47 protein-coding genes and 8 pseudogenes are annotated in these 52,957 nt (G+C 57.1%); 34 read left to right on the forward strand and 21 right to left on the reverse strand.

Annotated elements, in window-relative coordinates:
- Both GOX53_RS22705 and GOX53_RS22710 read left to right on the forward strand, forming a co-directional pair.
- Positions 1–453, forward strand: a 453-nt coding sequence (locus tag GOX53_RS22705; RefSeq protein WP_174867714.1) for a TniB family NTP-binding protein, incomplete at its 5' end; no start/stop codon positions are given.
- 4 nt (positions 454–457) lie between these two features.
- Positions 458–1,504 carry a TniQ family protein gene (locus GOX53_RS22710; RefSeq protein WP_256415898.1) on the forward strand — a complete coding sequence of 349 codons (1,047 nt, stop codon included), beginning with the start codon at positions 458–460 and terminating at the stop codon, positions 1,502–1,504.
- On the opposite strand, the gene GOX53_RS22715 is transcribed toward GOX53_RS22710, so the two are convergent.
- Positions 1,501–1,731, reverse strand: a complete 231-nt coding sequence (locus tag GOX53_RS22715) for a hypothetical protein (protein ID WP_171180477.1) — start codon at positions 1,729–1,731, stop codon at positions 1,501–1,503. The genes GOX53_RS22710 and GOX53_RS22715 overlap by 4 nt on opposite strands.
- 74 nt (positions 1,732–1,805) lie before the next feature.
- Between GOX53_RS22715 and GOX53_RS22720 the strand changes: the two are divergent.
- The 3 genes and pseudogenes from GOX53_RS22720 to GOX53_RS22730 all read left to right on the forward strand — a co-directional run bounded on the left by GOX53_RS22720 (position 1,806) and on the right by GOX53_RS22730 (position 4,365).
- A pseudogene (locus tag GOX53_RS22720) lies at positions 1,806–2,485 on the forward strand (IS6 family transposase).
- Positions 2,486–2,765: 280 nt separating this feature from the next.
- The gene (locus GOX53_RS22725) at positions 2,766–3,812 is read left to right on the forward strand and encodes a LacI family DNA-binding transcriptional regulator (protein ID WP_171180479.1); all 1,047 of its coding nucleotides are present in this window, start codon (positions 2,766–2,768) and stop codon (positions 3,810–3,812) included.
- 187 nt (positions 3,813–3,999) lie between these two features.
- Entirely contained in the window at positions 4,000–4,365 is a 366-nt protein-coding gene (locus GOX53_RS22730; protein ID WP_171180481.1) for a hypothetical protein, read from the forward strand.
- Positions 4,366–5,014: 649 nt separating this feature from the next.
- Here GOX53_RS22730 and GOX53_RS22740 read toward each other — a convergent pair.
- The 7 genes from GOX53_RS22740 to GOX53_RS22770 all read right to left on the reverse strand — a co-directional run bounded on the left by GOX53_RS22740 (position 5,015) and on the right by GOX53_RS22770 (position 12,318).
- Positions 5,015–5,521, reverse strand: a complete 507-nt coding sequence (locus GOX53_RS22740; protein ID WP_171180482.1) for a DUF2165 family protein — start codon at positions 5,519–5,521, stop codon at positions 5,015–5,017.
- 53 nt (positions 5,522–5,574) lie between these two features.
- Positions 5,575–7,239: an ABC transporter substrate-binding protein gene (locus GOX53_RS22745; RefSeq protein ID WP_171180485.1), complete on the reverse strand. Its 1,665-nt coding sequence runs from the start codon at positions 7,237–7,239 to the stop codon at positions 5,575–5,577.
- Between the two features lie 65 nt (positions 7,240–7,304).
- A complete protein-coding gene (locus tag GOX53_RS22750; RefSeq protein WP_171180487.1) occupies positions 7,305–8,189 on the reverse strand; it encodes a TauD/TfdA family dioxygenase in 885 nt (294 codons plus the stop codon).
- Between the two features lie 4 nt (positions 8,190–8,193).
- Positions 8,194–9,603 carry an FAD-binding oxidoreductase gene (locus GOX53_RS22755; RefSeq protein ID WP_171180489.1) on the reverse strand — a complete coding sequence of 470 codons (1,410 nt, stop codon included), beginning with the start codon at positions 9,601–9,603 and terminating at the stop codon, positions 8,194–8,196.
- Positions 9,597–10,838 carry an amidohydrolase family protein gene (locus GOX53_RS22760; RefSeq protein WP_171180490.1) on the reverse strand — a complete coding sequence of 414 codons (1,242 nt, stop codon included), beginning with the start codon at positions 10,836–10,838 and terminating at the stop codon, positions 9,597–9,599. Before GOX53_RS22760 ends, GOX53_RS22755 begins: the two co-directional genes overlap by 7 nt.
- Positions 10,835–11,626 carry a creatininase family protein gene (locus tag GOX53_RS22765; protein ID WP_171180492.1) on the reverse strand — a complete coding sequence of 264 codons (792 nt, stop codon included), beginning with the start codon at positions 11,624–11,626 and terminating at the stop codon, positions 10,835–10,837. Before GOX53_RS22765 ends, GOX53_RS22760 begins: the two co-directional genes overlap by 4 nt.
- On the reverse strand, positions 11,623–12,318 hold the full coding sequence (locus GOX53_RS22770) for a glutamine amidotransferase (protein WP_171180494.1): 696 nt from the start codon (positions 12,316–12,318) through the stop codon (positions 11,623–11,625). The genes GOX53_RS22765 and GOX53_RS22770 overlap by 4 nt, the downstream gene beginning before the upstream one ends.
- Here GOX53_RS22770 and GOX53_RS22775 point away from each other — a divergent pair.
- Positions 12,312–12,833, forward strand: coding sequence for a RidA family protein (locus tag GOX53_RS22775; RefSeq protein ID WP_371810405.1), 522 nt, complete (start codon positions 12,312–12,314; stop codon positions 12,831–12,833). The genes GOX53_RS22770 and GOX53_RS22775 overlap by 7 nt on opposite strands.
- Before the next feature lie 263 nt (positions 12,834–13,096).
- On the opposite strand, the gene GOX53_RS22780 is transcribed toward GOX53_RS22775, so the two are convergent.
- Genes GOX53_RS22780 through GOX53_RS22790 form a run of 3 tightly spaced genes read right to left on the reverse strand, consistent with a single transcriptional unit; the run spans position 13,097 to position 15,458 of the window.
- On the reverse strand, positions 13,097–13,570 hold the full coding sequence (locus GOX53_RS22780; protein WP_171180495.1) for a thioesterase family protein: 474 nt from the start codon (positions 13,568–13,570) through the stop codon (positions 13,097–13,099).
- The gene (locus GOX53_RS22785) at positions 13,570–14,460 is read right to left on the reverse strand and encodes an amidohydrolase (RefSeq protein ID WP_171180496.1); all 891 of its coding nucleotides are present in this window, start codon (positions 14,458–14,460) and stop codon (positions 13,570–13,572) included. The genes GOX53_RS22780 and GOX53_RS22785 overlap by 1 nt, the downstream gene beginning before the upstream one ends.
- Positions 14,457–15,458, reverse strand: a complete 1,002-nt coding sequence (locus GOX53_RS22790; protein ID WP_171180497.1) for an ester cyclase — start codon at positions 15,456–15,458, stop codon at positions 14,457–14,459. The genes GOX53_RS22785 and GOX53_RS22790 overlap by 4 nt, the downstream gene beginning before the upstream one ends.
- A 159-nt stretch (positions 15,459–15,617) precedes the next feature.
- Between GOX53_RS22790 and GOX53_RS22795 the strand changes: the two genes are divergently transcribed.
- The 14 genes from GOX53_RS22795 to GOX53_RS22860 all read left to right on the forward strand — a co-directional run bounded on the left by GOX53_RS22795 (position 15,618) and on the right by GOX53_RS22860 (position 29,643).
- Positions 15,618–16,670 carry an ABC transporter ATP-binding protein gene (locus GOX53_RS22795; RefSeq protein ID WP_171180498.1) on the forward strand — a complete coding sequence of 351 codons (1,053 nt, stop codon included), beginning with the start codon at positions 15,618–15,620 and terminating at the stop codon, positions 16,668–16,670.
- A gap of 95 nt (positions 16,671–16,765) precedes the next feature.
- On the forward strand, positions 16,766–18,010 hold the full coding sequence (locus GOX53_RS22800; protein ID WP_171180499.1) for an ABC transporter substrate-binding protein: 1,245 nt from the start codon (positions 16,766–16,768) through the stop codon (positions 18,008–18,010).
- 70 nt (positions 18,011–18,080) lie between these two features.
- Entirely contained in the window at positions 18,081–19,112 is a 1,032-nt protein-coding gene (locus GOX53_RS22805; RefSeq protein WP_171180500.1) for a carbohydrate ABC transporter permease, read from the forward strand.
- 9 nt (positions 19,113–19,121) lie between these two features.
- Positions 19,122–20,003, forward strand: coding sequence for a carbohydrate ABC transporter permease (locus GOX53_RS22810; RefSeq protein WP_171180502.1), 882 nt, complete (start codon positions 19,122–19,124; stop codon positions 20,001–20,003).
- Between the two features lie 132 nt (positions 20,004–20,135).
- Complete coding sequence (locus GOX53_RS22815; protein WP_171180504.1) at positions 20,136–20,666, forward strand: ester cyclase; 531 nt, start codon at positions 20,136–20,138, stop codon at positions 20,664–20,666.
- A gap of 11 nt (positions 20,667–20,677) precedes the next feature.
- Positions 20,678–22,018: a histidinol dehydrogenase gene (hisD, locus tag GOX53_RS22820; protein WP_171180506.1), complete on the forward strand. Its 1,341-nt coding sequence runs from the start codon at positions 20,678–20,680 to the stop codon at positions 22,016–22,018.
- 93 nt (positions 22,019–22,111) lie between these two features.
- Positions 22,112–23,161, forward strand: a complete 1,050-nt coding sequence (locus GOX53_RS22825) for an ester cyclase (protein WP_171180508.1) — start codon at positions 22,112–22,114, stop codon at positions 23,159–23,161.
- A 1-nt stretch (position 23,162) separates the two neighbouring features.
- Complete coding sequence (locus GOX53_RS22830; protein WP_171180510.1) at positions 23,163–23,930, forward strand: SDR family NAD(P)-dependent oxidoreductase; 768 nt, start codon at positions 23,163–23,165, stop codon at positions 23,928–23,930.
- Positions 23,930–24,949, forward strand: a complete 1,020-nt coding sequence (locus GOX53_RS22835) for a LacI family DNA-binding transcriptional regulator (RefSeq protein ID WP_171180512.1) — start codon at positions 23,930–23,932, stop codon at positions 24,947–24,949. Before GOX53_RS22830 ends, GOX53_RS22835 begins: the two co-directional genes overlap by 1 nt.
- Positions 24,946–25,920: an ester cyclase gene (locus GOX53_RS22840; RefSeq protein ID WP_171180514.1), complete on the forward strand. Its 975-nt coding sequence runs from the start codon at positions 24,946–24,948 to the stop codon at positions 25,918–25,920. The genes GOX53_RS22835 and GOX53_RS22840 overlap by 4 nt, the downstream gene beginning before the upstream one ends.
- A gap of 151 nt (positions 25,921–26,071) precedes the next feature.
- Positions 26,072–27,034 (forward strand): cupin, encoded by a 963-nt coding sequence (locus GOX53_RS22845; protein ID WP_171180516.1) that lies wholly within the window; start codon positions 26,072–26,074, stop codon positions 27,032–27,034.
- A gap of 100 nt (positions 27,035–27,134) precedes the next feature.
- Positions 27,135–28,259 (forward strand): cobalamin-independent methionine synthase II family protein, encoded by a 1,125-nt coding sequence (locus GOX53_RS22850; RefSeq protein WP_171180518.1) that lies wholly within the window; start codon positions 27,135–27,137, stop codon positions 28,257–28,259.
- Entirely contained in the window at positions 28,256–28,951 is a 696-nt protein-coding gene (locus GOX53_RS22855) for an alpha/beta fold hydrolase (RefSeq protein ID WP_171180520.1), read from the forward strand. Before GOX53_RS22850 ends, GOX53_RS22855 begins: the two co-directional genes overlap by 4 nt.
- Entirely contained in the window at positions 28,948–29,643 is a 696-nt protein-coding gene (locus GOX53_RS22860) for an RraA family protein (RefSeq protein ID WP_171180522.1), read from the forward strand. Before GOX53_RS22855 ends, GOX53_RS22860 begins: the two co-directional genes overlap by 4 nt.
- Before the next feature lie 202 nt (positions 29,644–29,845).
- Here GOX53_RS22860 and GOX53_RS22865 read toward each other — a convergent pair.
- Positions 29,846–30,556, reverse strand: a pseudogene (locus GOX53_RS22865) (IS6 family transposase).
- Between the two features lie 135 nt (positions 30,557–30,691).
- Here GOX53_RS22865 and GOX53_RS22870 point away from each other — a divergent pair.
- From GOX53_RS22870 to GOX53_RS22895, 6 genes and pseudogenes are all read left to right on the forward strand, one after another.
- A pseudogene (locus GOX53_RS22870) lies at positions 30,692–31,665 on the forward strand (IS5 family transposase).
- A 659-nt stretch (positions 31,666–32,324) separates the two neighbouring features.
- On the forward strand, positions 32,325–32,927 hold the full coding sequence (locus GOX53_RS22875; protein WP_171180524.1) for a helix-turn-helix domain-containing protein: 603 nt from the start codon (positions 32,325–32,327) through the stop codon (positions 32,925–32,927).
- Between the two features lie 486 nt (positions 32,928–33,413).
- Positions 33,414–35,093 carry a BCCT family transporter gene (locus GOX53_RS22880; RefSeq protein ID WP_254446711.1) on the forward strand — a complete coding sequence of 560 codons (1,680 nt, stop codon included), beginning with the start codon at positions 33,414–33,416 and terminating at the stop codon, positions 35,091–35,093.
- Positions 35,094–35,121: 28 nt separating this feature from the next.
- Positions 35,122–36,078 (forward strand): glycine betaine ABC transporter substrate-binding protein, encoded by a 957-nt coding sequence (locus GOX53_RS22885; RefSeq protein ID WP_171180526.1) that lies wholly within the window; start codon positions 35,122–35,124, stop codon positions 36,076–36,078.
- A 351-nt stretch (positions 36,079–36,429) separates the two neighbouring features.
- The gene (locus tag GOX53_RS29895; RefSeq protein WP_171180528.1) at positions 36,430–36,690 is read left to right on the forward strand and encodes a transposase; all 261 of its coding nucleotides are present in this window, start codon (positions 36,430–36,432) and stop codon (positions 36,688–36,690) included.
- A 245-nt stretch (positions 36,691–36,935) separates the two neighbouring features.
- A complete protein-coding gene (locus GOX53_RS22895) occupies positions 36,936–37,460 on the forward strand; it encodes a Tn3 family transposase (RefSeq protein ID WP_371810407.1) in 525 nt (174 codons plus the stop codon).
- 204 nt (positions 37,461–37,664) lie between these two features.
- Here the strand turns inward: GOX53_RS22895 and GOX53_RS22900 are convergent, their stop codons facing one another.
- The 6 genes from GOX53_RS22900 to GOX53_RS22925 are packed head-to-tail and all read right to left on the reverse strand — an operon-like array spanning position 37,665 to position 43,906.
- On the reverse strand, positions 37,665–38,978 hold the full coding sequence (locus GOX53_RS22900; protein WP_171180532.1) for a BatD family protein: 1,314 nt from the start codon (positions 38,976–38,978) through the stop codon (positions 37,665–37,667).
- Positions 38,975–40,495, reverse strand: a complete 1,521-nt coding sequence (locus GOX53_RS22905) for a VWA domain-containing protein (RefSeq protein WP_171180534.1) — start codon at positions 40,493–40,495, stop codon at positions 38,975–38,977. Before GOX53_RS22905 ends, GOX53_RS22900 begins: the two co-directional genes overlap by 4 nt.
- Complete coding sequence (locus GOX53_RS22910; RefSeq protein WP_171180536.1) at positions 40,492–41,472, reverse strand: VWA domain-containing protein; 981 nt, start codon at positions 41,470–41,472, stop codon at positions 40,492–40,494. The genes GOX53_RS22905 and GOX53_RS22910 overlap by 4 nt, the downstream gene beginning before the upstream one ends.
- Position 41,473: 1 nt before the next feature.
- The gene (locus tag GOX53_RS22915) at positions 41,474–41,950 is read right to left on the reverse strand and encodes a DUF4381 domain-containing protein (RefSeq protein ID WP_171180538.1); all 477 of its coding nucleotides are present in this window, start codon (positions 41,948–41,950) and stop codon (positions 41,474–41,476) included.
- A complete protein-coding gene (locus GOX53_RS22920) occupies positions 41,947–42,966 on the reverse strand; it encodes a DUF58 domain-containing protein (protein ID WP_371810406.1) in 1,020 nt (339 codons plus the stop codon). Before GOX53_RS22920 ends, GOX53_RS22915 begins: the two co-directional genes overlap by 4 nt.
- Positions 42,923–43,906, reverse strand: coding sequence for a MoxR family ATPase (locus tag GOX53_RS22925; RefSeq protein WP_171180540.1), 984 nt, complete (start codon positions 43,904–43,906; stop codon positions 42,923–42,925). The genes GOX53_RS22920 and GOX53_RS22925 overlap by 44 nt, the downstream gene beginning before the upstream one ends.
- Positions 43,907–44,224: 318 nt before the next feature.
- Here GOX53_RS22925 and GOX53_RS22930 point away from each other — a divergent pair, with 318 nt between their 5' ends.
- The 3 genes and pseudogenes from GOX53_RS22930 to GOX53_RS30350 form a co-directional block, all read left to right on the forward strand.
- A complete protein-coding gene (locus GOX53_RS22930; protein WP_217351890.1) occupies positions 44,225–45,757 on the forward strand; it encodes an arylsulfatase in 1,533 nt (510 codons plus the stop codon).
- Between the two features lie 76 nt (positions 45,758–45,833).
- Positions 45,834–46,811 carry an HAD family phosphatase gene (locus GOX53_RS22935; protein ID WP_171180544.1) on the forward strand — a complete coding sequence of 326 codons (978 nt, stop codon included), beginning with the start codon at positions 45,834–45,836 and terminating at the stop codon, positions 46,809–46,811.
- 71 nt (positions 46,812–46,882) lie between these two features.
- Positions 46,883–46,990, forward strand: a pseudogene (locus tag GOX53_RS30350) (hypothetical protein); the annotation flags it as partial.
- Here GOX53_RS30350 and GOX53_RS30355 read toward each other — a convergent pair.
- Positions 46,943–47,311 (reverse strand): hypothetical protein, encoded by a 369-nt coding sequence (locus tag GOX53_RS30355; protein ID WP_371810409.1) that lies wholly within the window; start codon positions 47,309–47,311, stop codon positions 46,943–46,945. The pseudogene GOX53_RS30350 and the gene GOX53_RS30355 sit on opposite strands and share 48 nt — an antisense overlap.
- Between GOX53_RS30355 and GOX53_RS22940 the strand changes: the two genes are divergently transcribed.
- The gene (locus GOX53_RS22940; RefSeq protein ID WP_371810408.1) at positions 47,306–48,775 is read left to right on the forward strand and encodes a cytochrome c3 family protein; all 1,470 of its coding nucleotides are present in this window, start codon (positions 47,306–47,308) and stop codon (positions 48,773–48,775) included. The genes GOX53_RS30355 and GOX53_RS22940 overlap by 6 nt on opposite strands.
- A 639-nt stretch (positions 48,776–49,414) precedes the next feature.
- Here GOX53_RS22940 and GOX53_RS22945 read toward each other — a convergent pair.
- Positions 49,415–50,158 carry a porin family protein gene (locus GOX53_RS22945; RefSeq protein ID WP_174867715.1) on the reverse strand — a complete coding sequence of 248 codons (744 nt, stop codon included), beginning with the start codon at positions 50,156–50,158 and terminating at the stop codon, positions 49,415–49,417.
- Positions 50,159–50,632: 474 nt separating this feature from the next.
- On the opposite strand from GOX53_RS22945, the pseudogene GOX53_RS22950 reads away from it, so the two are divergent.
- Positions 50,633–50,829, forward strand: a pseudogene (locus GOX53_RS22950) (IS6 family transposase); the annotation flags it as partial.
- A 67-nt stretch (positions 50,830–50,896) separates the two neighbouring features.
- Positions 50,897–51,076 (forward strand): annotated as a pseudogene (locus tag GOX53_RS29905) (helix-turn-helix domain-containing protein); the annotation flags it as partial.
- A gap of 32 nt (positions 51,077–51,108) precedes the next feature.
- Here the strand turns inward: GOX53_RS29905 and GOX53_RS22960 are convergent.
- A pseudogene (locus tag GOX53_RS22960) lies at positions 51,109–51,464 on the reverse strand (IS6 family transposase); the annotation flags it as partial.
- 459 nt (positions 51,465–51,923) lie between these two features.
- Between GOX53_RS22960 and GOX53_RS22965 the strand changes: the two are divergent.
- Both GOX53_RS22965 and GOX53_RS22970 read left to right on the forward strand, forming a co-directional pair.
- Positions 51,924–52,208 (forward strand): annotated as a pseudogene (locus tag GOX53_RS22965) (winged helix-turn-helix domain-containing protein); the annotation flags it as partial.
- A partial coding sequence (locus GOX53_RS22970) for a hypothetical protein (RefSeq protein WP_171180551.1) occupies positions 52,195–52,957 on the forward strand: 763 nt, incomplete at its 3' end. The pseudogene GOX53_RS22965 and the gene GOX53_RS22970, both read left to right, overlap by 14 nt.

The following is a 52,957-nucleotide window of genomic DNA, read 5'->3' on the forward strand; positions in this document are numbered from 1 at the left end:
CTGCAGCCGGCGGCGCTTCTGCTGGATGAGTTCCAGCATGTGGGGGCATCGGGGGTGCGGGATGTTCAGGCGCTCCTGAACCTGATCAAGTTTCTGGCCAATGAGCTTGAAATGCCCGTGATCGCCTTCGGGACCGATGCCTCCCTGCATGTTCTGAAGCTGGATACCCAGGTTGACAGCCGGTTTGACAAGCATGGCCTGCGGATTTGGCGCGACAATGAGGCTTTCGCGGATCTGGTGTGCAGTATCGTGGCTGCAATGCCCCTACGCGCACCAAGCCCGGTACAGGAAAGGGCTGTGATGCGGGCGCTTGTGGCCCTGTCGGGCGGTATCACGGGGGATGTGTTTCATCTGCTGACGACGGCCGCAGCCGCAGCGGTCGGGGGCGAAGAACGTATCACGCTGCGAGGTCTCGAAGCGGCTGCGGCTGGGGAATGGCGAGCCCTTGCCTGACAAATTGCCATTTGTCCCTACACCTCGGACTGGAGAAAGCCTTTCGGGCTGGTTGAGTCAGCTGGTGGCGCTGTATTTCGGGACGGAACGGCGCATGTGGCGGTGGATGGGGCTGCAAAACGGCCCCGCGGATAGTGATCGTCCCGATCGCGACCATCTGGAGGCGCTGACGTGGCGCACTGGTATCGATGTTGCGCGGTTATCTGCGATGGTGTTGCCGTGGGTCGAGGAGGCGCCCAGGCTTGCGGACCGGCTTCGGGTCACAGTTGCCCCATGGCGGATCGGGCCGTTCCGGCTGTTTGATGACACCCGGCGCTATTGTCCCCTGTGCCTGGCCACGGCTACGCCGCTATGGCCGCTGCACTGGCGCATCGGCGGTCCGGTATGTCTGACGCATCACGTGTGGCTTGAGCGGGCGTGCAGCCAGTGCCACGGGCCCCTGCCTGTGACCGGCCTGCCGCCAACCGGTTGTACCCGCTGCGCTACACCCTATCGCGCCACCCCGGGTAACCCGGTTGATCCAGGGGCAATGGCGTGTCTGGCCTCGGTCCATGGGCGTATTGTTCAGATCGTGTCTGACCCCGACCGGACACGGGTCCGGGCGATGACCGGGGCCTTGGATTGGGCTGCGCTGGGACAACTGGCCGGGCAATACGGACATCACCTCGCGTCAGACGCATCATTGGGAGACCGGCGGATTGCTCTGGAAGCCTGTGCAATCGCTGCCTCGGAACAAAACGTTGTGCTGACGGAAACGCCGATCTTGGCGGCGCGTGAGGGGGTTCCGATCCGAGGCGGGGCGCGTGTCGCACCGGCGTGCGGGGCCGTGGTGCCACCAAAACTGCCGCACCCGATCTCTGTCCTCGACGGGCTGAAAGAGCGCGTGGCTGAGGCATTGGCGCAAGCCCGCAGAGATTTGGCGGCTCAAAGTCAGCCGGTCACCGCGAAAGCATTGCGTCGGAAAGCCGATCAGATCTTGCGGAAGCCGAATGCCGGACGGGGCAGGGGTCTACGGGTTACGGACCAATGCCGTCACGAGTCCAGTGGTTAAGGAAAACCGACAATGGCGCGCAGTTTGCGCCGGAATGCGGGCAAAATCAATGAGAGATGATAAGCGATACTTATCGGATATAACAAGCGAAATCCAAAAGTCGCGCGGTAGCGCGCAAAACCATCAAATTCTGCGCGCCATGGAAGGAAGCCGCGATAGCCAAACTGAAAACCGCCCTGGCTCTTCGCTTGCCAGAGACCCGGATGGCGGGCGGGGTCCGGATCCACAGCAAGTTCTCGCCCCGGCTGCCCAAGATGGGACCCTCATGTGATGGCGCCCCGAATTTCGACACAGGCGAGATGTGAGGATCTCAATCCAGGGCGCACATCTGCCAGTCGAAGTGATCTTGCGCCCGATGTTCTTCCATCCACGATATCCAGTGTTGCATCGAGGTTTGGAAGAAATCCTGGCCGAGCGAGGCGCATCGGTGGAATACACGACGCTGAACCGATGGGTCACACGATACTCTTGTGCCATTGCAGAAGCAGCGCGTCGTCGCAAATCGCCATGTGATCGCTCTTGGAGAATGGACGAAACTTACATTGAAGTTAAAGGCGCGTGGATTTACCTCTATCGAGCCGTCGGCAAACACGGTAAGATCCTTGATTTCATGCTTTCACGACGTCGAAACAAGCCTGCGGCCACAAAGTTCTTCGCCCGGATGTTGGAGGCAAATCGACTGCAGAGGAAGATGACGATCGACAACAGCGTCACTAACACCGTAGGTGTTGAGACCATCAACATAATGCTCAACGGCTTTGGCTGCCCGATGCCAATCGAGATGGTGAGGCGGAAAAACTTGAACAGTATCGTCGAGCAAGATCACCGTTTTATTTTGCGGCGCACTCGCCCGATGCTGGGGATTAAAGCCGTCGCTTCAGCAGCAGCGTTAGATGGAATCGAAGTCGCGGAAGTGGCCGTAATGGTCAGCTAGCGCCTGGATTCTGCCCGTTTCGTCAATTCGCGGAACTGGCTGCGTAACCGCGGGTTCGGTGTGATCTCCTCGTTCAATAAGAAACTTCGCAACAAAACCGGGCTGGCGATAACAAACATCCCTGCAACCCTGGAATCAACCCCGAAACTTTGCGACAGATCCTATGCATGCGCTTGCAAGTACTGTGAGGCGAACTGTGAGCCAAGAGTGGAATCATGGAAACCAGATCACAAAAACAGCCTGTAAGCGCAAACATACAGTTTTGCATCCTGAGTGCGTTAGACTACACTGCGCGCGGCCATGAAACGTACGCGAGGCGTGCCAAGAATGAGAAAAAGATCAATCACATCGTACGATGTGGCCAAGGCTGCGGGGGTTTCGCAATCGGCAGTGTCGCGCGCATTTTCGCCCAATGCTTCGATTGCTAAGGCAACGCGAGAGCGTGTTCTCGAGGCTGCCAAAGAACTAGGGTACCAGCCCAACGCTATCGCGCGTAGCATGTCCTCGGCGAGGATTGGCGCGCAGCAGAAAACCGGCTTAATCGGGGTCATCTTCACGCGCTTCGAGGATCCGTTCTTTGCGCGCATGGTCGCGGATCTAAGCCGTAGCGTTCAAGCCTGTGGATGGCAGATGCTGCTGTTCACCGTGGACACGCATTCTGAGGTTGATAGCGCGCTCAACACGCTAATGCAGTACAAAATCGATGGCGCGATCATCATGTCAACGATCCTCAGCGACCAGATGGCCCAGACCTGCCGTGCGCGCGAGATACCGGTCGTGCTATTCAACCAAAGCGTCGAGGGGCTTGATGTGAACTCGGTGCAGATCGACAATCGAGGCGGTGGACGTCTCGCTACCGAATGTCTTGTCGAGACCGGACATGATCGCATCGCCGTCGTCGGCGGCGAGACTGGCGATGCAACACTGATGGCGCGTGAGACTGGGTTCGTCGAATATTTGTTAGAGGCCGGTGTGGAACTGTTCATTCGCGAGGAGGGCAACTTCACCTTCTCAAGCGGACGGGAAGCAGGGCTTCGTCTGTTCTCGCGCCGAGAAAGCCCCGACGCTGTATTTTGCGTAAGCGATGTCATGGCATTGGGTGTGCTTCATGCGGCGCGATTCGAGCTTGGGCTTCAGGTGCCACAAGACTTTTCGCTGCTGGGCTTTGAAGACATTCCTGCGGCAGAATGGCCGGGTCATTCCTTGTCCACGATTCGACAACCGACCCGTCGCATGATCCGCGATGCGGTCAACATTCTTGTTGATAATATGCAGGATCTCGACAGTTCTCCGCGCAGGGAGAGGTACAAGGGAACACTGATATTACGTGAATCGTGTCGCAAACGGAATCTGCCGGAAGCTACACAGCGTTGACGCGATTCCGCTTTGATTTTTTGTGACACACGCTTCCTCGACGGGCGTCGCAATCTTACCAAAAGTAGATCAAGGGACCCGTCCCGCCCGAGGGCTGGCGCTTGAGAGGAGCAAAGTGCTTTCGTAACCTACAATCATGTCCAAGTTCAGGATATTTCGTTGCTTCGTGGCTAGCCCGGGACAGTAATTGCGCTACGTTGTTGCCTTCATCCTGAAGGAAAACATTGATGGCGAGGCGCTGGAGTGGGCCGCCGGGCGCCTATTGCAACATTCGGAACGCCGCAAGATTTTGATTGTTCGTTCCGAGGGCGCACCAGTCGATCCGGCCACGCTGAAGCGGAATGACACTAAGGTCATTCTCGACCGGCACCTGCACGAAGTTATAGCCCACGTGGGCTCGAAAAGCAGTATCCCGCTGTGTGCGATCGGTAATCAGCATGACGTGTCGGCTCACTATCCGATCAGCCGACGGGTGGATCGCGCGGAAGACCTGGTCGATGTTGTGGTCGACCTTCTGGATCAATTTCAGCAGTCCGGTCGTCAGAAAGGTTGATGCACTATAGACCGCTCTGGAAGCCTACTTCCTCAACGGTACTTGGTCTTTGAACGTGATTGCCCACATTGCCCCCAGGTCCCCCTGTGTAGAGTTTCCCGAGACGAGATTTTGGGTTTGAGTGGTTCCATTGAGGAGAAGCCGTGATTGACGAACGGAACACCAAGGCGGGCGAGGCGGAACGCGCCCCTCACGCTGGAGACGGCGAGCCCGCGGCACAACGGAAACAGGATGCTGTTCTGCCTAAATTGCGAGGAGAGGACCTGGAGTTGGTCAGCCGAAATTGGCGTGAGCGCTGCTGATCTGAGCGGTTGGCGCGACGCTTTCTCTCCGGCGGCGTGGCTTTGCTGAAGAGCCGTGTGGAATATGACTGGAATCGTGAGCTGCGAACGATGCGCAGAGCGATTCCAGTGGCTTCCATTGTTCTACCTTCTGATACGTTACAGGAAACTCGTGCTCGGCGCTTGTGATGTCGCACTACACTCGACGGAGCAGACCAACAACAGGACTGTTTTTGCGGCCGAACATGTCTGCAAATCAACGTGTGAAAGGCTTTGCCGCCGTCAACTCAGGTGAACCCACCGGCAATCTCAGAATCAAGGAGCTGGCTTCAAAACTGGCTACGCTGTTGTCTTATGCACGGATAATGTCAGGCAAAATAAATGGCCAGCGCGATCAGCCCAACGCAATTGGCAAGTCCCCAAAGCAGCATCTGGAAATGAGTATTTTGACCCCCTTCATGCCCGAACCAGTAGCAGAAGTAATTCCCTGCGATCAAAAAACCGGCCCAGGTGGCGCAAAACAGCAGTGTAGCAATCAGGCCCAGCGATAGTCCCGTTGAAATAATGACAAGGCCCGAAGCTGCGCCTGCCAATGCTCCAACACCAAGCCAAAGCCCGGCGACGGCCAGCATTTCCCAGCCGACGATGAACGAGAACAAACGGCGACGGATCTTACGGTTGGTGAGCCGCCGGTAAGCAACATGCACGTAGGCTTCCGGATATTCCTCACGCATCCGCTCCATGTCCATGACCTGCGCTGTATAGGATTCGTTCAAGAACGGGTGAAACAGATTCTCGAACACACCTATAGTTAGCCAGGCCGCCATGAATGCCAGGTTAACGCACCCGGCAACAAGTAAAACAGTATCCAGCATATTTTATCCGTGGTTTTTGCCTGCCCGGGATCGGCCCGGACAGGCAGCAAGGTTCAGAATTCCCAGTACATGTACTGTGGGTAGAGCTCGTTCGAAATATGCACCGCTGCCCCTTTCAGGTTGCTCTTGCAGTGATTGTGGAGCGCCCGCCAGTAGGGCTGAATGATCACGCCTTCATCAATCATGATCCGCTCCAGCTTGGCCATGATCTCGCGCCGGGCGTCCGGGTCCGGCGTTGCCAATGCCTGATCGACCAGCGTGTCGAATTCGGCATTGGCGAAACCGGTTTCGCTCCAGCTCGCGCCGCTTTTGTAGGCGAGCGCGTAAGTCTGGATGCCAAGCGGGCGGTGGTTCCAGTTGGTGACCGAGAAGGGATATTTCGACCAATCGTTCCAGAAGGTGGAAGACGGGTAGACCGTGCGTTTCACTTTCATGCCCGCGTCGCGCAACTGACCGGCAATCGCATCACCCGTGGCCTTCCAGAATGCGCTGTCGAGCGTAACGAGATCAAACTCGTAGTCGCTCATCCCTGCCTCTTCCAACAATCCCATGGCAGCCTCGGCATCGCGCTTTGGGGCACCGATATCGGCATATTCTGGATGCTTGGGCGACACGTGATGGTTTTCGGCGACGCTGCCCAGGTTGTTATAGGCCAGTTCCAGGACGGTTGGGTTGTCGACTGCCAGCGCCAGTGCGCGACGCACACGGGCATCGGAATAAATCTTTTTACCGTCCACCTCGACCTGCTGATTGCAGCGTGCTAGCACCGTTGCGGCGGTTTCCACGCTGTTCTTTGTCCAGCCATCAAGGCTATCGAAAACAACGATATAATCGCCCTCAGTGTCATAGGTGACGTCGTATTCGTCGGCTTCGGCACCGGCGTAATAGGCGCTTGGGTCCGCGCCGAAATCGATGAACTCGACCCGATCCATGTAGGCACCATTGCCGGCGTTCCACCATTCGTGCCCTTCATTGCGCACCAGTGAGGCACTTTCGCCGACGCTGTAGCTTTCCGGCAGATAGGCACCCGTGCCGATCGCGTTGTCGAGCATGCTGGCTTCGTCGAAACTTGGGTGAACGATGGCTGCGGGATAATCAGCCAGACCGGCGATCAGCGAAATATCCGATCGCGGCAGGGTCAGGCGAACGGTATGGCTGTCGGCAACCTCCAGAACACCGTCCGTCATCTTGCCGCTGTCCGCATCAACGATCACCGCGAACTTGTTCGCCATAGCATTGCCTTCAACCGTGCTGTCGCAGAAACGTTCGATGTTGAAGGCAACGTCCTCAGCGGTGAAATCATCGCCATTGTTCCATTTCACACCCTTGCGCACGTTCAAAACATATTCGGTGGCATCGTCGTTGATTTCCCAGCTCTCCAACAGGATCGGAGTGAACGTGCCGTCCGAGTTGTACTGGACCAGATATTCCAGCCAGCCGCGCGTGAAGGTCGCCAGCGAGTTGAAATCGAATTTGCGCGGATCGCGCATTGTCACGAGTTGCTGTTGGATGCGCACGGTGCCGCCCATCTGCGCATCCGTTGCCGCGCGGGCAGGGGCGGCCATTCCCATCATGGCATAGGCCGTCGCAGCGCTTGCGCCAAAGCTACAGGCGGTTGCCAGAAACTCACGCCGTGTGACCGGGTCGGCATCGGGTTTCGGCGCCGATTTTACCAGGGCTTCCGGCAGTGGGCTGCCGCTACGTGTTCTAAATATCATTTGCGTTTCCTCTCTGTTGGGTCGTGAGGTGGACCGCCCGCAAGGCGTAGTCTTGTTGTTCCGGTTCAGGCCGGAACACGGATCAGGCTGATTCCGTCTGCTTCGGTGGCCGAGCTGCAGATGCTCGACAGCGTGCGAGGCTGTTCATAGGGCCAGGGCGTGCCACGATGCACGACTGCGCGCTGATCCCAGATCAGCACATCGCCTACGTTCCACTGATGGGAATAGACGAATTCCGGCTGTGTGCAGAACGCAATCAGCTCGTCCAGAAGCGCCTGGCTTTCGGCCTCGTCATAGCCGTCGATTTTGAAGGCATGGCTGGCGATATAGAGTGCTTCGTGCCCGTTGGTCGGGTTTTGCCACACGGCCTTCCAGTGCTGGTCGGGCCATTTATTGAACATTGGCAGCTTTGCCAGTTCCGGAGAAATCTTGCGCCGTGAATGGCTGTAGCGGTGCCAGATACCGCGGTTGCGGACGCGCGCCTTCAACGCTTCCGGCATCGCCGCCCAGGCGGCGCGGGTGCTGGCAAGCTCGGTCGCGCCGCCTTCGGTGGTGACGACCCGACCGATCAGGATGTTGGTTAGCGCCGGGTTGGGCAGAAACGTGCTGTCAGAATGCCACAGGAAGTTCGATTTCAGGTTCAGCGTCTTGAGATCCATTTCGCCGGTGGTTGAGCCGTCTTCCTGCACGTTCGACACCTGGGGAACTTCGAACTTCTCGCCGGGCTTGCGTTCATCCGCCTGCCGGTCCTCGATCGGGCCAAACAGCTTCGCAAGCGCCATGTGCTTTTCGTCGCTTATGTCTTGCCCGCGAAACAGCAGGGCGGAATGTTCCTCGAACAGCGCACGCAACTCCGGAAACAAATTGTCCGCTCGCACGTCCGCCAGATCAATGTCGGAAACCTCGACCCCGAACAGTTGTGTCAGAGGTTTTGTCTGAATAGTGGTCATGTCCTCAACCCTTTGCCTTTGCTTCAATTTCCTCAGCAGAGAGGTGTTTGACCTCTTCCCAGGCCCGTGACTTGCCGGGGTTCAGCAGTCCCTTGGGGTCCATCCGTTTTTTCCACGCCAGATGGCGATAATCGGCGTTCTTCAGCCCGCCGCCTTCGACGTGATAGGTATGCGCATCCGCAACGCTGTGGTTGTGTTGCTCATAGATGCCGTCGATCTCACGCAGCCGCGCCTCGTCCGAGAACCAGATGATCGGCAGGTCAAACGCCACGATCTTGCCGTCCAGCAGGGCGAATTCGTGGTGCTGCCAGACGTCGTCGCCAAGGGCCGCACCCACGGCGGCGACCGCGTCGGCATCCGCAGGATTGGGCACGCCGATCTGCTGATAGGTGGCCGAACGGTCGGCCTTCAGCACCTGCAACGTCGTGTGGTTGTACGCAAACTCAAAAACATGCGGCAGTTTCGCCGCCAGCCGTTCGTCGTCAGTCATCGCAAGGTCCAGATGACCGCCCTGATCGGCGATCATCTCGCGGAACGCCTCTATATCCTCGACCGGAACCAGCGAGACGAGAAGATGCTTGCCTTCCCGAATGTGCCCCTTGAGGCGCGGGAAATATTCGACGATCCGAGCTTCGACCGTACTGGCCAATTTTCGGCCGATATCTGATGCCGAAGCCAAGGCGTAGCCTGCGGCATAGCAATCCCGGTAAGTATCAAAAGTCGCCATGCAGCCGATCCAATCGCGGTGCGGCACGGTGCGCAGGGTGACCTCGGTGATGACCCCGTTCAACCCCCAGGCATGGTGAATTTGCAGCGCCTCTTCAGCGTCGAATACATGCTCTTGCGGGTCAGCCTCCATCGACAGCGCCTTGAGCTGGATGATGTTGCCCTTTTCGCGCAGCGCGCCATTGGCAATCGAGCCGATCCCGGCGGACCCACCGGCGACAAAGCCGCCGATGGTGGCGATATCCTGCGTCGAAGGGAACATGGCCATTTCCCAGCCCTGCGCCATCAATGCCGCGTTCACATCCGCCATGAGCGCACCAGCCTCGGCGCGCACATATCCTTCGCCGATCTCAAGGATTTTGTTCATTGCCGTGGTTTCGATGATCAGCCCGCCCTTAAGGGGCACCGCCTGCCCATAATTCCCGGTCCCTCCGCCGCGCAGGGTAACAGGCAGGTCTTCCTCATAGGCGCGTTGCAGGCAGTGGCGCATCTCGGACGTGGTCTTCGGGACCGCGACCAGATCGCCGAAGCACTTTCCGAGCTGCGCGTTCAGCAGCGGGCTGTACCAGAAGAAATCCCGCGAGCGTTTCTTGACCAATACAGGTTCCGAGATCACCTCGACCGGGGCCAGACTGGCGGCAAAGGCGTCCCAATCGGTTTCGGTGCGGTCCATGGTTTTCGCTACCATTTTTGTTCTCCTTGCAAGACCTCGGCCAACGGGCGCGGCGAGCTGCCGTTGCTCAGAATGGCCGTGACCGAGGGGGCGTCGAACAGTTGCAGATCCCCGATTGCGGCCCCGTCGACGGTTATGGGAGCAAGGCCAAGCGCGCGGCGCGCGCCGGTGGTGATCATAGGAAGATGGCTGCCAAACGGCGGATCCAGATGCGCCGCCAAAGCCGCCAGCGACAGGGTTGCCAAGGGGTCATGGCTGCCCAGCGGGCAGAAGGCGTCGCAGACATTGTCGGCGCCCAGCACGACGTTGACTCCAGCTTCCTGCAATTCGCGGATGCATGTGATGCCGCGCCGATCCGGAGTCCCTTTACGGCGGCCCTGCAGATAGAGGTTGGTGGCAGGCAAAGCAGCAATGGAAATTTCGGTCTGTGCCAGTTTATCGGCGATGCGCCGCACGTCCGAAGCTTCAAAATTCATCAGGCTGCAGGCATGCCCGCACAGCACAGGGCCCTGAAACCCGGTTTCCAGCGCGACATCCGCGATCATCTCCAGCCCGTCCAGGCCGGGTTCCAGCCCCTCATCGACGTGAAAATCAAGCGCCGTGCCAATTCTTTCCGCGACGCGGAACGTGCTGAGGATACCCTCGCGCCGGTTCGGCTGGTCCAGAACAAACGCGCCGAGGACCGCATCTGCCTGCGACACCTGACGGGCACAAAGCGCGGCATAATCATCCTCGGTCATTCTGGCCACATCGGTCAGCGCCGCGCGCTGCAGAACAGTAGCGTCAGGCAGGTCTTCGACCAGTTCTCCTATGATGTCCCACGCCAAGGGAGTGGCTGCCGGATCGGTGGGTGTGCCCCAATCCACATGCGTGCGAATGGCGACACAACCTGCATTCAGCAACTCTTGCAACCCACGCCCCGCACGCGCGCGGATATCGGCTTCGGTCCACGTCTCGCGCTCCCGCGCCTGGGCCTCAATGGCCTCGGCCAAACCGCCGCCGACACCTTCCATCCGATCGATGGTGTGGCATTTGTCCAGATGCACATGCGGTTCGGAAAACTTGGGCAGGACAAGGCGGGTCGGAGTGGTACTGGCGGGTTCCAGCCCGGCCACACGGCCGTCGCGGATTATCAGATCGCCCGCAAGGCAATCACCCTGTAGCTGCCCGCCGAAATCCTCGTCTGCCAGCACCGAGGTGGGGACTCGCACACCGGGCAGTCGCGCCACAGATGGAACAGCATCTCTCATGAGCCACTCCTGTGGTCGAAACGAGCAAACTCGGCGAGAAACAGCGCGAAATTGCGACCCGCAGAAGCCAGCATCGTCTCACCCTTTTTCGCAGTGGCAGCAGAGGCGTCTCCACAGACGCCTTCAGGGTTGAGATCACCCGTAATCCACCCGGGGGAGGCTGGCTGGCCGGTCAGGCCGATGAACTTGAACTCTTGCTGCCAATCTTCCATCGCTGCGCGAAAATTCTCCGCCTTGCCCATGTCCACCAGATCGGGCCGGGCCGCTAACATGGCTGAGGTTTCGCTGTCGCCCGCATGCAGGTCCACGGCATAAGAGGCCGGGTCGAATAGCCCTTCGGTTTCGGCGAAACCGGACCACGAACATACCGCCACAATCAGATTGTGGTCGACCCGCAACTCACGCGCAGCGACCTGCAACAACGCGGTATTACCGCCGTGCCCGTTGAACAGGACCAGACGCTCAACCCCGGCCCGCGCCACCGAAGCGCCGATATCGCGCAGCGCCGCCAGAAGCGTTTCAGGAGACAGGCTCAGAGTGCCGGGAAAATGGTTGTGTTCGTTGCTTTTAGTGATTGCCAGCGCGGGCAGTACCAGGACCGATTGCTCTGCGCTGAGGTTGGCCAGCATTCGCGCGACTGCTTCTTGTGTCAGGTCAGTATCGACCGAAAGCGGAAGATGCGGCCCATGCTGCTCGGTCGCGCCCAGTGGCAGCACTGCCACCGTGTCAGATGGCAACGCCCCGAAATCAGGTGCCTTCAGATCGGCCCAATGCCCTTGAACACTCATGCCACCCGCCCCAGAAAACTGTCAAGAAACCCGTTGAACCAACGCCCCTGCGCTGCATCATGTGCATCCATCAACCGGTTCTGCGTCTGCACATCCTGCACACCGGGCCTTCCGTACACATGCTTCTTGCTGTCCTGCCAGCGGCGGAACCCAGTTGGTGTAACTTCGGAATGGAACTGAAAGCCGTAGACGTTATCGCCGTAACGGAAGGCTTGGTTTGGGTATTGGGCATTGCCAGCAAGCCGAACCGCCCCTTCGGGTAAGTCAAAGGTATGATAATGCGCCTGGGTAACGACCAGCGGCTCCGCAAGGAAGCTTCCGGCCTCTTCCGTGGGCTCCAGCGGATAGTATCCGAACTCGAAGTATTCTTCTTCCGGCGCTCCGGCCCAGGCGCCCAGGTGATAGGCGATTTGCTGACATCCTTGGCAGATGCCCAGCAGTGGCATTCCCTGTTCCAGGCATTGGCTGATCCAACGATCTTCCTCAAGCAGGAAGGGGTATTTTGATGTTTCGAAAACATCAAACAGACCGCCATAGATCACCGAGGCGGCAACCTCGCCGACATCATCCAGACGGTCCCCGGAAAAGGGTTTGCGTGTTACGGCCTCATAGCCATTTGCGGCCAGCCAGGTGACGACACGATCATCGCCGGGCTCATCGCCATGGCGCACCAAAAGAACACGCGGTGCCATATTCTCCCTCCTTCAGAGAATTGGTTTTGCGTGGCCCTGATGTTGATCTGTGCCAGAGAATGTCTTTAGGCTTGCAAACTCACAGCTATCTTGCAAGCCTTTTGTGTGACCGGGAATTCGGTAATAAAATGAAAACCTTAAAACCAACCTCCATTCGACTGCCTTTCGGCAACTATGCCTATGGAACCGAGATACCAGCTGGCCAGCGGTTGGTTGTCACCTCTGGTCAGCTCGGCATTCGGGCGGATGATTCGATCCCGGAAAACTGCTATGAACAGGCCGTGATTTGTTTCGAAAACATCCGCGAGATCCTGCGCCATGGAAAAATGGAACCCTCCGATATCGCCCATATTTCAGCTTACGTAACCAGCCGCGACCACATGGCCGATTACATGCGTGCACGGGACGAATTTCTGGCCGGGACCGGGCGGATTCCAAGTTCAACCTTGCTGATCGTTTCAGGATTCACGCGTGAAGAATTCAAAGTCGAAGTGGAGGTAATGGCCGCGAAATAAAATTTGCCCTTCCCGACGCACGTAAAGACAATCTGAAGATACTGTCTTGGCGACCTCAGACGCCTTCTTCTAGGTAAGCTTCCGCTTGATTGCATACACGTAATCAAGTTGGCAACGCCTTACGTGGTTGCCCTCGTTTCGTGCTTAGTCCACGGGGTCTCACCCAGGACCGTCGCTTGTTCGCCATGTGGTTCCTGCGTTTTCTTAACCATTCCGGCGAACCACTTCAGCGAAGGAGTGTCGTTCTTTCACGTGTGTAGGTATCAAGTTGAGCGTGAGTTGCGTGCGATCGTCATCGAACGTGAACGGTGCTTTAGTTCTGCCGCATCGACAGACGACAGCGTTGCTGACTGCAAACGTTGTAAAATCTCATCCGGGATCGGGGCGGCTTGAGGGGTTGGTTTTTGCCGGACGTGAAGCTCCATGAATTCGCCAACAGCAGCCAGATCATCACCGTTCCGCATCTGCATGTGCAGATGGAAACGCTTTTCATCACAATTTAGAATACGCGTCTCAATTCGAAGATTGTCAGCTTCCTTGACTTCCCGCAGATAAAACTTGTGGTCCTCAAGTAAATAGATCGTGCACCCGGTGCGCGCGCGATACTCTGCATCGAACCCAACCTCATCCTGCATCGCATCGACAGCATAGCTGAATACCAGCCCGTAATAGGCGTCTTGCATGTGACCGTTGTAGTCGATCCATTCAGGTTTCACTGTGGTCTTAAAAGTGAACATCAATCCCGGGGCACCTCAAGATCATAAAAACGCGCAGCGGTTTCTCTGAACACCCCCGAGTGTGCCTCAGCAGGGACCAGATCACGGTAAGCCTGAGCTAGAGATGTATAATCACAATAAAGCTTGTCGACCGGGAAGTTTGAGCCGAACATGACTCGATCCGCCCCGAACTGTGCAAGGCACTCATCCACAATTGGGCGTATGCTTTCCACGGTCCAGTTGTGATCGAACATCCCCAGGCCAGACAGTTTGCAGGTAACCTGAGGAAGATCGGACAGGTGCCGAAGGTGCTTGGCCCACTCTTTCAATCCTTCAGGACTGCGGTCGTGCGGTGAGCCTGCGTGACACAGCGCAACCTTTGTATTCAGAGCCTGTGCCAGTACCCCAGCCGTCTTCTCCATTAAGCCAGGAATGAGTTGCAGATCAAAGCTGAGACCGCGCCGCCCAGCTTTCTGCAAACCGGTCAGGAAACGCGGATCGTCCAGTAGGGTATTGGTGCCTGTCTGCGCGTCCTCTCCGGGTGCGCGGCCAACGATCTGGCGCACGCCACGCACAGTCGGAAGGGACTGAAACGTCTCTAGCTGGGCGGAAAGGTCGGCCGAGGTCAGGTCACAGAACACAACCTGCGCCATCGGCCAGTCTGGATTGGCATCGGCGACGGATTGGACCCACTGAGCTTCGTCCAGACCGTTTTCGGCCCCCACCTGGATATGGATCGACGCGCGGATGCCGCAGGGCTCGGCCTCGGACCGAAACTCCCGCAGTAGGAAATTTCTTTGAATCGGCGTCGGGTCGCCAAAGAACCTTTCTACCCCGCGTGCCATCAGCCACGGGTAGTGCACTGCCTCCAGGTCCCAAAGGTGGTGATGTGCGTCGATCCAGCCGGTCATGTGCGCGGCACCTTGGCCGTGCGTTCCAGAATATCGACACCCTGTTGCTTCCAGAAATGCAGCAGGTCGATGAAGATCCAGTTCTCAGCCAGCTTGTCACCCTCGCGCCGATAGATGTCAATCACCCGGAATTCACCGGCTTTGTCGGTGGCGGGCATGCCCATGAACCCGCCGGTGGGCCGCGCCGTGAAATTCGGCCAGCCGAAAAAGCCGCCATAATGACCTTCAGCCATGCGGCAAATGTGTTTGGTCTTTGAACGGTCCGTGAAGGAGGCCCTGAACGGGCCGGCGTGCTGCTTTGCGTAGCGCTCAATCGTATAGGTCGCACCGATCCCGGCTGGCCCCCACCAGATCATGTCTTCGCGCCATGTCTGGCGCAATTCGTCGTCAAGGCTCAGGCCGCTGTTCCATTGGCCGATATCGAAAATCATGGCATTAATCGTGCCGAGGGTTTTCTCGCCTTCTTCGGCGGGCTGCGGGCCGAACATCAGCCCGTCATGCGTCATCGGCCCGGGTTGAACCAGATGGGCCGCAGTCTGTGGTGGAAAGGGCTGCAGCCCGGCCTGCATCATGAAATGCGGGATGTCGAAATACATCGCCGTCTCGGTGAATTTGCCATTCTCGACCTTGTTGAACTCGCAATAACGCAGAAACGCCATCTTGCCTGTTGGGGCGATGCCCAGCCATGCATTGTCGAACAGGCCCATTAGGTGCCCCATCGAAACAACCCAGACCGAGTTAAACCCGTCCATTTCGTTTTTACCGGCCATGAACACGTCCATCCGACGTTGCAGGTGCTTTAGGCTGTGCTTCAGAGGGTGCCAGAATTTCTGTGCCACATCTTCAGTGCCATGCAGCTTATCAAACGGATGGAACCCGCACCAAAGGTAGTCTTCTGCGCAGAACACGGACATCGTGTTAGCGATATCCGATTCTTCCGCGTTGCTTAGTGCCCCATAATAATCAAGAACGACTGTTTTTTCGGCTTCATAAGACATGTCGTTTTCTTTCAGTACTTTAACAACAGCAGCGCAGCGGCTGCCAGTGTAATCGTAGACGTTGTTGCACGCGTATGCAAAAATCACTTGCCAGATGTTTCATTAGATGTCTATGCTTTTTGCAAACGTATGCACAGAGACCTATCTGGGAGGGGCTCAATGGCCGAGATTCAACTTCGCAACGTCGGAAAACGCTGGGGTGCGTTCGTAGGGGTCGACAATTTCGACCTGACGATCGCAGATAAAGAGTTCCTCGTATTGCTCGGACCGTCTGGCTGTGGGAAGACGACCACCATGCGCATGATCGCCGGCCTCGAGGACGCTTCGGAAGGTGACATTCTCGTAGACGGTAAGCGCGTCAATGACCTTGAGCCCAAAGATCGCGATGTAGCGATGGTTTTTCAAAGCTACGCGCTTTACCCCAACCTGAATGTCTATGAAAATATACGATTTCCGCTGAAGGTGCGTGGCGTCGATCCGGCTACTCATGACGAAAAGGTACGCCGCGCCTCGGCCATGGTTGAGCTTGACGATTTCCTGCATCGCAAGCCATCGGAGCTTTCTGGCGGTCAGCGCCAGCGGGTGGCGCTCGCCCGTGCCGTTGTGCGTCAGCCCAATGTGTTTTTGATGGACGAGCCACTGTCGAACCTTGACGCCAAGCTCAGGGTTTCGACACGTGCGCAAATCAAAAATCTCAGCCACGAACTGGCCGTGACCACTATTTATGTTACCCACGACCAGATCGAAGCGATGACACTGGCGGACCGTGTCGTGATCATGAAAAAGGGTGTGGTCCAGCAGGTCGGCACCCCGGTCGATATCTACGACCGGCCCGCCAATGCCTTCGTTGCCAGCTTTATCGGCAGCCCTGCAATGAACCTGATAGATGGCCAGATCTCTGGTGGGACTTTTACCGCTGACTACACGTCGATTTCCGGCCTCTCTGCTCCGGACGGGAAGGTCACGCTCGGCTTCCGCGCTGAGGACGCGCAGGTTGTCGAGAGTGGCGGGCAGATCACCGGGCCGATCTATACGCTCGAACTTCTGGGCGATGCGACCATGGTTTCTGTTCGAATTGGTGGCGCATTGGTTCAGGTCAAGGCAGACAAGAATTTCCGCGCCGAGATTGATGACACTGTCTCGATTTCGATCCCGAGCGAGCACTGTCACCTTTTCGAAGCCGGAGAGGACGGGGCAAGAATAGAGGCCTGATGCCTCAAAAAAGGGCCCCCGAAAACCCGCGGGGGCAGACCCTTGGGTGCGCGATTGCAAGGCGCACCCGACCAACCTGAAACAGGGAGATCAAGATGTTTCTGAAAAAAATTGCCGTCGCTGGCGCGTTTGTGGGCTTCATGGGGAGCGCGGCACATGCCGCCAATTGCGGGCCGGACGGTCAATCAATTCGCATTCTTGCGTCCGACTTCCCGGCCATCCATGCGGTCGCCGGATTGGCCGAGGAAAATTGCGCGTCTTCAGCCTCAGAATTCAGCCGTAACCACACGACTGAAGCGCGCCAGATCATGAATGCCGCGCTGACGCCGAACCCGGCGGAATACACCTCGGTGATTGTCGCCAATGCGACTCTGACCCAACTGATGAATGACGGTCTGGTCCGTCCGCTGAACGATCTGGTCAAAAAATATGGCGAAAACATCCCGCCCAACCTGCAGATCAAGATCGGTGACGACGTCATGGCAGTTGCGTTTATGGCAAATTCCCAGCACCTGTTCTCGCGCAAGGACATACTGGAGCAGGTTGGAATCGACACAATCCCCTCCACCTATGGTGAGGTCGTTGCCGCCGCCAAGGCCATTCGCGAGGCGGGCATTATGGAATACCCGATCGTGATGAACGTGAAGACCGGGTGGAATGTTGCTGAATCCTTCAACCTTGCATTCATGGCGCATGGCGGCCAGTTCTTCAAACCTGGCACCGCCGAGCCGACCGTGAACAGCCCGGAAGGCGTCGCCGCGCTTGAAACCCTGAAATCGCTGGTCGAGTACGCTCATCCGGACCACCTGACCCAGGCGTCGAACGAGACCCAAGGCCTTTGGGAAGCCGGCAAGGCCGCCCTTGGCATCATGTGGGGCTCGCGCGGAGCACCGATCATCGACGATGAAGGCTCCAGCGAAGAGATAACATCAAACACGGTTCTGTCCGCTGCGCCATCGGTTGAGCCGGGGGGCGTTCCGGGAGCGACGCTGTGGTGGGACGGTTTCACCATCGCAACGAACGTGTCGGATGAAGAAGCCGAGGCGGCCTTCGCAGCACTGGCCAGCGCGCTGACCCCGGAGATGGTTGCCGCCAACAACGACGACGCGGTTTGGCTGCTGGAAGGCTTTAATCCGGGTCCTGCGGCGGCCGGTGTTACGGCTACGGTCCAGGGTGGGGCCAAGCCCTACCCGATGATCCCACAGATCGGGATTATGCACGGCGTGTTGGGCAACGAACTGACCGACTTCCTGAAAGGCGGTGAAAGCGCCGAACAGGCCCTGGCTGACGCCGAAGCGGCCTATATCACAGCGGCCAAGGAAGCCGGGTTCCTCAAATAACACTCCCCGACTCGAGGGGGTTTTCGCGGGCCCCCTCATCTTTTTCGGACTCAAATCTGGAACGCACGCTATGAAGCATCGCACCTTTTTCTGGTTCATTCTACCGACGCTCTCCGCAATGATCCTGTTCATTGCGCTGCCAATCGTTTCGGTTTTTGTTCAATCGCTTTTCGTCGAACACGAGCAGGTTCTCATTGTCTCCGAAAGCTGCGGTCCGTTTGGCTGTACCGAGTCAACGGCGGTGGATACCGAAGCCACTGCTAGGCTCAACGAAGAAGCACCACTTGGTCGCTTCAACGGGCTAGGCACTTATTTCAACCGATCTCACCTTGCTTTTGCCGAAATAGGAGAGGCCTGGGCGGCTTCCGACAGCCTCGGCGAGTTCTGGAACAAGGTCTACAACCTGCCATTCTACAACGCTCTGACCTTTACCCTGACTTACACCTTTCTCGTGACGCCTCTGGTGCTTGTTCTTGGGATGGCCGTGGCGGTTGGCGTTAACAATCTTCCCCGTATTTTCAAGGGGCCGGCGATCTTCGTTTCGCTTCTACCCTTCCTTGTGACCCCTTTGGTCGGCTCGCTCATCCTGTTCTGGATGGTGGACGGTGATGGCGTCATCGGCGCAACAATTCAGAGAGTATTCGGTGACCCTACGCTCAGCCTAAAGGCGTCTACACCGCTCATGTGGTTCATGCTGATGGTCTATGGTGTCTGGCACACCCTGCCTTTCAGCTTCATCACATTCTATGCAGGGCTTCAGACCGTCCCAGAAGATACAATGGAGGCCGCGCAGATCGACGGCGCCACCAAGTGGCAGCGAATGATCCACGTCGTTGTGCCCCATCTGATGCCGCTGGTGACCTTTGTGACGCTGATGATGATCATGGACAATTTGCGCGTGTTTGAACCGATTGTCAGCTTTTCCGCGGAGGCTCACGCCCGCTCGCTCAGCTGGATCATCTTCAACGACCTGCGCGAAAGCGGCAATCCGCTCTACGGTTCGGCGGGCGCAACTTCGCTGCTGACTATTTTCCTTGTGGTCATCCTGATGTCACCGGTGCTTGTTCGCACCTGGCGCGACTTCACCCGTAAATCTCACTGAGGACACGACATGGCGACCAAAGCACAATCCCGCATGACTCCGCTAAAGCTGTTCTCCTACGGCTTCGTTGTCCTCTGGCTGATAATTGCCGCCTTCCCGTTCTTCTGGACCTTCTGGGGCAGCTTCAAGGTACAGGCTGACTTCTTGTCCAAGGCCGACTGGATGAACGCACTGACCGGCGCCAACACGATCGAGCAAACCGGCGGTGCCTTTACCGGTGCCGGTTATCACGGGGCATGGGTTCTGGAAGATTTCTGGTTCAACTTCAAGAACACCGGCATCGTGGTTTTCTTCACCGTGCTCATCTCGCTGACCTTCGGAACGCTCGGGGGTTATGCGTTGGCGCGCTCCGGTTTCCGCTATGCGTTCTGGATCCTGATGGCCGCACTCGTGTTCCGCGCGATGCCGCATATGACGCTGGTTTCAGGTTACCTTTTGTGGTTTTTTGAGTGGAATGTCTGGGGCATTCTGCCGACAACCATCATCGTTCTGGTGGCGATCAATCAGCCTTTTACCCTGTGGATGCTGCACTCCTTCTTCAAGAACATCCCCAAGGACATGGACGAAAGCGCAATGGTCGATGGTTGCACCCGGTTTCAGGCCTTCTGGCACGTGATCGTCCCGGTCATGTGGCCCGGCGTGATCACCACCGGCCTGTTCAGTTTCCTGCTGGCCTATAACGACTTTACCGTGGCCGTGATGCTCTTGAGCGAAGAGAATGAGACCATCATTCCCGCCATCAACAGCTTCATGGGCACCACCCAGATCGAAGGCAAGGTCATGTACGCGGTTGCCGCCGTGGTTTCTGCCACCGCGCCGCTGTTTGTCCTGATCCTGTTCTTCCAGCGCCAGATCGTCAGCGGTCTGACCGCCGGAGCGGTAAAGGGCTAATGAGCGCCGCCAGATATAATGCAGTTGGGCGCCACCCGGCGCTCAACCGGATGCCAAGGGATTTTCTGTCAGCCGACTAACTCTCCCCGTCAGCTTTGAATTTCCCTTGGCAACCGAAAAAGGACGAGAAACATGAAGGGCTCCCGCCCCGAACAGGCCGTGCTGACCAAAGACACGGACATGAGCAAGACAGATGAAACCCGCGCCGTGATCGAGGCGATGGTCGACGGGCTGAACGACCATCGCATAAACGACATTGGCGAGTTTTTTTCGGAAGGATTCCGCTGGCTGGGCAACCAAGGCTGCGGCACCAAGACCGGGCTGAAAGAATTTCAGGAAAACTGGCAGCGCCCATTCCAAGCTGCTTTTTCCGACAAGGCCTGCATCGACGAGGCCCGGCTTTACATGGGCGAATGGGCCGCCGCGTTTGGACGGCAAGAGGCGACGCATTCTGGAGAGTTCCTGGGCATCGCCCCGACCGGCAAGCGGGTCGAGATCCGTTATATGGATTTCTGGAAAGTCGTCGACGGCAAGATTGTCGATAATTGGGTGAATGTCGACTTCGCCCATGTCGCCGCTCAACTGGGCGTTGATCTGTTCAACGGAAAGGGATGGGAAACATTCGACCGGGGAGAAAAGACTCCGCCCCGGCCCGACAATTGAGGATTAGGACAATGGCTATCGAATATCTGAAACGCGGCAAACCCGAGGCCGACCGGGCCGAGGACGACGCCAAAACCCGCGCCGTCGTTGAAGCGACGCTGAAAGACATCGAAACCCGCGGTGACGCCGCCGTGCGTGAGTTGTCGGAGAAGTTCGACAACTACTCGCCGAAAAGCTTCCGTCTGAGCCAACAGCAGATCGACGATCTGATCGCGTCGCTGACCGAACGTGAACTGGCCGATATCAAATTCGCCCAGAAGCAGGTGATGAATTTCGCTCAGGCGCAGCGCGACTCGATGCTGGATATCGAGATTGAAACTCTGCCCGGCGTGATCCTCGGGCATAAGAATATCCCGGTGCAGTCCGTGGGCTGCTACGTACCGGGCGGCAAGTTCCCGATGGTGGCTTCGGCGCATATGTCGGTGGCAACCGCCAAGGTTGCAGGCGTTCGCAGGATCATCGCATGCACGCCTCCGTTTCAGGGCAAACCGAACGCGGCCGTGATCGCGGCCATGCATCTGGGCGGCGCGCATGAGATTTATGTCATGGGCGGCATTCAGGCCATCGGCGCCATGGCGATTGGCACGGAAACCATCGATCCGGTTCACATGTTGGTGGGACCGGGCAATGCCTTTGTTGCCGAAGCCAAGCGCCAGCTCTTCGGCCGCGTCGGCATCGATTTGTTCGCCGGTCCGACCGAGACCATGGTCATCGCAGATGAAACCGCAGCCGATGCCGAGCTCTGCGCGACCGATTTGCTGGGACAGGCCGAACATGGTTATAACAGCCCCTGCGTTCTGGTCACCAATTCGCGCAAGCTGGCCGAGGAAACGCTGAGCGAGATCGATCGTATCCTCGGCATCCTGCCCACCGCCGGCACCGCCAAGGTCAGCTGGGAGGAATATGGCGAGGTCATCGTCTGCGATACCTATGACGAGATGCTGAAAGTGGCGGATGACATCGCGTCCGAGCACGTTCAGGTTATGACAGACCGCGACGATTGGTTCCTGGAGAACATGACCTGTTACGGCGCGCTGTTCCTGGGTCCGCGCACCAATGTCGCAAATGGTGATAAGGTGATCGGCACCAACCACACCCTGCCAACCAAAAAAGCCGGGCGCTATACCGGCGGGCTCTGGGTCGGCAAGTTCATGAAAACCCATAGCTACCAGAAGGTCGTCACCGATCAAGCCGCGACGATGATCGGCGAATACGGCTCACGCCTGTGTATGTTGGAAGGCTTTGTAGGCCATGCCGAACAATGCAACATCCGCGTCCGGCGTTTTGGCGGCATTAACGTGCCTTACGGTGAAGGCGCGGCTTATCGCGAGACCGCAGACGCTTCCTCGTAAGCGGGAGGTCATTGCTACAGAACTTGCGCCCGGGTTCGCCCGGGCGTTACGGATTTTGAAAGAGAAGCAGATAACACAATGCGAGATTTCGCAATGGACGCACATTCTACCCACAAGGCCCTGATCGCGCCGTTGCGCGAGGCCATGTACAACTTTGACGAAGCCGGCGTCCGCGCCGCGCTGCAGGCGGTGATTGCCCCCGATGCCGTCATCCACATGCCGCATCCGTTCGGCGACCTGACCGGGCCGCAGGAACTCTACGACACGTGCTATGCACCGCTGCTGAAATCCATGCCTGATCTGGAACGCCGGGATTGGATCGTGATGGCCGGGCGTACGGAACATGGCGATGATTGGATCGGCTGTGGTGGCCACTACGTTGGTTCCTTCGTCGCCCCCTGGTTGGACATCCCGCCGACGGGGCATCTGACCCATATGCGGTTCCACGAATTCTACCGCTTCGAAAATAGCAAGGTTGTCGAGATCCAGACGCTCTGGGACATCCCCGAAGTGATGATGCAAGCCAAAGCCTGGCCGATGGCCCCGTCACTGGGGCTGGAGTTCTGCATTCCCGGCCCGGCGACGCTGGACGGCATCGTGCCTGGACCGTGGGATGAGGCGAAATCTCAGGCCTCGTGCAACCATATCGTCGACATGCTGGACCATCTGAAGAAACACCCCAGTCAGGGTGGGCCCGAAGTGATGGAGATGGAACGGTTCTGGCATCCGCGCATGAACTGGTACGGCCCCGCCGGGATCGGCACCGGGCGCGGAATCGCAGGCTTCCGCAACTGGCACCAGATTCCGTTCCTGAACGGTATGCCCGACCGCGGCAAATACGTCGAAGATATCATCTACCATTTCTTTGGTGACGCCGAATATGCTGCCGTCACCGGGTGGCCGAACATGATCCAGACCGTCACCCATGATGGCTGGATGGGAATTGCCCCGTCGGGCAAAAAGATCACCATGAGGTCGTTGGATTTCTGGCGATTGGAAAACGGCCTGATCCGCGAGAACTGGGTCATGGTCGATCTGTTGGACGCCTACCGCCAACTGGGCGTAGATGTCTTTGCCCGCCTGCGAGAGTTCAACAAGGCACGTGTACCGGGCACAATTCCGTTCCCGGTCGGCGAGGTCTGATATGCCCCAATTTCCCAGCACCCCAAGTTTTGACCTGAGCGGCAAGCGCGCGCTGGTCGCCGGAGCTTCGTCCGGCATCGGCATGGCCTGCGCCGTGGCGCTGGCGGAACATGGTGCTGAGGTCACTTTGGCGGCGCGCCGTACTGGCGCGCTGCAGAAAATTGCGCAGGACATGTCGGCGCGGGGGTGGTCTGCCAAGGTTCTGGAACTGGATGTTTCGGACATCCCGGCGACCGCTGAAGCCGTGGCGCAGAACGGGCCATTCGATATTCTGCTGAACTCCGCCGGGCTTGCCCGTCACGGCAAGGCCGCGGACACGCAACCGGATGATTTCGATGCAGTGATGGGCGTCAATGTCAAAGGTGCTTATTTTCTGACCCAGGCCGTTGCCAAAGGCTTGCTCGATACCGGTCGCCCCGGTTCGCTGATCAATATCTCCAGTCAGATGGGCCATGTCGGCGGTCGCGAGCGCGCCGTGTACTGTGCGTCGAAATTCGCGGTTGAAGGGTTCTCCAAGGCGATGGCGCTGGAATTCGGTCCTTTGAAGATCCGGGTCAACACGATCTGCCCCACCTTCATCCTGACGGATCTGACAAAGTCGACTTTCGAAGACCCGGGCAAACGGGCCTGGATTCTGGACAAGATAAAACTGGGTCGCCCGGGAGAGATTGAAGACATTATGGGGGCCGTCGTCTATCTGGCCTCGGATGCGTCGGCATTGGTGACCGGTACGGCATTGATGGTGGACGGAGGTTGGACGGCGGACTGATGGCGACACACAAGGTTACATCTTTGGAAGTCGCCCGCCTCGCAGGGGTTAGCCAATCTGCGGTCAGTCGGGTATTCACGCCTGGTGCATCGGCGTCCAAGAAAACCGTAGAAAAGGTGCGCAAGGCCGCCAAAGAATTGGGATACCGCCCGAACGTTTTGGCCCGTGCAGTGGTGTCCGGGAAAAGCCGGATCATCGGCCTCGTCGTTGCTTACCTGAACAACCAGTTCTACCCTGAAGCGCTTGAAAAGCTGACGAACGCTCTGCAGGAGCGTGGATACCACGTGCTGATATTCATGGCTTCGCAACAGGCTGGCAACATTGACAGTGTGGTCGAGGAAATCCTCGACTTTCAAGTTGACGGCATTGTCGCCGCATCGGTGGCTCTGTCTTCGGACCTGTCGGGCCGGTGCAGGGCGGCGGGTGTACCGATGGTGCTGTTCAATCGGGCGCAGGACGATCCGGCCATGTCTGCGGTGACATCGGATAATTTCGCAGGAGGGCGCAAAGCTGCTGAATTCCTATTGGCCGGGGGACATAAGAAAATCGGCTACATTGCCGGGTGGGAAGGCGCTTCGACCCAGCGCGATCGAGAGGCGGGGTTCATGGCGGCGTTGAGGGAAGCCGATATTGAACTGCATGCCCGCGACGTGGGGAATTTCGTAACCGAACAAGCCCAGGAAGCTACACGTCGTATGTTCGCCAATGATCCGCCTGATGCGGTATTTGTGGCCAATGATCACATGGCCATCGCCGTCATGGACACCCTGCGGTTCGAACTGAGCCTTAATGTCCCGCAAGACGTTTCGGTCATTGGGTACGACGATGTCACTGTAGCCTCATGGCCAGCCTACAACTTGACCACAATTAGGCAGCCCGCCAATCGCATGGTCGCGGAAACCGTCGATATTCTGCTCAGTAAGATCGAAGAGCCGGAGATCGGGCCGCGCCGCGTGGAAATCGACGGCCCTCTCATTGTTCGCGGCTCCGCCCGCATACCTGAAGGATGGAAGACATGAAGGGATTTGATCCCAAATTCAAAGACTTCCCTGATTATATCATCGGGATCACTAAAGAGATTTGGGAGGATCGTGGCATTGCCACTCTGCACCACTATTATACGCCAGATATCGTAGTGCGCTCGCCCGGTTCGGTTGTGGTTGGCAATCAGGGCGTTATCGCCGCCACAATGGCGACCCTTGCCGAATTCCCAGATCGCACATTGCTTGGCGAGGATGTGATCTGGTCGGGAACCCCGGAAGAGGGCATGCTGTCGTCGCACCGCCTGCTGTCCACGGCAACGCATTTGGGCGACGGAGTCTATGGCAAGGCGACCGGCAAAAAGCTTGTTTATCGCATCCTAGCCGACTGCCATGCCATCAATAACCAGATCAACGACGAATGGCTGATCCGCGACCAGAGCGCGATCGTGCAGCAGATGGGCTGGGATCCCAAGGAATACGCCCGCGACCTGATCGCGCGAGAGGGCGGACCGGACGCCTGTATTCAGCCCTACACGCCCGCAAACGATCAGCCTGGCCCTTATAAAGGCCGTGGCAATGACGACGAATGGGGCCAAAAATACGCCGACATCCTGACCCGGATCATGAATGCCGACATGGGCGTGATCGAGGCAGAGTATGACCGCGCCGTCCTGTCAGAATATCCCGGCGGCACCACAGGACATAGTTGGGGGCCGGTGGATCGGTTCTGGATGGGCCTGCGCGCTTCTTTCCCGAATGCAGAATTCAAGATCCACCACCAGATTGGCCGCGACGATCCGATGATGCCACCCCGCGCCGCGATCCGCTGGACGTTGCATTGCAAACACGATGGCTGGGGTGTCTTTGGTGTACCGACCGGGGCCGAGGTTTTTGTGCTGGGTATCAGCCAGGCCGAGTTTGGCCCATGGGGTCTGCGCAAGGAATATACGTTGTTTGACGAAACTTCGATCTGGAAACAGATTCTGCTGAAAACCGGCGATCTCTAGAATGTCGCACCGTGTCTCAAATCTGGATGCCGGACAGGCGTTGCGGAGGTTCCACGTCCACCGCGCCAGCCTGCGCGCCCGGCGGCTGAACAATCGCCCGCCAGGAGGTTTGGTTTGATCCTATCAAACCCAAATCGAAAGGAGACAAGATATGAGTACCATCGAAAGCCGCATCGTCCGTTATGGCGAACTGAAGCCCTGCAAAACGGCCTTCATCGACGCCCACACGCCGGGGTCCGACCAAAAAGAAAACTTTACCATCATCGGCGGCGGCGTCAGCGAAAGCCCGGACCAGCACGTCCACATCACCGACAAGATCGGGTTCAACATTGGCGCAGCGGGACAACCGCCGAAATGCCGCAACTCGCTGCATAGCCACACCACCGCCGAAGTCTTCTTTGTTGCTAAAGGCCGCTGGCGGTTCTTCTGGGGTCGTTACGGTTCCGCAGGTGAGTTCATCGCCGAGGAAGGCGACATCTTCAACATCCCGACTGGGATCTTCCGAGGGTTCGAGAACGTGGGTCAGGACTACGGCATGATCATGTCGATGCTGGGCGGCGACGACGCCGGTGGTGGTGTGACCTGGGCTCCGCAAGTCATTCAGGATGCGCAGGCCCATGGCCTGGTACTGGGCAATAACGGCGTACTATACGACAGTAAGAAGGGCGAAGAACTACCGAACAATGTGCAGCCCATGCCGTTGCTGACCGAGGAAGAGCTGAAAGCGTATCCCGAAGTGCCGGTTGATGCGGTGATCGGCAAATATGTCGCCCGTTACTGGGACCTGATGGCGCTGGCAGCGGACAAGCCTGCGGTTGTGATCGGTGAAAATGGCCTGATCAAGGATAAGCCCGGTTTCGAGGTCGATTTCCTGACCCGTGGTTCGGCCGTGGCAGAACAGGTCAAGGCGGACAAGCCCGTGGTTCTGATGCCGGCAAGCGGCCATTGGCGCATCAAGATCAATGAGGTCGAGACCACTCTGTCCAATGGCGATACCGCGCTGGTTCTGCCCGGTGAAAGGTACAGCGCCGAGCCGTCGATGACCGGCGAAGCGGGCCTATATCGTATCACCGCAACCGACGATCCGGCCGGGGCGACCTGGACGGGTGCATAACGCCAAAATTTCGTGTCCCGGTTTCAATCGGGGCGCTCAGCGCATCCTGTGCCGGGTTTCCGGCCCGGCGCAGGATCAAGATTTGAATGGAGATGAATACATGACCTGCATTTCAACCACCCATGTGGGAAGTCTGCCGCGCAGTCAGGAGGTTGTTGACTTCATCTTCGCGCGGGAGCGGGAGGAACCGTTCGATCAGGCCGCATTCGATGCCTGCATGACCGCTGCCGTGTCCGAGACCGTGCGCAAACAGACCGAGGCCGGGGTTGATATCGTCTCGGACGGTGAGACCTCAAAAATCTCTTATGCCACTTATGTGAAGGACCGCTATACCGGCTTTGCCGGAGACAGCCCACGCAACGCGCCGGCGGACCTCAAAATGTTTCCGGGCTTTCTGCAACGTTTGGCGGATGACGGCGGAACGCCGCAATATGCGCGGCCCATGTGCGTGGGTGAGGTACGCTCGAAAGGGCAGGGTGAGTTGCAGAAGGACATAGGTAATCTCAAGGCTGCCATGGCCGAACACGGGGTCGAACGCGGTTTTATGAACGCCGCCAGCCCCGGGGTGATTTCCCTGTTTTTGCAAAATGATTTCTACCCAACGCGTGAGGCCTATCTGGCCGCGCTGGCCGACGCGATGAAAGAAGAATATGAGACCATCGTTGGTGCGGGTCTGGATTTGCAGCTGGATTGCCCGGATTTGGCCCTGTCGCGCCATATGCTGTTCACTGATCTTTCCGATGACGAGTTCGTGAAAATCGCCGACATGCATGTTGAGGCGCTGAACCACGCGTTGCAAAACGTCCCATCTGAAAAAGTGCGCGTCCATATTTGCTGGGGCAACTACGAGGGTCCTCATTGCTGCGACATCGGCTTGGACAAGGTTTTTCTGACCCTGATGGCCACAAAGTCGCTCTATGTGCTGTTCGAAACCTCGAACCCGCGTCACGCACATGAATGGACGGTGTTCCGCGACCGCAAGGGAGAAATTCCGGATGACAAGGTTCTGGTACCCGGCGTGGTCGACACCACGACCAACTTTGTTGAACACCCGGAACTGATCGCGCAGCGTGTTGAGCGGTTTGCGGACATTGTTGGGTCTGAGCGGGTGATCGCGGGGTCGGATTGTGGCTTTGGCACCTTTGCGGGCTTTGGCGCGGTCGATCCGGATATTGCCTATGCCAAGCTGCGCGCGCTTGCCGAAGGGGCTGCCCTGATCAAATGACGCCGCTTGTCCTCCTGCCCGGAATGATGTGCGATGCGCGGTTGTTCACCCCGCAGATTGACGCTTTGTCGGGCAAATACCCGATCCTGTCTGCACCCATTGGCGGACAGGACACGATGCAGGCGCTGGCCGCTGATGTGTTGGTTTATGCGCCGGAACGTTTCGCCTTGGCGGGGCTATCAATGGGCGGCATCGTGGCGATGGAAATCCTGCTTCAGGCACCGGGTCGTGTGGCCGGTGTGGCATTGATGGACACCAATCCCCTGGCAGAATTGGACGAGGTCAAGGCCAGGCGCGGCCCTCAGATTGATGCCGTCGAACGCGGCAACCTGCGCAAGGTGATGGCTGAAGAGATGAAGCCGAACTACCTGACGGATGGCCCGCGCCGCGCCGCCATTCTGGATTTGTGTATGGATATGGCCATGGATCTTGGGCCGGACGTTTTCATCAATCAATCCAAAGCTCTGCGTGATCGCCCTGATCAGAGCAACACTCTGCGCGACTTCACCGGCGCATCACTGGTTCTCTGTGGGCGCGACGATGCCCTGTGTCCCGTCTCGAGGCATGAATTGATGCACGATCTGCTGCCACAGAGCCGGTTGGAGATCATCGAAAACGCTGGCCATCTGCCAACTCTGGAACAACCGCAACAAACCACGGCGGTTCTGAACCGCTGGCTGGAGATGATATGAACCAATCCCTGCTGGACCTGCTGAAAAAGGTCGACACTCCGACTGTCTGCAACGCCATCGAAGTGGCGCAGGGCAAGCGCGGTTTCAGTGATTTTACCCGGGGCACAATGGTGTGCTCTGATCCCGATGCAGGCGCGATTGTGGGATATGCCCGTACCGCGAAGATTGCCGCCGTGAACCCGCCGACCGAGGCACCTGACGTAATCCGTGCGCGCCGTATGGATTACTACCGGCACATGGCCTCAGGCAGCGGCCCATCTGTGACCGTGGTGGAAGATTTGGATTATCCCGACTGCATCGGCGCCTATTGGGGTGAGATCAACACTACGGTCCACAAGGGCTTTGGCATCAGCGGCGCGCTGACCAACGGCGTGATGCGGGACCTCGGCGACCTGCCGGATGGATTCCCGGTGGTTGCCGGGTCTGTCGGGCCAAGCCACGGGTTCGTGCACGTGAAAGAGGTTGGAACACCGGTGACAATCTTCGGCCTGTCTATCAAAGACAGAGACCTTGTGCATGCCGACCGGCATGGCGCTCTGGTGATCCCGCCCGAGGTGGTGGACGAGCTTGAACAGGCGATCATCAAGCTGCTTGAAACCGAAAAACTGATCCTTGATCCCGCGCGCGCTACAGGGTTCGACTTGGACGCCTTCGAAAAAGCATGGGCGGCGTTCGAAGCCTCGCGGACTTAGGAGCACGAGGCCGTTAACTGGAAAAAGGAAACCGGTAGAGTCGAGATATCCCGGAGGCGGTTACGCTCACCCAGCTTACAAAGTTGAGCGGGTGAGCTGAGCGCGGAAGTAAGCAACATTGAACGCCAAACCCGGAAGCAGCCATTGAAACGGCGTTGCCCACTTGTTTGCATGCGCTCGAATGCAACCTGATCTGCGTCCGTCAGGCATTCATTTCGAGGGCATAGCCATTCCATAGATCGAACACATCGGATCTGGCATGGTGGTAGGATGTGGCGGTGAGGTGATGGCGGCGGGGTCGAAACGTCGTGTTGATCTGATCGTGGGCTGCCAGAAATCGTTGCGTCTGCCGCGGCGACTTGAACCGCCCCATGAGTTTCTCTCACTTTCGGGTCGGCCTATGCGATCCTTCAATCCGGTTGTTCAATCCCTTGTGCACTCGGTGATCGGCATTCGGTGCGAGATCGCGGATTGGCTTGATGTAACTCCGCAGTTTGTCGGTAATAGCAACCCGCGGCTGACCAAACCGGTCGATCAGGTGCTGTAGGAACCGCCTTGCAGCCTTGGCATTCCGGTGCCTCTGCACAAGAATATCAAGTACATCCCCGTTCGCATCCACAGCCCGCCAGAGCCACTGTTTTACGCCATTGACTGGGATGACGACCTCGTCGAGGTGCCACTTGTCGGCGGCAGCGGGTCGGTCGCGTTTGATGCAATCAGCGAAATGCTGGCCGAACCGGTTCACCCAAATCCGGACCGTTTCCCGGCTGACGATCACTCCGCGTTCGGCGAGCAGATCCTCGACATCCGCAGCGCTGAGCGCAAACCGATGATACGCCCAAACCGCATAGGCAATAATCTCACGCGGATAACGAAAGCCTTTCAGGCGCGGCATGGTCGTCGGCTTCTTCATGCCACCCAACTATCCAAAAGTAATACCGCGAACAAGTTGGCAATGCCTGCCCTAATCTTACCATTTGCGACGGCATTGTTGCACAAAGTCTCAAGGAGGATTCATCTTGTGCATCCGGCGTGGTAACCGGCCTGCGTGAGCAGACCTATCCCGCCAAGGTACAAGACCAAGAACTGGCCAGCCTACAACGAAGCCCTCAAGCAACGCGACTCCCTGACCGTCTGATTCGATCCGGACATGGCTTGAATGCCGCCGCCGACCGGCAAGCGAGGCCGGCAGCCGCAATATAGCGACGCGGCGATCCAGACTTGTCTGACGATGAAGGACCTCTTCGGCATGGCCCTCCGGCAAACGACAGGCTTCGTCGAAGGCCTCCTACGCCTGATCGGTTTAGACTGGGCGGTGCCGGACTTCAGCACGCTGAGCAGGCGACAGAAGACCTTGGCTGTGAGTATTCCCTACCGCGGCTCCCAGGGGCCGCTGAACCCGCTGATCGACAGCACCGGCATCAAGGCCCCCTCTCGGCAGTATCCTGCGGATGCGCCTGCAGGGCAGTGGAGAGTGAAGGCAAATGGCATGCGCGCAAGCATGGCGGTGCGAAACGCCGTCTATGGCGCAAGATCTAGATAGACGTAGATGAACAGACGCTGAAAATCCGAGCCATCGAAGTTACCGGTCGCAGCGTCGGGGACGCTCCCGTGCTGCCAGAACTGCTTGGCCGGATCCCGGCTGATGTGGAGATTGGCACAGTCACCGCGGACGGGGCCTATGATACGCGAGAGTGCCATGACGCCATTGCTGACCGTGGCGCCCATGCCGTCATCCCGCCCGGGAGGAACGCCAAACCGTGGAAGCCGTCGACTGCAGCCGCCACTACCTGGAACGAGGTCACCCGCGCCTCGAAGTACCTCGGCCGCGCGATCTGGCGAAAGTAGAGCGGATACCATCGCCGAAGTCGCGCCGAGACGAAGATGCATTGCACGAAGCTGTTGGGGCAGTGCCTCATGGCACGCGACTTCGATCGCCAGGTCGCCGAAATCCAGATCCGCGCTGCCGTGTTCAATGTCTACACCGCGCTCGGCATACCCGTCACAGAGCCCGCGGGATAAGTATGCCTGGGGAAAGGGGAAGTTTGGGCTTCACGCTCTTTGCGCAACAAAGCCATCGCTTTTGTTTAGGGCACGAAGGTGGGTAGAACACCCACTTTCAGATGGCGATGTGGGGAACTCTGAATATGGTCCTGCTAGTTGCGGCTAGCGGAACTTGACAGGAAGCGACCTCCCAAAAGCGAGAATCGAGGCCGACTGTTGAAATCTGCATTGGATGGCTCCTCTTCTTGCAGTTGATGACAACTGCACCACAGCGCATCGCGATGCCGATGGAGCAGGAGGCATCCACTTAATCCCGCAACCTGCGAATTGGCGATCTGACGCTCGCTGCAACGTGCATAAACGACCGGTCTCTCCGCCGCATCGCGGTACGATCTGCAAAGCGGTTGCGGTATTTTTCGCGCTACGTGCGCGCGCAGCACAAAATCACTATGACTGCCTTGGGCTCGGAGCAACTATTTGCCGCGTTCGGGGTGAGTGGCTACTATCCCGCAAACATGGGATTCCACGCGCTCTCGCAAACAACGCCCTTCAATTGTCCTCGTCTTTCTGGCAACGAGCGTTTGACAGGGTAAAGGGAGCACGTTCGTTCCACTATCTTGGAATTTACACTATGTTAAGTTGCCTGGCGGAGGCGCCCAAATAAAGGATTCACCATAATGGCGAGCTCTTCTCATATAGCAAAATCAGCACCCGATATAGGCCAAGCGGTTAAAGCCGCGCGGAAGGCGCGCGGGCTGACCCTCGAAGGGCTGTCGGAGCGAACAGGGGTTTCAAAGTCGATGCTGTCGGCCATTGAAAGGCAAACAACCAATCCGACATTCACAATCGTTTGGGCGCTGACGCAGGCCCTGGGCATTGATTTGACAAATATCGTGGGCGGCTCTCAGTCGGACCCGATTGAACATCTTCACGGCTACTCCACACCTATGCGCCGTAGCAAGGACGGGCTTTGCGAGTTATATATGCTAAATCCCCGACGCACGGTGTTGCCTGTCGAGTGGTACAGACTGGTCATGAAAGTTGGCGCCGCATTGTCGTCCAAGCCCCATGCTCAGGGCACATTCGAACATTTGACATGTTTGACAGGTTGCCTGTCGGTTACAGTGGATGGACGGACTGTAAAGGCGCCGGCAGGAGACACGGTAAGGTACAGCGGCGACAAAGATCATTGCATCAACAACTGTGCCGACGAAGAGTCAACCGGCATTCTCTTGGTCGCGCAGCCCGCGCAATACAAATCACAAAACCCGACAGCATGAAAGTTTGACAGACCAAAGAGTTTCCACTATCTAGGAAAAATCTTGGATGTTGGATACTTGTTTGGCTACCAGGTAGCTCTCAGATCTACTGGACGCGCAGAACATTTCCGACCCAAAATTTTCAACCTGAGAGGAGCAAGTTCTTCCTCTTCAGCTGTGTCAGTGCATCAGTTTCAGTAACCTTGGAAAGTCGCCGCAGGATGAGAGAAGTGTCTTTTTCTCTGACAGCAAGAAGGGACAAAGTCCCGGTAAGGCTTCGGCATGCGAGCAAGGAACGAGCGAGAATTCGAAACGAATATGAGAATGGCGCGGGTCAGGTCGACGGTGAAATCCCGCTCACGTTGGCGGAGTGAGAACCCATCATCAAGGACGGGCTCAAGAACCTGAATGGTCCTGATTGATGCGACTTCGAATGGATGGAAGAAATCTGACGCCATGTCGGTTGCCAATTTTGAACACCCAGCCGTCCAATAAGGGAAGAAGACAATGAAGCCACCACTGATGTACTTGCCGATTGCAGTATCGGAATCCGGTTTTTATGAGGGGTTCTCGAAAGCGGTAGCGTTGTCTGCCAAGATCCTTGTGGGGCTGCTTGTGGTCTGGGCGGTGGCATTCCCAGATAATGCCGCAGAAACCCTCGGAGCGCTCAATACCTTCATTTTGGGCAGCTTCAACTACTGGTACGTCTACGCGGTGGGGTTCTTTTTAGTGCTTTGCCTTGCATTGGCAGCCCTGCCCGCGTCCGGTCGCCTTCGGTTGGGTCAGGACCACGAAAGGCCGGAGTTCTCGAATTTTTCCTGGTTTTCGATGATGTTCAGCGCGGGCATCGGAATTGGTATGCTGACCTTTGCATCCGCGGAACCGATCTATCACTTCCAGAACAATCCGAATATCATTATGGGTGATGTCGCTGCGGCGTCCGCCGAGTCCGTGCGTTCGGCCTATGTCTGGTCCTTTGCGCATTGGGGGCTCTCCGCCTGGGGCGCTTATGCGATAGCCGGTCTGGCGCTTGCCTATTTCTCGTACCGCCGGGACTTGCCTTTGACGATCCGTACTGCGCTCATACCGCTGTTTGGAAAGGCGCTTTCCGGACCTCTGGGACATGTGATCGATGTTGTGGCGGTGGTCGCTACCGTGCTTGGCGTGTCTCAGACCCTGGGCTTTGGAGTTGAGCAGTTTGTCGCCGGCCTTGCGCGTATCGGCGTCGGCGATTGGCTCCTGGTAACTGGCGCAGATGGCGCACAGAAGGCTTCGGTTGCGGCAATCATCGTTGCGCTTTTGGTCATCATGGGTGGCTCAACCTTGTCGGCACTCTCGGGCGTCGGAAAAGGGATCAAGTGGCTTTCAAATACCAACATGGGTCTGAGCTTCTTCCTGTTGGCGTTCTTTCTTTTCTTCGGGTCGACTCTGTTCAGCCTCAAGGCGTTCTTTGTCGGCATATTCGACTATCTGATCGCTCTGCCGAGTATCAGTTTTACCGTCTGGTCCGATGACGGCACGGAAGCCGGCGCGGCGCTGGCAGGCTGGCAAGGCGGATGGACAGTGTTTTACTGGGCCTGGTGGATTGCGGTAACCCCATTCACGGGCCTCTTCCTGGCCAAGATTTCGCGGGGACGTACCGTACGTGAGTTCATTCTCGGCGCGATGATCATTCCTGCAGTCATGTGCTTCGTCTGGTTTTCCTTTGTCGGCGGCACGGCGATAGACCTTGAACTCAATGGTGCCGCGGAAAACTCCATTCTTGGCGCCAGGATCTCTGATCAGCTTTACGCGACGCTGGCCGTTTTGCTTACTGACGGGTTGACCTGGGCGTTCTCGGTAATCGTTGTTATTCTTCTGCTAACCTACCTGGTTACGTCTGCCGACTCTGCGGTTCTGATCATCAACACGATCAACGCCGCCGGCGATGACAGCCCGAAAGGCCGCGTGCACATCATCTTCTGGGGCGTCGCGATGGCCCTGGTTGTTGGTGCTCTGCTTGTAATCGGTGGACTGGGAGCGATCCAGACAGCGATGGTTATCGCCGCTCTTCCTTTCAGCCTGGTGATGGTCCTGATGGGGATTTCTCTGATCAAAGCCATCTACAATGACAGCCGCAGGATGGCGAGTGGTGTCCCGGCGACGGCCGAGTTAGCTCCTGCGACCGTCGATGTATCTGCGGAATAAAACTTGCAAGTTACGAAAGGACTTCGAAATGAAAGCGCGTAAATCATTTGCGGCGATCTGTGTGGCGTCCGCGGTAACTGTCACTTCCACTGCCTGGGCTGCTGACATGGTCATTGGCGTCCCGAACTGGCCATCAGGACAGGCAACGGCTCATGTGCTAAAGGCTGCTCTTGAAGACAGATTGAGCCTTGATGTCGAACTGCGAGACAGCACCAATGCCGCAATGTTCGCAGCCATGGATGCCGGGACAATGCATGTCCACCCCGAAGTGTGGCTACCCAGCCTTGATTACCTCAGACGGGAATATGTCGATGGCAGGAAGACGGTTAAGGTAAAGGCAAGCGGCCCAAAGGGAACGCAGGGAATGTGCGTGACCAAAGGCACCGCAGAACGCACGGGCATCACTGATCTCAAGGAACTGTCAAACCCCGAGATGGCCAGAAAATTCGATGCCGATGGCGATGGAAATGGCGATGTCTGGATCGGGGCCGAAGGTTGGACATCGACCCTGATTGAACAAATCCGCGCACGTTCATACCGGTATGACCGGACGATGAACCTCCTGATTATGGATGAGGGCGACGCGCTTGCGGCACTGGACACGGCGGAGGATCAGGACAAGAATGTCGTATTCTATTGCTATGCACCGCACTACATGTTCGAGATCCACGACCTCGTGATGTTGAACGAGCCACCGCATGAGAGTTCGAAATGGTTGATCTTGCCACCGACCGAAGTCCCCGGTTGGCTGGAGAAATCGACCGCTGGTGTCGCTTGGGATACCGATGATCTCCATATCAGCTACGCAACCGCATTAGAGACAGCGCAGCCCGACGCCGTCGCAATGCTGAGCAAGGTATCTCTGGAAACTGACACATTGTCCGAATGGACCTATGCACTAGCCGTCGAAAACCAGGATCCGTCTGCCTTTGCTGCCAAGTGGATTGAAGATAATGTCACAACTGTGGACAGTTGGTTCCAATAGCCGTGAAACGGGACCGTGTTGCACGGATCATAAATGAGGCGAATTCGCCCCTTACCCCATGACTTCAGAAGACGCGTTCATATTCCGCACGACCATCGCTTGTGCAGTGACGTCGGGAGATCGAGATCGGGACAAGTTAGAAACGTGCATTGCTGCAATTTGGCCCAAGTGCAGCACTAATGGCTATGGGCGAACGGCCTGTATCCGCAGCGTTCGATATGAACGTCGCCTGCCGAAGCACTGGTGTCCTGGGATCTATCGGGGCCATGCGCAGCCGACACAATATGAGCGCCAGTGAGCCTCCCCAACTGAACTGGTCCACCGTTATGTTTAGGAAACGGAGGACCACGAATGGCAAACAAGAGACCGAAGCCCGAAGAGATTGTCTCGAAGTTACGGCAGGTTGAAGTTCTGATGGGGCAAGGCATGTCCCGTCTTGATGCGATCAGGCAGATCGGCGTTGTTGAACAAACCTATTACCGCTGGCGCAAAAAGTACGGCGGAATGGGCATCCTGCCGCTTCGATCTCCAAGCGCCACGTTTTCACCAGTACAATTTGCCGCCGCCATTACAAGCCTCCAGATCGGAGTGTTTAGCGCATTTTTGGATTGAAACCGAAACGGAGCGCAGCTTTCCGATACGGATGGCGTCAAGAGCAGTGCCAAAATCACCTACTGTTCGAGGCCGATTAGAGCCTCGATCAGAAGCCAATTCAAGATAGGCCGAGAAATGATGTCACGGTACCCTTAATTGCTGGACGCTGGTTCTAAAAGGTCGAGCAAAATCAGTTCCAATTTGTGCCTTTGATTTCTGGACTGTGTCCTTAATTGCCGGACTGTGCCCTTAATTCCAAGACCGTGCATTCTGGGGATAAGTCGACGCAAGCCGGATGGTGCAGTGCTGTCTGGGCGGTCGAACGCCACAGTTCCGCGTCGATCGGCATGCCGGTTTACAATGCGGGTGAAGCCTTGGGAAAGCTCCAGAGATCGGTGTTTCTGTGTGACTATTTTGGACGGCCAGCCTTCCGGCAAGAAATCCAGCGGCTCCTGAGCCAAATCGAATCCATGCACACGCTGCAACGCGCCATCCACGCGGGCCCGATCTCACCACGCCGAGGCCGGACGCGCGAACAAATGGCCGCCATCTCCGGCGCACTCACACTGCTCACAAACATCGTCATCGCCTGGAATGCGCATCAATACGAACGGACCACCAAACGCCCTGATTGGGACCGCCCCAAATACCATATGCGCCACATCGCCCCGATCGCGCACGCTCATATCAACCTCAAAGGCACGATTACCTTTGATCTTGAGCAGCGTAAAAATCCGGACCAGAATGAAGGACAAGAACCACAAAATGCAGCAAACGAACGCCACTGAGGACCAGATCCAATAAAATCAAAGACTTAGCTGAATTTTTGCATTAAAAGCCATTCAAAAACAACTACTTGCTTATGCAACATACCGCAGCTTCGTTACGATAACCCCCGGTAGGAGCGGGTGCAAATGCGCGACATGACACCGGATAAGACGGCAGTGGTCCGAATGCATAAGATGGCTCAGGCTGGGCTTGCTCTCGTTGCGTTAGTCCAGCTCGGTGAAGGCAGCTGTGTTTTGAGAGCGGGTTGAACTACCGGACCAGACCGGATTTAGGTGGTTCAGTTGCAGGTTACGACGCGAGCGGCGGGTATCACGGTACAAACGAAGGCGCGTGGCTGAGAACCCGGAACGTAACGCGCGCCAGTTCGCGGTGGTCTCCTCTGTCTTCGCCCCAAACCGGGCCTTGCCGATTGAAGTCATCCCATCGAGTAGCACCGAGAAGCTTTGTTCTGGTGCGTCGGGATAGTGTTTCTTCCACTCGGAAAACGCGGTCGTCACAGCCGTCAAATCACGGCGCGAGATGGCTTTGCTAAACTTATGCGCGGTGTACCATTCGGTTTGGAAAGCGCGCGCTTTCAAGGCCACCAGCAATGATGCTGCGCGCGCCGAAAACGCCCTGATCGCTATTGCGATGAATGCGCCCAGACCCAGCGCAAACCAAAGCACTTTGGACAGGTGCCATGCTTTTGCATCTTCTACTCTGCCAGAAACTGCGCCGTGAATGGACACATCAATGGCGGGAACGGTCGCGGTTTCCAGCTGTCCAGTCTCGATGTTGAACCAATCGAGCGACAAACCCGGCAGTGCGGCGGTCCCTTCGGTTTGAGCAACATAGGTGTTTGTCTCCGCGCGCGTACCTAGCAGCAGACCGCGGTCCTCTTTCTCATCGATTTGGGGGTCCTTGGGGTAGGCGCGAAGGCTGTCTCCGTCAGGCGCGGGGGTTAGGCGAGGGATCATGATTGGCGAGGTGCCGGTGATTTTTGCTGTAATGGTCCTCGTCACGGCTCCACCGACAGCTAGGCCGGTATCTCCGTCAATCTGTTGTTGAAGTTCGAACCCACTGGCGATTATCAGCGGATCGAGCCCAGATGCCCCTTCTGGGATGGTGGCGACGAAGGTCAGTTCAGGAAGGGGGTCAGTGAATGTCACAGGCTCATTTGTTTTTGGGTTGGCATAGGTGATCGTTACGTCGTCTGGCAGCAGGGTATAGCTGCCGCCCGCGAGCGGGTAGAGGCGATAGTTGCGGCGTACGCCCGACCATGTTTCACCGTCGACATTTTCGCTGATCGGCCCCGTGGAACGCTCTGGCTGGCGGACCAGCAGTGACGGAAGTTCAACAGCTGGAAAGACCGGCGGTTCGGGCATCCATGTCGGCACAAGGATTGAAATGCGCAGCAGCAGCGGCTGACCGATGGTTGTGCTGTCGCTTTCCAACTCGGCTGTCACGCGCGGGACTTGTGCGGTGGCGATGCTGGCAGCAAAGCACAGGAAGGGTATCGCAATCAGAGTACGGATCATGTGCCCTTCTCGCTATTGTCGTAAAGGAACCGGTTGCGCAGGAAATTCCCCATCTCGGTATCGATGCTGTCGATCCATTGGTCAGGAGATAGCGCCGTTGCCTCGTCCATGGGTGCGTCGACCTGCGTGGTCGCGCCGCGCTGAGCTTCGTTGTCGAAGGTCATGTCGTCAGCGCCGATGCCACTTTCCTCGCCAGTGTCGGATTGCTCGCGAGTAGTTTCGACCTGTTCGGCGATGGCCCAGGCGATCTCGGCGTTTTTAGCGGCGGCGGGAAATGCAGGCTGGCGGTCTAGCGCGGTTTCAAAGGCCCGCGCACCGGCGCGGTATTCACGGTTGCCGATCCGTGCCAGACCTTCGGAAAAGGCTGCCTCGGCACTCTCTAACCCAGTAAATACTTCTGCTGCTTCCTCATAGCGGCCCGCGCGCAACAATGCGTGACCCTTCCACATCGGATCGGTGAACAAGTCGGCGGCTTGTGCGAACTCCTTGTTTCGAAAGGCAATCTGGCCTTGTTGATCGGGTGTCAGAAACCAATCTTGCCATCCATCGGCCTGCGCGCTGCCCGGCATCTGAAGCGTAGTGATGACAGCGAGGGTGGTACCCCAGCGCATGGTCCAGCCCCGGCGGAACCACAGCAGCGCAATGAATGCAGCAGGCCACAGCAGCAACCAGCCGCGATCATCCCAATCCAAACGCTCATCGTCCATCTGCGCCGCTTGTTGCGTCGAGGTTAGCTGCCGTTCGATCTGCGTGATGTCCCGGTCATCGGCAGTTAATCCAACAGCCGAGACACCTGAGAGCCCCGCGATTTGGGCGGGGATTTGCCCGGAAGGCACGGCAACCAACATCGCCACCGGCGGCTGTGCGGGGTCGTCTTTCGTGAAAGCCGCAACCGTGGCCGGATCAAGATCGTCCAGCACAAAGAGGATCGCCCCGGGCGTTTCTGCAACATTCAAGATTTCGCGCGCCATATCCAATGCGGCAGCGGCATCATCCCCTTCAACCGGCATCACCTTGGGGTTCAGCCCTTGCAACAGCGGGCGCAGGATATCGGGGTCTTCGGTTAGTGGTGCCACCCGATGCGCGGTGCCTGCATAAGCTACGAGCGCCGTGCGCCCACCGGCCCGCGCAGCGATCAGGTCAAGGATCTTGAACCTTGCGCGATCCAACCTGGAGGGCGCCAGGTCGGCTTCCTCCATCGAAGGCGTCACCTTGAGCGCCACCACAAGTGGAGCGGTTTCCGCGATCAGCGGGTTGGGGATACGGCTCCATGAAGGACCAGCCGCGGAGAGTGCAAGCAGACTCAGACAGAGCATGACGCTGTCGATAGGTTGAACACGCCGTCGGGTGTTTGAACCGACCTGCAGCGCCTCAGCCAAATGCGGGGCGATATGCGGGGTGTCATGTCTGTCCTGCTTGGGACGTGGCCGTGCAATGTACCAAAGCAGCCCAACAACCGGCAAAAGCAACAACCAAACAGGGCGAAGGAAGTGGAAGGCATCAAAAAAACTGGTCATGCCTGCCTCCGAAACCGTGAAGCGAGCAGAGCTACAAGCGTAGCTATGCCCAGCAAGGCGGCGAGCAGACTTGCCACCCAAACGAGCGAAAAGGTCGGGCGATAGCTGGTTTCTTCGACGATACGCGGGGCCATGGCGTCGATCTGGTCATAGACCTGCGAAAGGGCAGAACTGTCATCGGCATAAAAGAATGCGCCGCCTGTGCGGGTGGCGATATCCTCCAGTGCGGTCAGATCGACGCGGTCCTCACCGGCCCCTTCAGGGTCACCTACGCCGATAGTCTGGATGACGACGCCCTTGTCAGCGGCAATCTCTGCCGCGTTCACTGGCGAGACGCGGCTGTTGGTGTCCGCACCGTCGCTGAGTAGAACGATCAGACGCTCTTCGACTTCGCTGCTGTCGAACATGCGGATCGCCAGACCGATTGCATCTCCGATGGCCGTGTTCGGCCCGGCCATACCCACTTGTGTCTGATCAAGGAACCCTTCAAGGCTTTGCAGATCTTCGGTGAAAGGGGCCTGTACAAATGCCCGCGTGCCGAAGACGATCAGGGCCATGCGGTCGCCGTCACGCTCGGTGATGAAGGTCTTAAGTACATCGCGGACAGCGACCAGCCGTTGCACCCTTTGCCCTTTTTCACCAATGAAGTCCCGCTGGTCCATGGAACCCGAGATATCGAGGGCAAGCACAACATCGCGGGCGGATTTTTCGATCACGATGGGATCGCCCAACCGCTGAGGTTGTGCCAGACCGATCACGATCATTGTCCAGACGAGGAGTGCAGCGATCATCTGAACGCGATTCCGGTGCAGAACCGTCGCGCCCGCCTGCGGCGCTGCGCCCGTTGCTTCCGTCAGCTGTCGGAAAAAGGGGGTTCGGATTGCCACAACCTCCTCGCGGTGTGGCGGCAGGAACCGCCAGACCAGCCAGGGCAATGGCAAAAGCAGCAAGAGCCAGGGATGCAGCAACGTGATCACCTCAGACCTCTTGCTTTGGTGGTTTATGAGTTACGATCCAGTCGCGCGCCAACTGGGTCAGCGCTGGAGATGCCGGGACCGGGCGGTAGGGCGCTTGCGCGACTATTCGGCCGGGGCCATTTGAAAACCGGTCACCACCCATGGTTTGATCGAGAAAGCGCAGCCAATCCTTGCCGGTCAATCCAGCAACATCGCCGCGTGGAAATCCGGTTAATGCGGTGCGGCGCAGGATTTCGGCAACACAAGCTGGATCATCCCCTGCACCAGCCAGCGCGCCCAAAGCTGCACGGCGATAGGCGTTGGCATGACGGTGCTTAATGGCCCGACGGGTTAGCCAACCGACTAGCAAGGCAAGTGCCAGCCCCAGCCAAATCCATCCAATGGTTTGCGGCATCATCGAGATTGGCGCAGGTTCCGGAGCAGGCTCCAACAGGTCGATCAGTTCGACAAGGTTGAGACCTTGCAGATCCGGGTTCATGACGCCCCCAACAGATGTGAGATTTGATCCAGCGAAGGGGATTGTGTCGACAGCGGCAGGAATGGCAGTTGGTATTTTTGGGCCCAGCCTCGGATGAGTGCCAGCCGGTCCTGAGCAAAGGCTTCGATTTGTTTGTGGGTCTCAGCAGAAGAAGAGTCGATCTCGGCCTGCATGGCGCCATCCGATATGGCAAGGCGTGCATTTGCTGGTACATGTGTGGCCATGGGGTCGGCAATGTTGAACAGCAGCACGTCGTTATGCCTGGCGAGTCCGCGGATCAGTGGCTCAGAACCGGCATCTACGCCGTCGAAATCGGAGAAGATCAGTACGAGGTAATTCGTCTTGGCAATCCGGGTGGCAGAGCGCAGCATCCGGTTGAACAGGTCTGGGCGGGTGGCCTGATTCCGGGCTGACAACCGCTCGTTGGCGTCAGCGATCGAGGCCAGCAACCGACGCAAGGCCAAGGGTGAACGAACGGGCCGGTGTTCGGCGATGGCATCGTCCGAAAAGACCAACCCGCCGACCCGATCGCCTTGCGCCAACACCAGATGCGCAGCGATGGCGGCGGCCTCGGCGGCGATGACTGATTTCATATAAACTTGGCTACCAAAAAACATCGACATTCGTTGATCTATCAGTAGCAGCGTGGGGCGATCGCGTTCTTCGGTGTAGACCCGGACATGAGGTGTACCTGTGCGAGCCGTTACTTTCCAATCCAGTGTACGGATATCATCGCCGGGCAGATAGGCGCGCAGTTCTTCAAAATTCAGACCCCGACCGCGCAGTTTCGATGTATGGCGGCCGTTCAGAACCGAATTTGCCGGTTGCCGTGGCAGGAAGGTTAGGCGCGAGGCGCGCCGTCTGAGCGCGACCAACTGGTGCAGGTTGACATGGATACGGGGATCATGTCCGGGTTCTGCAATCGCTGTCTTCTGCATCATTGGCATAGCATCCTTGGCCAACGGCCTGCCGTCATGGCAGGGCAACCAGTTTGATGATCTCGTCGGTAACCTCATCCGGTGACAGGCCAGCGCCCTGCGCCTCGTAGCTCAACGTTATGCGGTGGCGGAATACGTCATGGGCAATAGCCCGAACGTCGAGCGGATCGACGTAGTCACGCCCGGCCAGCCATGCATGAGCGCGGCTGCATTTGTCCAGAGCGATCGAGGCGCGCGGGCTGGCACCGACCTCGATCCAGCTCGCCAACTTGTCGCTCAGGGCTGCGGGGGTTCGCGTGGCATAGACCAGATCGGCAAAGTAACGCTCCATTGCTTCCGCCACGTGAGTAACCGAAATCTCCGCGCGCGCATCAAAGACGGCCTGTTGCAAAATGGGGACGGGCTTGGCCGTGTTGGTTTTTTTTGACCGACTGGCCGACTGTTCCTCGCCCCGAACCAGGCGGATGACCTCGACCTCGTCCTCGACCGGGGGGTAGAGGATGTTCACATGCATCAGGAACCGGTCCATCTGTGCCTCGGGCAGGGGATAGGTGCCTTCCTGTTCGATGGGGTTCTGCGTGGCCATGACGATGAACAGGGGTTCCATATAATGCGTAGTGCCGGACACCGTGACCTGGCGTTCCTCCATCGCCTCCAATAGCGCGGCCTGCACTTTGGCGGGCGCGCGATTGATCTCATCGGCCAGCACGACATTGGCAAAGATCGGTCCCGGCTCAAACCGGAACTCTGACGTACCGCCGCCCTGAACATAAATCTCTGTTCCGGTGACATCCGAAGGCAGCAGATCGGGCGTGAACTGGATGCGGCTGAACTGCGCGTCCAGATTTTTGGCCATTGCTTTGACGGCACGTGTCTTGGCCAGTCCCGGCAGTCCTTCGATCAGCAGGTTGCCGTTGGCTAGCAGGCCAATCAGTAAACGTTCAACGACCTCGGTCTGACCGATGATGGACTGACCCATTCGGGTTTTGAGATCGAAGATCTGATCACGTGCGGACATGCGAATACTCCGTCGTTGCCCAAAATCTGTTTTTACATCCGAAGCGAACGAGTTTGCGTTTCTACTCAATCCTTACAAGAAAGGTGAGAACATACTCCTGTGTTTACAATATTGAATTCAATCAGCTTTCGAAGGCATCCAAATCGTGACCGGAGTCGTGCTCTGTTCGAGATCCAAACTAATTTGGGCAACCTCATAAATCAATTTTTAACACAAGGACTCAAATTTCCGTGTAAGCTAAGTCTGTTCCCTAATTCTCGAACAAGGTTAGAAAACATGTTTACTGCCCTTGAGCCCCGGCGCATTGTGCGCCCACTAATGACGTTAACTTGCGCGGTCCTTCTTGCCCTTCCCGCCGCCGCGCAAGAGCAAAAGCCCAATATTCTTGTCATCTGGGGTGATGATGTCGGTCAGTCCAACATCTCGGCCTACACGATGGGTCTGATGGGATATCACACACCCAATATCGACCGAATCGCAGATGATGGCATGATTTTTACCGACTATTATGGCGAGCAATCCTGCACGGCGGGGCGGTCCTCGTACATCATGGGGCAATCGGTGTTCCGCACCGGTCTGTCCAAGGTGGGCTTGCCGGGTGCGGATCTAGGCATGCAGGAGGAAGACCCGACAATCGCGGGGCTGCTCAAGGCCGAAGGTTATGTCACCGGTCAGTTCGGAAAGAACCATCTGGGCGACAAGGACGAACATCTACCGTCCAACCATGGTTTTGACGAGTTTTTCGGCAATCTCTATCATCTGAACGCAGAAGAAGAGCCTGAGAACGAAGATTATCCCGGTAATCAGGTTCTGGCCGATGGCCGCACCTTTCGCGAGGCCTATGGCCCGCGCGGTGTGATCAAGTCCAAGGCCGATGGCACAATTGAGGATACCGGCCCGCTGACTAAGAAGCGGATGGAAACCGTGGATGACGAGACCGTCGCCGCTGCCATCGACTTCATCAAGCGCTCGCACGATCAGGGGCAGCCCTTCTATGTCTGGTGGAACGGAACGCGGATGCACTTCCGAACCCATGTGGCCGACGACCGACGCAACCCGGGCAACGATGAATATACCGATGGGATGCTGGAACATGACATGCATGTCGGGCAATTGCTGGACCTGCTGGACGAGTTGGGTATCGCCGACAATACCATTGTGCATTATTCCACCGACAATGGCCCGCATATGAACACCTGGCCCGATGCGGCGATGACGCCGTTCTGGGGCGAAAAGAACACCAATTGGGAGGGAGGCTGGCGGGTACCTTCGATGGTGCGCTGGCCCGGTGTGGTCGAACCCGGATCGGTCTCGAACGAGATCATGCACCACATGGACTGGTTGCCGACCTATATGGCCGCCGTAGGCCGCGACGATATCAAGGAAGAATTGAAACAGGGTGGCGTTCAGGCCATCGGGCGTGAATACAAGGTACATCTTGATGGCTACAACTTCCTGCCCTATTTCAAAGGCGAGGTTGAGGAAGGGCCGCGTCGCGAGATTTTCTATTTCTCGGATGACGGCGATCTGACCGCGCTGCGCTATGACGACTGGAAGCTGATTTTCCTGGAGCAGAAGGCATGGGGCACTCTGCGGGCCTGGGCCGAACCCTGGACCGAGCTGCGCATTCCGCTGATCATAAACCTGCGCCGCGACCCTTATGAGCGTGCATATCGGACCTCGAATACCTATTACGACTGGTTGCTTGACCGGGCCTATTTCCTGGTACCGGCACAGCAATATGTGGGCAATTTCCTGGCGACATTCCAGGAGTTCCCGCCGCGCCAGAAAGCTGCCAGCTTCAATCTGGAACAGGTGATGGAAAAGATGATCGCGCCCGTAGGCGACTGATCCTGATTACGGAACCGATCCGGGCCGCCCGAATTACGGCGGCCCGTCTTCTCTGACCCTGGGAAGGTGCTAGTTTATGCTCAGATATTTTTTGTTCCTTTCGCTGTCGCTCATCACTTCCGTGGCATTCGCAGACCCTTTGCCATCCTGGAATGATACCGACAGCAAGGTGCGGATCATCTCGTTTGTCGAAAGCGTCACCGATCCCATGTCTGATGACTACGTTACTCCGTCCGACCGAATCGCCGTCTTTGACAATGACGGCACGCTCTGGGGTGAGCAGCCGGTGTATTTCCAGCTGATCTATGCGGTCGAGGCGTTTCAGAAGAAGGCGCAGGACGACGACTTCGGAGCGATTACGTCAGATGCCCTCAAGGCTGCTGTCGCAGGCGACTATGCGGCTCTGGCTGAAGGCGGCAAAGAGGCCGTAATCGAAGTGCTGGGCGCGACCCATAGTGGCCTGAGCGTAGACGACTTTCAGACCAGTGTGACCGATTGGGTTGCCACGGCAACCCACCCGATCACCGGGCTGCGTTATGACCAGATGACGTATCAGCCGATGGTGGAATTGCTGCGCTATTTGCGCGACGAAGGGTTCAAGACATATATTGTCTCCGGCGGCGGGATCCATTTCATGCGGGTCTTTGCCGAGTTCGCCTATGGCATCCCGACCGAACAGGTCATCGGCACCTATACCGAGACCTCTTATGAGGTGATCGACGGCGTTCCAACCATAATCAAACAACCCGCAATCGGTTTTGTCGACGATAAGGAAGGCAAGCCGATCAATATCGACCGGATCATCGGCAAGCGACCGATCATTGCTGGAGGAAACTCGGACGGTGATTATGCGATGATCGAATGGACCACGGCGGGCGACGGACCTCGGCTTGGTCTGATTGTACATCATACGGATGGCGAACGTGAAGTGGCTTATGCCTGTGATAGCCATATCGGCCGACTGTGCGATGGGCTGGAAAAAGGCCCGGATTTGGGTTGGCTCATTGTCGATATGGCCAAGGATTGGTCACGCATCTACACTGGCGCGCAATAGCACCGGGGAAGGACATCAAGATAGCCGTTCGTTTATCAGTTCCTCTGGTCAGACGGACCGCCATCGTCGGCGTGTCTTGTCTGGGTTTCACGACCGTATCATCCGCGCAAGAGCCTGCCTATGTCGGCTCGTCACAATGCGCTGAGTGCCATACCGAGGCTGCCCGCGCGTGGAGCGGTTCGCATCATGCGCTGGCCTGGACCACGCCATCGCCGGACACGGTGATCGCTGATTTCGATGGCGCATCCTTCAGCCATGATGGCATGAGCGTCCAGTTCAGCGCCAATGGGAATAAATATCGCGCAGCCGTCACCGAAAAGGACGGGGTCACAACCGAATACCCGGTGCATTCCGTCGTGGGCATCACCCCGCTTCAGCAATATCTGTTCGAAACCGAACCGGGTCGGCTGCAAAGCTTTGACGTGGTCTGGAACGCGGAAAAGGAACGATGGTATCACCTCTATCCCGATCAGGATCTGCCTCCGGATGATGGGTTGCATTGGACCGGCCCTTACAAAAACTGGAACGCCCGATGTGCGGAATGCCATGCCACCGGGTTTAAGAAAAATTATGATCTGAAAACCCGCACTTACGCCTCGACCCAAGCGGAAATCGGTGTCGGTTGCGAAGCCTGCCATGGCCCGGGTTCGGCCCATCTTGACTGGGCGGCAGGGCGCGGGATCGCCGAGGGAGCAGGTCTGCTGAACGCCGTGGGGCTGGTCATGAATTTCAACGCAGGTGCCGAGGCGACGATCCAGCAATGCGCCACTTGCCATTCCCGCCGCGAGGCTTTTGGAGATGGTAACCCGCTGCCCGGATCACCGTATCACGACAATTACAATCTCGCCTTGCTGCGGCCCGGTCTTTACCATGCGGACGGTCAGATATTGGAAGAGGTCTATGTCTATGGCTCGTTTCTGCAATCCAAGATGTATGCCAGCGGGGTAAGTTGCACCAATTGCCATGAGGCACATTCTGCGACGCTTGTAGCCGATGGGAACTATGTCTGCACACAATGTCACTCGCCAGTGGGGCGGGAAGGGTTTTCTGGTCTGAAACGCGCCCTTTATGACGATCCGGCCCACCATTTTCATCCCATGGGCTCAGAGGGTGCGGCTTGCAAAAGCTGCCATATGCCGGAACAGATTTACATGGGCATTGATGGGCGCCGGGATCACGGGTTTCGCATTCCACGGCCCGATCTCACGGCTGAGACAGGGGCTCCGGATACCTGTACGGATTGCCATACGGATCGAACGCCGGAATGGGCCGCGCAGACCTTAGAGTCTTGGTATCCCCAAAGCATAAAACGTGGTGCACACTTTGGGCAGATATTCGCGGCCGCCCGCACCGATCTAGGTACGGCTAGCGATGACCTTGCCCAGTTGGCGCGTGACACTGCCCAGCCTGCAATCATACGTGCCACGGCCTTGTGGTTGTTGCAGCAGAATGCGGCGCAGCATGTGAGAGTTTTGGCGGTTGAGCAGTTGAATGATCCTGATCCGATGGTGCGCGCCAGTGCAATGGGTTTGCTGACCGATGCAGACCAAGACGAGATTTCCAAGATGTTGCCTTTGTTGGAGGATCCGTTCCAGACCGTCAGGATTGCTGCTGCGCGGGCAATGCTGTCTGCAAGGGGATCGCAAATGTCCCGTCACGAACAAGAGCGTTTGCAACGGGCATTGTCCGAATGGAGAAGCTCGTTGCTCAACCGTGCAGACTTTCCAGAAACGCACTTGGTACTTGGCGGGATGGCACTCACGATGCGCAACCTACTTGCCGCGCAAAAGGCTTTCGAGGAAGTGACGCTTCTCGATCCACAACGTGTCGATGCCTGGGTAATGCAGGTACGCTTGGCTGCCGCGACAAGCGGCTTGAATGCCGCTAGGCAGGTACTGGACCGTGCGCTTTCGATTAATCCTGACGACCCTTCGCTTTCCGCGCTCACTTCGGATCTGCAATGACAGCCGAGGGGTGCCGTAGATAGATCAGTTGCAAAGGTTTCATTCAGAACTTGCTCGGACCTAAGTGAAAACGGCATTGCTAACCTATCTCGATACTCTTCATGTGCGTTCAAACAATTTCGAACAGTTGCAGCGAAAATCACTTGTCACTTTGACTTAGCGATCATTTGGCCCGAGATAATGGATGGCAGTCTAGTCCTGTATTGCAGTCACATGATCGCTCGTAATGCTGTATGATCGATCAAGGTCGTCTTCCTTTGGGAAGTAGTCACCTTTGAACGAAATCATGCGAGAACCTGCTCATGTTTGTTTCAGGCAACAAGCAAAGGAACACGCCTTCTCGTCAATCCGGCCCCAAGTTTGCAACAAATCCGATTCACCACGTTCAACCTCTTTTGTATGCCGCGACGGATGTAGCATGACAGTCTAACTGCAGACAGAGGGGGAAAGCTTGCGACTAAGCCTTGCTGCACAAATTGGAACTTGGCACATTGGCAGGCTTGCGAGCGACTATCGGGCGTTTTTTCGAGATCCTCCGCTGGAAACACGAAAGCGATTTAAGTGAGTTGAGGCCCGCGTCTGAAAGATCGATTGAGCTGTCTCTGACGTCACCGGACTAACCGATAATCAAAAGGGTGATTAAAAGCGGTATCGCGCACCGAAAACCGGTCCAGATTGTTTGAAATCAAAAGCGTCGCCCGATTCGCTATGGCTCAGATCCAGCAGTCGGTAACCGACCAAAACGCTCAAGCTATCGTTTATCCAGTACTGCGCCGTCAGTGCGGCCTGATGCGACTCGCTGTTGCCACGAAAACCACCGTAATCGATGAACGCAGCGCCAACCCACCGATCAGACAATTGCACCGTCACTCGCGCTGCTAGAACCGGGTCAATCCAGCCGTTGTCGAAAGCAGCAGACCGTCCTGGGGCGGTACCCGGTGTCAACGTCAGGGTAGTGTCGGTGTTGAACCATCGAGCACCCGCGCCGATGTCCAAAGACAACGTGCTGTTTTGGCTCACGCGGTACATCGCATAGCCGTTCAAAACCTGCAGTTTGATGTCAGCATCTATGCCGCCGAAAACAGGACCGGGCGAAGCGTTTGAAACCGATAGATTCGTCTGCGCAAAATCGCCAATCAGACTCCACCGATTGCGCCGCGCCTCAAATACACCCATAAAGGCAAAGTCCAGATTTTCCCATGCATCGCTAAAGGGCAAAGTTGTTTCGATGGTACCCAGCGGAGTGGAAACCGCGGTGTCGGTCTCTGCAGCCCAGAGGTAGAAAACAAAGGACGTCTCCCACGTGTTTTCCTGTGCTTCAACCGGAACGGTCGAAGAAAAAACTACCGCGGCCACCGCACACAATATAGTACTTAGCCTCATAGTACTTCCTTTTGCTTTCGCCATAAGGTTGCAGTTTGACACCAGCCGCGCAATGCTAAAGAGCATTTGAATGGGCTTTGATGATGTGACCGCCCCCCGACGGCATCAATGTGCCAAGGTGGGTTGGTTTTGTTGCGAAGTTTCTTACTGGCCGAAGAGATCACGCCGGAAAGGTGGGTTAAGCTCCCAGTTCCGCGAATTAACGAACCGGGCAAGGTCCAAGTGTGAGTTGACCTTATTGGATCATGTTCGCGACTTCGATTCCGTCCAGAGTTGTCGCTGCTGACGCGAAAGATTTGAAACCCAGCATTGGTCGAGTGCGCTGCATGACAAATCGGTCGCGCTGCTCGACAATATTGTCATCCGGCATAAATGAACTTGGCGCTCCAATTGTTTCTGTCGCCAACGCTGCTCCCGACTGTCGCTCCGACCGCGGTTCTGATAGCGCGCGCTCGGATAAGACAGGAGCAAACCGTGACGATCTCATTCCAGGGCGCGCATTTTTCGAGAGAAGTGATCTCGCACGCGGTCTTCTTCTACTTGCGCAACGGTGTGTCATGTCGGGATCTGGAGGAGATCTTGTCAGAGCGTAGGGTAACCTGGACCACGCGACATTGAACCGCTGGGTCAGCCGTTATGCCGGTCTTGTCGTTGAAGCTGCTAGGTGTCGCTGGTGTAGCCCCCTGAAAGTGGTTCCCCAACTGGGATAGATTTGTCCCGCGAATAGGAGGATCAGCGATGGCTGGGAAGAGAGAGAAGCCCGAAGAGATCGTATCGAAGCTTCGGCAGGTTGAAGTTCTATAAGGACAAGGGATGACGATTGCAGATGCGGCGCTCAAGATCGGTATCACGCAGCAGACATATTACCGGTGGCGCAAGCATTATGGCGGCATGGGGCGCGATCAGTTGAAGCAGCTTCCGGATGTCTTGATGTGAACTTCAGAGCTAGTGCGGGCGAAGAACTTCGTTGCCGCAGGTTGGTTCCGGCGTGTGGACAACATGAAATCAAGGCTCTTGCCGTGTTTGCCAACGGCTCGGTAAAAGTAAACCCACGCGCCCTTCACCTTGATGCAGGTCTCATCCATTCTCCAGAAGCGGTCGCATTGTCCTTTGCGGCGACGCGCTGTCTCAGCGATTGCGCCGGAACACCGTGTCACCCATCAGTTCACGTGGTGTGGTCCATCACAACGCCTCGCTCGGACATGATCTCTTCCAGATCACGGTATGACCCGACGTATCGAACATAGAAGACCACGGCGAACAGGATAACGTTCTTCGGATACTGCGCGCCATTGAAAGAAATCACGACCAGACTGTCTACTCAATAATACCGGCAGTCATTCAGTCGACAAAGGGGTGCGGGCCAATCGCCAAATGTTTGCCATAGATCCCAGCCATCTTGCGTGGCAGAATCTCGAATTCGAGAATCGGATAAGCGTACCGGTCATTTGCATCCTTTTTCGATTCTTACGTCGGATGACGTTCGCAGTTCGGATAACGGTCAGCCCTTTAGTTTGCTAAATTGAGTTCGATATTATCGGATCTTACCGCCTGTGTGGGATTGTGATTAAGCCCTGCGAGAGGTGAGCGCACGAGTTGCGAGGAATAAAACCTTGAAAAGTAACAAAAAGTTCATACCAAGTTCTGGCTTCGCTGTTCGCTCAAACACACCTTTCGTTAATGTCGCAATAAAATTTCGCGGATACGTCCTCTTCGTAGCCCAATGTCGCACTGGAAACTGCTTTGTTGGAGTCACTCAAACCGGCGCAACGTCAGGTTTAATGGGAAAGCGACAGAACTGCATATGATGGTCCGGTCTGGAAGAACTGCCGCCGAGTTTTCATTGATGGAAGACCTGATGCGCACTTCAGATCGCGTGGTGACGAACACCACGCTGCTCGAGCGGATCTGGGATTTAAGTTTTGACCCCAACTCAACTGTGGTGGAAACGCATATCAGCCGCCTTCGGGCAAAGATTGATCGGCCCTTTGATTTGCCGCTGCTGCACACCGGTCGAAACATCGGATACAGCTTGCATGGACCGCGGTAGCGTTTTTTCAGGTGCACCATTCAGAACCGCCATATATGCGACGGTTGTGGTTTCGGTGATCCTCGCTGTTTCGGGTTTTCTTGCCTATCTGGAAGTAGAAGCCGCGCTCATCAAAGATCTGAAGGCGGAAATCCTCGAAGAGGAGTATCTGCTGCATGAGATTCTGTTGGACGGAGGCGGTCCCTCGCTTGAACGAGCGATTGAGCACCTGAGCAGCTCTTACAAGTCGGACGATCATCTGGTGGGCCTGTTCGACGAGCGTGGGACTCTTCTGGCGGGAGGATCGGTGGCTCCGCTGCAAGCGGAAGGGTGGCAACAAGTTAAGCAGCCGACTGGGATCGCAAATGTTTGGCGCCCGGAATACATAATTCACTCCGCAATGTTTGAAGGGTATCGAATTGCAGTGGTCCGCAGCCTTCGGCCCGCTTATCAAACCCTGGCCAATTTGGTTGAAGGCCTGACGCTTTTGGCGACTACTTTGTCACTGGCAGTCCTTGGCTCGGGCTATTTTGTCAGCAAACAAAACCTGCAAAAATTCCAGTCTATTGGGAAAACGCTGGATGAAGTATCCAAAGGCGACACCGACATCCGGTTGCCGGTCTCACCCGCGAACGATCAGATCGATCGCATTTCCCGCCAGATGAACCAGCATCTTGACCGCCTCTCTACGTTGATGGTCAGCACAAAGGCGACTGTGGTGGCGATTGCACATGACCTGAAAACGCCGCTGTCGCATGGATTCATGGCAT

It is taken from the genome of Ruegeria sp. HKCCD8929 (assembly GCF_013031405.1).
GTDB lineage: Bacteria > Pseudomonadota > Alphaproteobacteria > Rhodobacterales > Rhodobacteraceae > Ruegeria.

What these genes read in the sequence shown, in the direction of transcription:
- GOX53_RS22725 (WP_171180479.1), top strand. Translation starts at nt 2,766, where the DNA reads ATGAGAAAAAGATCAATCACATCGTACGATGTGGCCAAGGCTGCGGGG.
- GOX53_RS22740 (WP_171180482.1), bottom strand. Translation starts at nt 5,521, where the DNA reads ATGCTGGATACTGTTTTACTTGTTGCCGGGTGCGTTAACCTGGCATTC.
- GOX53_RS22745 (WP_171180485.1), bottom strand. Translation starts at nt 7,239, where the DNA reads ATGATATTTAGAACACGTAGCGGCAGCCCACTGCCGGAAGCCCTGGTA.
- GOX53_RS22750 (WP_171180487.1), bottom strand. Translation starts at nt 8,189, where the DNA reads ATGACCACTATTCAGACAAAACCTCTGACACAACTGTTCGGGGTCGAG.
- GOX53_RS22755 (WP_171180489.1), bottom strand. Translation starts at nt 9,603, where the DNA reads ATGGTAGCGAAAACCATGGACCGCACCGAAACCGATTGGGACGCCTTT.
- GOX53_RS22760 (WP_171180490.1), bottom strand. Translation starts at nt 10,838, where the DNA reads ATGAGAGATGCTGTTCCATCTGTGGCGCGACTGCCCGGTGTGCGAGTC.
- GOX53_RS22765 (WP_171180492.1), bottom strand. Translation starts at nt 11,626, where the DNA reads ATGAGTGTTCAAGGGCATTGGGCCGATCTGAAGGCACCTGATTTCGGG.
- GOX53_RS22770 (WP_171180494.1), bottom strand. Translation starts at nt 12,318, where the DNA reads ATGGCACCGCGTGTTCTTTTGGTGCGCCATGGCGATGAGCCCGGCGAT.
- GOX53_RS22780 (WP_171180495.1), bottom strand. Translation starts at nt 13,570, where the DNA reads ATGTTCACTTTTAAGACCACAGTGAAACCTGAATGGATCGACTACAAC.
- GOX53_RS22785 (WP_171180496.1), bottom strand. Translation starts at nt 14,460, where the DNA reads ATGACCGGCTGGATCGACGCACATCACCACCTTTGGGACCTGGAGGCA.
- GOX53_RS22790 (WP_171180497.1), bottom strand. Translation starts at nt 15,458, where the DNA reads ATGTCTTATGAAGCCGAAAAAACAGTCGTTCTTGATTATTATGGGGCA.
- GOX53_RS22795 (WP_171180498.1), top strand. Translation starts at nt 15,618, where the DNA reads ATGGCCGAGATTCAACTTCGCAACGTCGGAAAACGCTGGGGTGCGTTC.
- GOX53_RS22800 (WP_171180499.1), top strand. Translation starts at nt 16,766, where the DNA reads ATGTTTCTGAAAAAAATTGCCGTCGCTGGCGCGTTTGTGGGCTTCATG.
- GOX53_RS22805 (WP_171180500.1), top strand. Translation starts at nt 18,081, where the DNA reads ATGAAGCATCGCACCTTTTTCTGGTTCATTCTACCGACGCTCTCCGCA.
- GOX53_RS22810 (WP_171180502.1), top strand. Translation starts at nt 19,122, where the DNA reads ATGGCGACCAAAGCACAATCCCGCATGACTCCGCTAAAGCTGTTCTCC.
- GOX53_RS22815 (WP_171180504.1), top strand. Translation starts at nt 20,136, where the DNA reads ATGAAGGGCTCCCGCCCCGAACAGGCCGTGCTGACCAAAGACACGGAC.
- hisD (WP_171180506.1), top strand. Translation starts at nt 20,678, where the DNA reads ATGGCTATCGAATATCTGAAACGCGGCAAACCCGAGGCCGACCGGGCC.
- GOX53_RS22825 (WP_171180508.1), top strand. Translation starts at nt 22,112, where the DNA reads ATGGACGCACATTCTACCCACAAGGCCCTGATCGCGCCGTTGCGCGAG.
- GOX53_RS22830 (WP_171180510.1), top strand. Translation starts at nt 23,163, where the DNA reads ATGCCCCAATTTCCCAGCACCCCAAGTTTTGACCTGAGCGGCAAGCGC.
- GOX53_RS22835 (WP_171180512.1), top strand. Translation starts at nt 23,930, where the DNA reads ATGGCGACACACAAGGTTACATCTTTGGAAGTCGCCCGCCTCGCAGGG.
- GOX53_RS22840 (WP_171180514.1), top strand. Translation starts at nt 24,946, where the DNA reads ATGAAGGGATTTGATCCCAAATTCAAAGACTTCCCTGATTATATCATC.
- GOX53_RS22845 (WP_171180516.1), top strand. Translation starts at nt 26,072, where the DNA reads ATGAGTACCATCGAAAGCCGCATCGTCCGTTATGGCGAACTGAAGCCC.
- GOX53_RS22850 (WP_171180518.1), top strand. Translation starts at nt 27,135, where the DNA reads ATGACCTGCATTTCAACCACCCATGTGGGAAGTCTGCCGCGCAGTCAG.
- GOX53_RS22855 (WP_171180520.1), top strand. Translation starts at nt 28,256, where the DNA reads ATGACGCCGCTTGTCCTCCTGCCCGGAATGATGTGCGATGCGCGGTTG.
- GOX53_RS22860 (WP_171180522.1), top strand. Translation starts at nt 28,948, where the DNA reads ATGAACCAATCCCTGCTGGACCTGCTGAAAAAGGTCGACACTCCGACT.
- GOX53_RS22875 (WP_171180524.1), top strand. Translation starts at nt 32,325, where the DNA reads ATGGCGAGCTCTTCTCATATAGCAAAATCAGCACCCGATATAGGCCAA.
- GOX53_RS22880 (WP_254446711.1), top strand. Translation starts at nt 33,414, where the DNA reads ATGAAGCCACCACTGATGTACTTGCCGATTGCAGTATCGGAATCCGGT.
- GOX53_RS22885 (WP_171180526.1), top strand. Translation starts at nt 35,122, where the DNA reads ATGAAAGCGCGTAAATCATTTGCGGCGATCTGTGTGGCGTCCGCGGTA.
- GOX53_RS29895 (WP_171180528.1), top strand. Translation starts at nt 36,430, where the DNA reads ATGGCAAACAAGAGACCGAAGCCCGAAGAGATTGTCTCGAAGTTACGG.
- GOX53_RS22900 (WP_171180532.1), bottom strand. Translation starts at nt 38,978, where the DNA reads ATGATCCGTACTCTGATTGCGATACCCTTCCTGTGCTTTGCTGCCAGC.
- GOX53_RS22905 (WP_171180534.1), bottom strand. Translation starts at nt 40,495, where the DNA reads ATGACCAGTTTTTTTGATGCCTTCCACTTCCTTCGCCCTGTTTGGTTG.
- GOX53_RS22915 (WP_171180538.1), bottom strand. Translation starts at nt 41,950, where the DNA reads ATGAACCCGGATCTGCAAGGTCTCAACCTTGTCGAACTGATCGACCTG.
- GOX53_RS22920 (WP_371810406.1), bottom strand. Translation starts at nt 42,966, where the DNA reads ATGAGGTTACCGACGAGATCATCAAACTGGTTGCCCTGCCATGACGGC.
- GOX53_RS22925 (WP_171180540.1), bottom strand. Translation starts at nt 43,906, where the DNA reads ATGTCCGCACGTGATCAGATCTTCGATCTCAAAACCCGAATGGGTCAG.
- GOX53_RS22930 (WP_217351890.1), top strand. Translation starts at nt 44,225, where the DNA reads ATGACGTTAACTTGCGCGGTCCTTCTTGCCCTTCCCGCCGCCGCGCAA.
- GOX53_RS22935 (WP_171180544.1), top strand. Translation starts at nt 45,834, where the DNA reads ATGCTCAGATATTTTTTGTTCCTTTCGCTGTCGCTCATCACTTCCGTG.
- GOX53_RS30355 (WP_371810409.1), bottom strand. Translation starts at nt 47,311, where the DNA reads ATGCAACCCATCATCCGGAGGCAGATCCTGATCGGGATAGAGGTGATA.
- GOX53_RS22945 (WP_174867715.1), bottom strand. Translation starts at nt 50,158, where the DNA reads ATGAGGCTAAGTACTATATTGTGTGCGGTGGCCGCGGTAGTTTTTTCT.